This is a genomic window from Vibrio chagasii, from assembly GCF_024347355.1.
Classification (GTDB): Bacteria; Pseudomonadota; Gammaproteobacteria; order Enterobacterales; family Vibrionaceae; genus Vibrio; species Vibrio chagasii.
Window position 1 is genome coordinate 230,686 of record NZ_AP025466.1, and the last position, 57,671, is coordinate 288,356.

A 57,671-nucleotide genomic window follows, 5' to 3' on the forward strand; every position below is an offset into this window, starting at 1 on the left:
GCCGTCGTTTAATGGCGATTCCTGGTCATGTTAACAAAGGTGAAATGCGCAGTAGTTTACAGTCTATGCAAAGCTTGGTTGAACACTATTTCTCTTTCAAAAGTAATTCTCGCCGTAACCCAAGGAAACAGAGGGATGGATTGCTCTATTCTGCTGGTGCTAACGACCAGAGTATCCATCAGCTCGTAGAGGAAACCAATAATAAACAAACACGCCTATTGTTCATGGGTTTATTAAACGCTTATCTCCAAGCTAAAGGGCCAAACGAATTGAGGCGTTGTGCACGTCCACTTTTGATCTTAGAAGATCCCGAAGGTCGATTGCACCCTACTCACTTAGCAAGAGCTTGGAGCCTGATGCAAAAGCTGCCAATGCAGAAAATCCTCACGACCAATAGTGGTGAGTTGCTTGCCGCAGTTCCATTACAATCTATTCGCCGTTTGGTTCGTCAATCAGACAAAACCATCGCTAATCAATTGAACATGAATCACTTCAGTAAAGATGAACTAAGGAGAATTGGTTTTCATATTCGATTCCACCGCTCCGGTGCACTGTTCGCTCGATGTTGGTTGTTAGTCGAAGGGGAAACAGAGGTTTGGCTGTTTAACGAGTTGGCCAATCAATGCGGATATAACCTTGCAGCCGAAGGTGTACAGATCATTGAGTTTGCACAGTCTGGACTAAAAGCGCTAATTAAAGTCGCACAAGAGTTTGGAATTGATTGGCATGTAGTTACTGATGGTGATGCGGCAGGTAAAAAGTACGCCGCAACCGTTCATTCTAAGCTCGGTAACGACCAAGAGCGTCACCGCTTAACCGAGCTACCTGATAAAGACATCGAACACTATTTGTATATGAATGGGTTTGAAAGCTTTTTCAGGGACATGGTTAAGATCCCATATGACCACCCTATTCCACCGAAAAAAGTGGTGGCTAAAGTATTGAAGAAACATGCAAAACCTGACCTCGCTCTGGCGATTGTTTCGCATTGCGAAGATCGCGGCCAAGAATGTATCCCACTGCTGTTGAGGTGGACGTTGAAACGAGTGATCACTATGGCAAACGGGAATACCTAATCCTTTAGCTTTTCTGATAGACGGTATAAGTCCTTCTGCGAGTTCTCATAGCCGCCAAAAACAAAAAAGGCACACCAAATGGTGTGCCTGTATAAATTGATATACAAATTAATTGGGGGTTATCTTGCAAGAGTTCACAGTAACTAGAGCATCATTGCTTAACGTATTGGTTAGGCTTTTGCTTGCTTAGCGTGTTGTTCAACCACTTCCGAAGATTGAGTTGATTTTGCGTGAAGCCACAAGCCCGTTGCTTTCATTAAGTATCCAAACACGCCACCAAGCAGCAAAGAAGGCACAACCAGTTGCCAATCACCACCTGCAGCAAATGTCGCGCAGCAACCAATGAAGGTTCCTGGGATATATCCTAACCACGCTTGTTTTGCTTGAATACACATAAAGAAAGCGACAATAGCAGTAATTACATAGCCAAGAATCTCTAACCCAGCGAAGGTTGAGCTTTCGATGATTACCATCGCCCAGAATACGCCTGTCATGTTAGTTAATAAGCTTCCAGCCAACCCTTTAACACCGCCGGTTGGCGAAGCAAAATAGCTGGTGCAACCTAAGAAACCCGCCCATGACAATAAGCCAAAAGAGATAGCTATCCATCCCCAAAGACCTGACAAAATACCTGTTGTTAATGAAATCGCGACTAATGTACTCATACTATTTCTAAAGCCTAATTACGTTATTGAACGCAACCGGTTTTAGCCTCACTTAAAATCAAGTAAGCATACTATGGTAAGAACGCCTTCTTTTGGACGATCGTGATCACATTAATTATGTACGCTAATGTGAATTTATCACTAGATAGAGACCGGAATCGCTTATTCAACACATTTGGTTATTAGTATTTTATCAAATTGCTGCTATAGAACTGACGGTTTGCCTTTCATCATGCGCTTGCCTTCGCGCTTAATACATTCAGCAAGCGGGTTTTCTGCCATGTCTGCACGCCAAATGAATGAAAGCGTACGTTCCATTTCGAGCTCGGGCACATTTAAAGTAACCAATTGACCAGATTCAACAAACTGCTCGACATCGAGATAAGGTAAGCACGTTAAATATGGACCGTTTGCTACCAGACTTCTTAAAACGGGAACGTGTTCATACTCTCGCCAAACATCGAGATCACCAATTAAATGATGAATAGAGCTATCAAAAACTTTGCGAGTACCAGAGCCGTGTTCACGCAACACCCACTTTGCTTGTTCTAACTGTGCCAAGCTGACACGTTCACGCTTCGCAAATGGATGATGAGCCGCAGCCACAACCGTTAAATGGTCGGTACACCACACTTCTTGATGAACTCGACTGTCATCGCAGCGCCCTTCGATAACACCGAGGTCATATTTGTAATCTAACACCCCATCGATAACGGCATCGGTACTTTGTACGCCGAGTGAGATTCGCATCTCTGGAAAGTCATTATCAATAATACTGATGAGGTCTGGAACGAGGTGCTCTGCAGGCGTTTGACTCGCACCTAATTTGAGCTCTCCACTCAATAAGTGCTGCTCGTAAAATCCCATTTCAATTTGCTGAGCATCTTGCAGTAAACGCTTCGCTTTTGGTCTCAGCCACATACCCCAGTGAGTAAGCGCCATTTGCTTGCCCTGCCTTTCAAACAAAGGCCTACCAAGCATTTTTTCCAACTGTGCTAGAGACATACTTGTCGCAGATTGAGTCAACGCCAACTTGTCTGCTGCAATACTAACGCTCCCGGAATCTGCCACTGCATCAAATACCGCGAGTTGCTTTAATGAATAACGCAAAATTCATCCTTAATGCTTTTAATTATTTGTGTCCTATTGCTCTGTTTTTGTTAAGCCGATGAGCAACCAATTTCATTCTACGCGTAACCCAAGCTATATCAATAAATTTGATGTGGTTTTTAAAGATTATCAATTTTACCTCTATCGACCACCCCCCTAATCTGGAATGGCAGGACGCAACGAGCCCTGCAAAACATTACTGCTTAACCGTTACGGATTAAGCAAGTCATTAACACTAGGAATTACATATGACGGATTGTTCAAGGGGGGGATATGGCAACCAGCACTTCTGAAAATCATCAACTGTTCTCACCAACAGAAATGATGGCGGAAGCAGAAAAGTTTGCATTAAGCAAAGCAAATAAAACCAGCAGCATGACTTTAAGTTTAGCGATCATGGCTGGCGCATTCATCGGGCTTGCTTTTTTATTCTACATCACGGTAACCACAGGCAGCGCAGACGCTGGATGGGGGTTGAGTCGCTTAGCCGGCGGTCTTGCATTCAGTATGGGTTTAATCCTGATTGTGATTTGCGGTGGCGAGCTGTTTACCAGCTCAGTGTTATCAAGCATCTCATGGGCTAACAAGCAGATTACCTTCACTAAGATGCTGTCTATTTGGGGCAAGGTCTATGTCGGTAACTTTATCGGCGCCATGTTCCTTTTGGCTCTAGTAAGCGCAGCAGGTCTTTATCAGTTGGATGGCGGGCAATGGGGTTTAAATGCTCTGAATATTGCTCAACACAAGCTACACCACAGCCCTGTTCAAGCTTTTGCTTTGGGTGTGCTTTGTAACTTATTGGTGTGTTTAGCCATTTGGTTAACGTTCAGCTCTGCTAATGCCATGACCAAAGCGATGATGACCGTATTACCTGTAGCGATGTTCGTTAGTTCAGGCTTTGAACACTGCGTGGCGAATATGTTCATGGTTCCACTAGGCATCACGATTCAAACATTCGCACCAGAAAGCTTTTGGATGCAAATTGGCGCAACACCAGCCCAGTACGCAGACCTAAACATCATGAAATTTGTCACCGCAAACTTGGTGCCTGTGACAATCGGAAACATTGTAGGTGGTTCGGTATTGGTCGGCTTAGCCAATTGGAGCATCTACCGTCGCCCACAACTTAAAGCAGCAAAAATTACTGCAATTACACAAACAACAGAAATTGCGTCAGTTAAGGAAATTACTATGAACACAGCAACGACTATCAAGCAAATCATGAACACTCAACCAATTACACTAAGCGTAGAAATGCCTACATCAGTGGCAATTGATTCACTATTAGACGCTCAACTTGTTAGCGCTCCTGTTTGCGATGTTGAAGGTCGTCTGGTTGGTATCTTCTCTGTTCATGACGTAATGGTTGACCTTTGGTGCCAAGATTACATCCCAACTAAAGGCCAGAAAGTCGTAGACCTAATGAGCCGCGACGTTGTGGCAATCGATGCAAACGACAAGCTAGTTGATGTGGCTGAGTTCCTATGTATTGACAAAGAGCAACTGTATCCGACTACTAGCATAGGCTTCGCAACTCGCCTGACTTCACTTTCTTTAGAAGAGCGTGCGAAAGCGATGAAAGTAAGCCAACCACATATGCTTCCAGTGTTGGAAAACGGTGTGATGGTAGGTGTTCTTACTAGAACTGAGGTGATGCTAGCACTTCGCCCAATCTACGGTGACCGCCTAAACGTGGTTCCAAAAGCGGAACTAGAAACGGCTTAACTGGCTAACCCACAGTGCTTTAACATGCGACGGTTTAACTAGGAAGCGTATAGCTAACGACTGTTTTACTAGCTAACTAGAACAAGGGAAGCAATTAGGGATTAGTTGTTCTCCTCGAAAATCAGTCATGGCAACATTGACTGGCTAAAAGTAAATGGTGGCTTAAAGCGCGACTAAAGGTTTGACACAAAACAGATCTAACCGCGTTACCATTTACCACAATAAAAAGGCGCAAAGTGAATACTTTGCGCCTTTCTCTATTGCTAACTTCGTGTTTAGGTATCTAGTGAATTTGATATTAATTAAAAGACGATACCTACAAGCGCCCAGTAATCACTTGATTACTTTTTGACACCTTCAACGTGTAGATCCATGTCTACGTAGCTTGAAGCGCCCATTACTGGAATGTTGAAATCGGCAAGTTCTAGACGTGTTGTACCAACGAAACCAGCACGCTCACCGCCCCACGGGTCTTGACCAGCACCAATGAACTCAGCTTCGATAACGATAGGCTTAGTTACACCGTGAAGTTTAAGGTCGCCCATTACTTCAAGTTTGCCGTCACCTTTATCGACCACTTTGGTACTGTTAAATGTCGCGTCAGAGAACTTACCAGCATCAATGAAATCAGAGCTACGAATGTGCTTATCACGCTCAGCGTGGTTAGAGTCAAGGCTCCTTGTATCAACGATCACGTTTACTTTTGATGCTTCAACGTTGTTTGCGTCATACGAGAAGTCTCCAGAAAATGTGTTAAAACGACCTTGGATAAAGCTGTAACCCAGGTGGCTAACTTTAAAGTTTACAGAGGCGTGCGCACCTTTTGTATCAATCACGTAATCAGCAGCATTAGCAGCATTAGCAGCATTAGCAGCGAAAGGCATTGCCATAGCGAATGCTAATCCTGTAGCGATAATTGACTTTTTCATTTTGAAGCTCCTATCATTTTTCGTAGCGTATCGTCTTTGTCGATAACGTGGTGTTTTATCGCTGCTAAGGCGTGTACTGATGCCATTATGATCAGTACCCAGGCAGCATAGTAGTGAACCGTTCCTGCAAGATCAGATTGGTTTGCAAAAAGTTCACCCATACTAGGAACAGTGAACCAATTGAAAACGTCGATCCCACGGCCATCTGATGTAGAAATCAAATAACCTGAAATAAATAAAACCGCTAAGTTAACGTACATGAAGCCGTGCGCAATTTTTGCAGCTACAACTTCATAGGCTTTACCCTCTACGTTCGGTGACGCGGTAACTAACTTCCAAACCAAGCGAGCTACAGTTACAGCGGCCAAAAGAATGCCTACCGAACGATGATAGTCTGGTGCAGTTTTGTACCACTCGCTGTAATATGAGAGGTCAACCATCCATAGGCCAACACCAAATAAACCAAAAATTGTTAGCGCTGAAATCCAATGCATCGCTCTTGCTAAAGGGTTGTAATTTCTAACGTTGTTGTCCATACATCTATTCCGAATGTTAACGATTGGTGTAGTTTTGCAAAGCGTACCCTACACTCAGTTTGTGTAACATAGTATTTACCAAGCTTTACATTGGTAACATCATTTCAAATTAAACGAGTTATTCAAAATTTTTGAACAAGTTTAGGCTTAATATTAAATTTCAACGATTTGCTCAATCTCGTAAAGCTCATCAGAAATGTCTAACATCTTACGTTCCATCACCTTTTGAGCGTCTTCTATCCCCTTGTTGTAGTAAACGGCACCAAACTTTTTACTGATGAAGTCGACCAGAAACTCAGTGTCGAACTGACCAAGCTCCACATCGAGCTCATCTTGGAGGTACTTTTGAAGCGTTTGAGTAAGTTCCGACTTCTGTTTTGAATCTAATTGAATGGTCATGACGATGTCCAAATAAAGTGTAGCTAGAACAATTGTGATTAACTGACTAAGATTAAGTTAACTGGCGATAACTTTGTTAACCAACCATAATCCTTCTAACTGATTAGAATTCCTCATAATTTAGAATACAGACCCTAGAAGTGCCAGTGCTATCCATAAAATCGCCTTGTAATCGCTAATTTTGATATGGGGATCAAGAACTCGCACTTTGCTAATAGGTAATGACACATCAATTACCGTACTATTGCCCATCAATAAGATAGTAACTATGTATAAGGGACTTCATTGTTATTAGATCTAGTGATTAAAAGCGTTAATCAATTTCAAGATGACTGCCTAAAACTATGTGAACACCACTACCCTACAGTGCATAACCAAGGGATCAGTGAGCATCACATCGGAAAAGCATTTGCTCGACGAATGCAGCACACCTTCGTAAGCTTTAATCACGCAAGTAACATTAGCCCTTTAGAAATGCTTTCTTCCGGAGATACCCCTCGACACTTTCGAATCTCGTCGGAGATTGGGACCGTTTGGGTGATCAGCCATCATATGGTCAGCGCGGGAAAGACCTGTCGTAAAAAATTGATGTTAGATATTCATAACTGGCAACAGGAATATGGGTTTGCAATTCAACCCAATGACCTCTTGATTATCGTGTCTGACCATTGGATTAGCCGCAGCAAGAATAGTGGAGAGTTACTGCACTGGTGGATGGGTGAGTTGCCTGATGAGATAAACGAGTACAGCCAGCAAGGTATTACACTTAGAGAGAGCGATTCTCAATTCGCTGCTGACCTAAACAATAACTTTAGGATTAGCCCTTGTTTTATAAAATTCGGCCATCCCTTAAAACGTTCTGGTAATCAACAATTAGTCCGCAAGTACCTTCAGCTTTATGCGGTACTTCAGTGGCAATAAAAATATCGGTCAGTTTTTCTCTTTGTACTTAAAATACAAATTCTAGACCTTCATCCCAATATTTTACAAAAATCTATTTTTCATGCGCTCATTATTTATCCAAAAGTTAACTTAGTTAAAATAACAACAACTTGGTGTTTTGAATATATTTTGAGAAGTAGATATCATTTCTATGCAAAGATCAAAGCTGTTCGATTTTACAACTTTGACACTCACCCATAATCTAGTCCTTTAACCCTACTTTTCTCTTGTGTATAGCCCGTATTGCCTTAAATTGGTGCATCATGATATGGACAATGTTACTCAGCTCATTAATTCATAAAAGCTAATAATTGCAGTTAATGATAAGTAACTTTAATGACTAATATCAATTATCATGCTGATTTTTCGTTAATTATATATATTTATACATTGACCCGACAAATAAGTTTTTATTAATTGACAATTTACTTACACCTGTCAATATTGTGACAGCCGTGACTTTTATGTCCGTCAATGAATTACCCCCTTACTAGCGAATATGATTTTATCAGACAGAAGTGAATTTATTAGCTGTATATCAGTAGATGCCGATATGCAGTTTATTGCTAAATATCAAGACCTCACTCTAAGAAGCGTCTATCAACCTATATTTGACCGTTCTATGTGTCAGATAGGTGTAGAGGCTTTGGTGCGAATCTCTAATAGTAATGGCGAAAGTATTCGTCCTGATCACTTCTTTCATTCAGACGAAACCTCTAATGCGGATAAAATAAACGTTGAAAGGTTGAGTCGCGCAATTCATATCCGTAACTTTGCTCAATCGACTGTCCGTCACCTTCAACTCTTTTTGAATGTTCTGCCAAATGTAGGCGAACTCTTTGCCGCAAAAAAAGTAAGCGAAAGCTTATTGGCTAAAAGACTACACGAATTAAACCTATCCTGTGACCAAATCGTCATGGAACTCGTTGAACTAAGCGTCGATAGTGAAGAAAAGCTCAAATTGGCAGCAACCTCCCTTGCAGACAACGGCTTCCAAATCGCTGTCGATGACTTCGGCACTCAAGCATCTACAGAAAGCCGCGTGTTACACATTGCCCCTCACATCATTAAAGTCGACCGCTCCGTCATGCTTAAGTTTGAGGAGGGCGATACGTCCGATATGGAGCTTGCTATCTCTCTTGCTGAGTCGATCAACGCGAAAACGGTGATTGAAGGTATTGAAACTCAGCAACAGCTAGAACATATGCAGGAATTAGGATTTGATATGTTCCAGGGCTACCACTTAGCGATGCCACAATCGATTGAACTCGACTTACAACTTGCAATGTAATTCCCCTCTTCCTTTTTTCGCTCTACTCAATACTAATTGAACCCCATTAAGACTTCATGCTCGTCTTTGACTCAGGTTTGATCTGGCTTGAGCATGTTCACAAAGCAATTAGATACAAAAAAGCCCAGTCAACAATGACTGGGCTGGCTTAAAAGAATCTGTTTTATATCAATCCCTAATAACCCGCAGTGGACGGTTTGATTCTATATAAGATAGCGAACATCACAGGTACTACTATTAGCGTTAGTACTGTAGCAAAGCCTAAGCCTGCCATGATGGTAATCGCCATCGAGCCGAAAAATGCATCGAATACCAAGGGAATCATACCCAAGATAGTCGTTAGTGCTGCCATAGACACCGGTCGTACACGACTGATCGCACTATCTACAACCGCTAAGTAAGGATCTTTACCTGTCGCAAGTTCACTGTTGATCTGGTCAAGCAGTACGATACCGTTCTTCAGAATCATGCCGCTTAAGCTAAGTAAGCCTAAGAACGCCGTGAAGCTAAATGGCATATTAGTACCTAACAAACCAATTGATACGCCAATGATAGACAGTGGAACCGTAAACCAAATCACAAGCGGCTTACGTACCGAATTGAACAGAAGCATAGTGATGATAAACATCAACAAGTAGCCCATTGGCAGTGAACCAAACAGAGACTCTTGTGCATCTTTAGAGCTTTCATACTCACCGCCCCAGCTTATGCTGTAGCCTTCTGGCAAATCTAATGCTTCAACCTTAGGTTTCACACGAGCAAACAAACTTGCTGGTGTTTCATCACCCAGTACATCATGGTCAGCCAATACCGTTAGCGTACGTTTTCTATCACGACGCTGAATCAGTGGTTCAGACCATTGAAGCTCTACACCATCAATCACTTGTTCAACTGGAATGTAGGTTTGTAGCGACGGGCTCCAAATCTTCACATTGTTTAGCGATTCGAAATCAAAACGCTCTTCTTCCGGTAAACGTGCCACGATAGGTAACATATGCGTACCATCACGCAGTAGGCCGATGTTGTAACCACCAAACGCCATCTGTAACGTCTCGGACAGATCTGTTTTTGAAATGCCTAGGCGACGAGCCTTAGATTCGTTGAACAGCGGTACCAGCTCTTTAGTGCGTTCACGCCAATCGTGACGAACGTTTCGAGAACCCGGGTCAGCTAACAAGATATCTTCCACTTGTACCGCGATATTACGAAGTGTTTGTGGATCAGCGCCGCTTATACGCGCTTCGATTTTAGATGCTGGTGATGGACCAAACTCAATTAACTTGAATTGGAACGTCGGTTGTTCAAATACATTCGCTAAATCTTTATCGAGTGCCTCTAACGCCTGAAACATAGTGTCACGGTCAGTCGTTCTTACTTGTAACTGAGCGTACGCTTCGTAGCTTTTCTCTGGTTGGTATGTCAGAGCGAAACGTTGCATGCCCTGCCCAACCGTTGTCGTAACAAACTCTACATTGTCTTGTTGGCGAATGTAGCTTTCAACTTTTTCAGTTTGCTTGATGGTTTCACGAACATCGGTACCTTCTGGCATCCACATGTCAACGTAGAACATTGGTGTGTTTGATGGCGGGAAGAACTGTTGTTTAACCATACCGAACCCAACGATCGAAGCGGCAAGTAACGCAACCATGCTCACTACGGTTAACCATCGGAAACGAAGTGCAAACTTAAGAGAAGCACCGAACACTACGAACAGAATACCTTTGTAAGGGTCTTCGTTTTCGTCGACTTTATCCTCTTCTTTAAGCATCATTTCAGCAAGGAACGGCGTTAATGTCAGTGCAGTAACCCAGCTCAAGAACAATGAGAAACACAGTACCCAGAATAGAGAGCCCATGAATTCGCCGGTCGCGTCTTTTGACAAACCGATTGGAGCAAAGGCTGTGATAGCGATAATGGTTGCGCCGAGCAACGGCCATTGAGTTTGTTTTACAATATCTTTTGCTGCTTGCAGCTTTGTTTTGCCTTTTTTCAAGCCAACCAAGATACCTTCAACCACTACAATTGCGTTATCAACTAGCATTCCGAGCGCGATGATCAATGCGCCCAATGAAATACGGTGCAGTTCTACGCTGTTGTAGTCCATCAAGATGAAGGTGCCAAATACCGTCAACAGAAGAACCAAACCGATGATCAGACCGCTACGCAAACCCATTGCAAACAGCAGTACAATGATTACAATCGCAACCGCTTCAACCAGACTAATCAAGAAATCCGCTACTGACTTATCGACTTCTTGCGCTTGGTTGTAGAAATAGTTCAGCTCTACACCTGCTGGTTTAATGCTTTCTAGGCGATCAAGTTCCGCATCGAGTGCTTTACCAATCTCAACCACGTTTACACCTGAAGAAAACGCTATACCTAAATTAATCGCAGGCTTACCGTTATACGTTAATACATTACCTGGTTTTTCTTGAATACCGCGAGTCACTTCGGCAACGTCTTTCAATCGAATCAGATTACCAGTATCGCGACCATGAATGATCAGGTTTTCTAGCTCTTCAACCGTGCTCAATGTGCCGTTTGGCTTGATTGTTAGGCTTTGACCATTCAGCATCACCTCACCTGCCGATACTACACTGTTTTGTTGTGCTAACAGTGACGTAACCGTCGACATATCTAGGTTCAATGCGGCTAAGCGTTCCAGTGACATCTCAACAAACAGTTGTTCCTGTTGGTCACCGGCAATACTTACTTTACCGACACCGTCAACCAGTTCGATTTCACGCGTTAGGTAATCGGCGTACTGTTTTAGCTCAACGTAGTCATAGCCATCACCGGTCAGCATGATCATCACACCGAATACGTCACCAAAATCATCGATGATCTGAACGGAATTAACACCACTTGGTAGAGTTGGCTGTAGATCGTTTATCTTTCGGCGCATTTCATCCCAGATCTGGGGCAGCTCGTCGGGACCGTAGTCCATCTTCATGCTGACCATAATTTGAGACATACCATTCGATGAGGTCGATGTGATCTTATCGATATAAGGCAACTGTCGTATCTCTTTCTCAAGTGGATACGTCAGTTCCTCTTCAACTTCCATTGACGTAGCGCCAGGGTAAGTTGAAATAATCATGGCATCTTTAATGGTAAAAGCTGGGTCTTCTAAACGGGATAGATTACCAAAAGAAGTGACACCGCCAATGGCTAAAATGACTAGAAACAGCCAGCTAATTACTTTGTTCTTTATTGAATATTCTGCGATGTTCATTCTGCTTTTCCTGACAATTTGATTCCGTCACGGAGTTTTCTTAGATTTGAATTTACGAGTACGTCACCTTGTTCGATACCATGAGCAATGAGTGCGCCGTGGCCGCTAACCTTTTCGACTTCAACTTCACTCTTGAATGCTTGGCCGTCTTCCATTTTCCAAACGTAAAATTGATTCGCTTCGGAGCCCGCTTCTAGCGTCGTCATAGGTAATTGGTAGCCCTGAACATCGCTCAAGCCAGCCTTTGCCATATCGACATTTACGGTCATACTCGTACCCGGCAGAATTTCATCTTCAGGTTGTTGCATCTGCATCCAAAACTCATAAGTGCGAGATTGCGGGTGCAGTTCGCTTGTGTGTTCTAGGTAAGTCAGAGGGTATTGGCCAGAGTGTCCACCGAAGGTTGCTTGTGGACGGTAGCTGCTGGAACGCATGTCTGGGCTAATCGACGCTAAGATCGAATCCGATACTTGAATACGCACGTAAACTTTATCGTTCTGATACAAGCTAAGTAGCGTTTCTCCTGGAGTCGCGTTTTCAAAGCGTTGCTTGTCTACCGTGGAAACCGTACCCGAAAATGGCGCGAGTAATTTGGTGTAACTGAGCTTACGCTCCGCTGCTGCTAAATTTGCCGACGCAAGCTTGTAGTTAGCCGTCAATTGATCGTGTTCAGATTGCGACAACATTTTGCTGCCAAACATCTCAGTACCACGTGCGAGTTGTTTACTGGCTAGCTCGAACAGGGACTTTGCGTCAGTAAGGTCTTGAACGTAAGTAGCATTATCTAACGTTGCGAGCAGCTGCCCTTTTTCTACTGCGTCCCCCGCCTCTACGGTTACTTGTTGAATTTCACCAGCCAGCTTAAATGACAATGGTGTGAGTTCTGCAGGCATAACCTGACCATTAAAGCTTCTATACTGATCGGTCAATGGTGCACCGACTTCAAAAGTTGACACCAACAAAGGTGGCTGTTCACGATGTTGGATTTCATTATTACAGGCTTGAAGTAACAACGCTGATGCAACAACCACTGATAATTTAGAAAGGTTCATTAAATACCCCCCTCACGTAGCCATGCTTTTACTTGTTGTCCTTCAGATAAAACATCGACACCGGCTTCTACGATTAAGTCGCCTGAAGATAAACCATCAATCACATTACCTTGTTTATTCAGAGTGACTTGTACCTTAGAAATCAATTGCGAATCTGGGTTGTAACGCCACAGTTCACCGTGGCCTTCCTCTTTACTGAGCCAAGCAGAATCAACAATACCGATACCGTAGTCCGATCGGTTTTTCTGTACTTCTACTTGCGCCGTCATTCCTGAAAGCAGGTTGATATCTTGTGGCTTTTCGATGGACACAACCGCTTGGTAGCTGTTGGTATCTTCGTCGGGCTGAGTTGATATTTCTTTAAAGCGAGTTGGGATACGAATGCCGCGGTGGCTATCCATCACAACCCACATGTTTGAGCTTGTTAGATCTTGAATCGAACGGTCTTCGAGTTTTGAAACTGGAATAGAGAACGTCACATCCATTTCGCCGCTGTTCAAAATGTTTAGAACTGGCTGTTTCTCCGCAATTAGCTGATATTGCTTACCAAATACCATTGATACTACGCCATCGAAAGGAGCAACTAATTTCGTGTAGCCAAGGTTTGTTTTTGCTTGCTCCAACTCAACTTCAGCGGCAGTAAAAGTGTTAAGGGCTTGGTCGTAATAATCGGTACTCACAAGCTTTTTCGAGTACAACTCCGAAGCCTGTTTGTATTGACTGTTCGCAAGGTCAAATTTCGCTTGTGCAGCATCAACCGCAATTCGGTAATCCGTTGCATCTAACACGGCTAAAACTTGGCCTTTCTTAACTTCTTGTCCCATACGAACATCGAAAACTTTGATATCGCCACCCACTTGGAATGACAACGCAGCACGATCTGTCGCGTCGACCTTTGCGATAAAGCTATCAAGATCAACATCCGTCTGTTGAGGGATCTCAAATAACTTTACAGGCTTAATAACCTGTACATTTTCTTCTGACTGAACCTTGTTACATCCGGTCAGAGAGCCTGCGAGTAACAGCGCGGCGATCACTGCACCTACCTGCTTACTTGTTTTGGCGTGAATAGACACCTCGGATTGCATGTTGCGTCTCCATTTAATTATTATCATTTACTACACAGATGTGCAGTATATTGGAAAATTGCAGATTCACAAGTTTTACTTTCCACCTGTGCAGTATTTTTTATTTCAGTAAAAACAGTGTAGAATGTCGTAATCGGATAAATGTGTGAAATGAAGATGACTGAAAAGAAGCAAGGTAGAAGAAGTGCAAAAGACGCTGAAGAAACTCGATTTCAAATAATGACTGTGGCTGCAGAGATGTTCTGTGACTCTGGTTACGAACGTGTTTCGTTGCGTAATATCAGCGAAAAAGCTGGTGTATCTCATAGCCTCATTCGCCACCATTTCGGTAGTAAAGAAAAGATCTGGCATGCAATAAGTGATTGTTTACATGTGTATTTTCAATCTTACATCAGTAAAATCATGCAGGAACTACCAAAAGGTGTTGCACCGAATATTTCGATCTATTTGTTTGCCATGCGTCTGTTTACTAACATGATTCATTCTCGAAGACCAATGCAGCTTCTCTCAGATTCTGTACGTCAAGAAGACAACCTCGTTGACTACTTTATTGATAATGTGGGCGATCTTGAGTATGAGATAAACATGCTTGCAGACCAATACAACAAGGCGAATCCGGAAAAAGCCGTCAATATTTATGAAATTAAATGGCAAATGATTATGTTCGCGAACGGTGCAGTTTGCCTAACTCCCTTCATGGAAAGTACCTGGAACGAAGGTGATATAGAGGCAACGGCTGAAGAAGCGCTAATGAAACACTGGCAGATGTTCAATAAACAAATGGTTAATCAATTTGCTATTGAAGAAGAATGGGTACTTAAACCGAGCACTCTAGAAGAATTAATTTATGAAGTGCCGTGCGAGTGGAAATGTAACCCAGAACACAACCACGACTGACATCAATTCCAGGCAAAAATAATTTGAACGATGCAAAAACGCGCCGTTACATCATTCATGTAACGGCGCGTTTTTATTGGAAAGGTTCAGAAAGCCCGGTTATCGGCGAGCCTTACCGCGATTTTGGTGAATCTTGAGCTTTGCTTTCATTTTACGCTTTTCTGCTGAACGGCTTTTACTACGACCACCTCGCTCAGGTGACACATCTTGCTCGGGGCTAGGTTCAAAGCCCTTTAGCCACTCTTGAGGTAGACGTGTATCGAGTAGTCGCTCAATTGCGCCCAGCAAGTACGCTTCATCGTGGCTCATAAGAGAAATTGCAAGGCCACTATTACCCGCACGGCCTGTACGACCAATACGGTGCACATAGTCTTCCGCTTTGTAAGGCATATCGTAGTTCACCACTTGTTCAAGCTGCTGAATATCGATGCCACGGGCAGCAACATCGGTTGCGATAAGTGCTCTTACTTTACCTGATTTAAAATCGTCGAGGGCTTTTTGGCGAGCACCTTGGCTTTTATCACCATTGATTGATGCCGCTTTAATCCCATCCAATTTAAGCTCTTTAACCAAAGCATCTGTGCCCTGCTTCGTCTTAGTAAACACCAATACCTGTTGCCAGTTATTTGAACCAATTAAGTACGCTAGTAATTCGCTTTTGCGCTTCTTATCGACTGGGTAAACCATCTGTTTAACCGTCTCAGCAGTGCTATTGGTTGGAGTCACTTGAATTTCACTTGGTGACTGCATCATGCGGTGCGCAATGGCTTTGATTTTGTTGTCGAACGTTGCCGAGAAAAACAGAGTTTGTCGCACTTCATTCATACGCGAAAGAATACGTTTGATGTCGGGCATGAAACCCATGTCTAACATGCGGTCAGCTTCATCTAATACCAATACTTCTGTTTGGCTCAACATGATGTTCTTAGTGAACATGTGGTCAATCAAACGACCCGGAGTCGCAACTAAGATATCGGTACCTGCACGTAGGTTATCGGTTTGGACCTTCATGCTCACTCCACCATAAGCCACTACCACTTTGAGGTCTGTGCCCTTTGCGTAGCTAGTTACGTTATCAAACACCTGTTGTGCAAGCTCACGCGTTGGCACTAAAACCAGAGCACGAACTAACTTAGGGTTTGGAATAACGTTATCTTTGGTTGCGAGTAATCTTTGAATAATTGGCAAGCCAAAAGCCGCTGTTTTACCCGTACCCGTTTGAGCACCAGCCAGCACATCTTTGCCCTCTAATACCAAAGGAATCGCTTGTTCTTGAACACTGGTTGGAGCCGTAAAATTAAGCTCTGATAGCGTAGCAAGTAGATGCTCAGACAATCCTAGTTGGTTAAAAGATTTCGTAGATTCAGACATAGTATGATGCTCAAAGATTAAATAGGCGCGGATTGTAGCAAACCTGCATTACGCTGTTTACCTTTCCTTTTGATTTTTCTGTAATTGGAGTGCATTAAACTCTTTTGCTTCCTTCAAAACCATGGGATAAAGCTCATTAAAGTGACACTGCAACGTATCATAGTGAATTTCTAAGTCAGCATAGCACGCTTTAAGCAGACCGAGCTTTGGCCTTCTCGACGCCATTCGTTGTAACACCATTTCTATGGATGACATCTCTTGATAGCTCTCTAACCACCTCTGCTCAGCCATTTTTTGGTGAACAGTAATGAAGTGCTCAGGCCAATGTGGCTCTTGGTGTTCAAAGATCTGCTGATGGCTGTCGGAGCAAAAATGCTCAAGTGATTGTGTCGAGAACTGAGCCCAATGATTAGCTAAGCAGTGGTCCCAGAATACATCGAGTGCAATAGGCGCAAAGCGTTTCGTTTGATTTGAAAAGAGTGATTTAGCAGAACGAGAAACGTCGTGCCTATCTGTATAACTGTCTACAAATCGATGAAGTCGAATTCCATCGGACAGCGAATCTGAATAGTGTTTATTTGGGTCGCCTTTCACAAAATCACCTAACAAGTTTCCTGCTAGGTTGCTCTTACAGTGTTTGGCGATATGAAGGTGTGCGAGAAAGTTCATTGAACCTCATTAAAGTGTCGAGAACTAAGTAACATGGTAAACGTACTTGTTTATCTTCGCGAACTTTAATGAGGATAGCTTTTGGTATGACGAGTGAGCGAATCCAGATTTGCTCAGTATAAGAATTGAAATGAAACGTTAGTTAGAAGATGTAAAAAGCTCTTCTGCTAACTGTTTAACTGTCTGTTCGTAGTCAGATAAATCAATGCCAATTTCCATAGCATCTAACAGCTCAAGACTTTCGTCATTATAAGATTGGTCACTCATTGTGCCCCCTCTATTCCTTGGTGTGGACGTGTTGTCCAATTAACTAGTGCACCATCTTGGACTTATATTATGTCACTTTGATGAACGCACTCTACTCTACCCATTCCATATTTATAGCTTGAAGCTACTCGCGATCATCAGCGCTTATCTACGCTAAAGGGGTATACGCAAACGACATATGTACTGCCACCTTACACCAAGTACAACAAATTACTCTATAAATTTTGAAGCAGATCATGGTCAAACGTTTGCTTCACCCTTTTAAATGCCTAGACCCAAAATTAACGTAAACTTAAATTTACAGTGGATATTTTTTATTACATTAAATATTGCAATTGGAATTAAACTCAATCAGAATACTTCAAAATCGAGATATTCTTTGGGTTTATGCGCTTAAGCTAGAAGAATTACAATGAAAACACACTCTAACGTAAAGAATTATATACAATGAATAAATCAAAGGTTTTCGGTAGTACTTTGATCATTGCAGGCACAACGATTGGTGCTGGCATGCTCGCTCTTCCTCTTGCTTCTGCAGGCATTGGCTTTTCAACTTCACTTTTCTTGATGCTTGGTTTGTGGGCATTAATGGCGTTTACAGCATTATTAATGGTTGAGCTTCACCAATTCGTGGAGTCCGACGCGACCCTACACACACTGGCTCACACGATTTTAGGTACTAAGGGGAAATGGATTGCGAGCTTCGCGGTTATGTTCCTGTTTTATGCTCTATGCGCAGCTTACATCGCGGGCGGTGGTGCACAGTTTAATCAGCGTATTTCAGATATAGCGGGTATTGAGCTGAACGGCCAAGTCACGACTTTACTATTCACACTGCTAGTAGCGGGCGTTGTAACCATTGGCACACACAGTGTTGATAAAGTAAACCGCGTTTTATTTGGTTTGAAACTTATCGCTATGGTTCTGGTACTTAGCTTCCTAGCACCAAACATCACTTCTCAATACCTATTGAGCATGCCTTTACAGCAAGGCCTGATCGTTGCAGCTATTCCTGTCGTGTTCACGTCTTTCGGCTTCCACGGGAGTATCCCTTCTATCGTAAGATACCTAGATGGCGATGTACGCTCGCTACGTAAAGTAATGATTATCGGCTCTGCGTTGCCTTTAGTTATCTACATTTTCTGGCAAGGCGTTACTTTAGGCGTTGTAAGTCAAGAACAATTACTTTCTGACACTAGTCTAGGTGCCCTATTGGTTTCATTGTCGCAAACGGTGCATCAATCAAACCTTAGCGTCATCGTAGGCGTGTTTGCCGACCTCGCTCTTCTCACTTCATTTATCGGCGTTAGCTTAGGTCTATTCGAATTTATGGGTGACTCGTTAAGCAAAAAACTGGGCAGTGCAAAACGCGTTAAGACTGCGATTATCACTTTCTTGCCTCCACTTGGCTTTGCACTGTTCTACCCACAAGGTTTCATCATGGCGCTGGGCTATGCTGCGATTGCACTTTCAGTACTAGCGATTCTTCTACCTACCGTAATGGTATACAAAGTTCGCTACACAGATTTCTCGGTAAAATCTCACGGTACAGAAGCGACGTACCAAGTATTGGGCGGAAGCAAAGCACTATTTTTAGCGGGTAGTGTTGGCGTATTTATCATTGCGATTCAGATCCTTATATCAGTAGGGTTATTACCGTCTTTGGGCTAATAAACTCATACAGGATATAAATGCTTGATTGAGATCTCATAAATGAAATGTTGTTATCATTAATTTTCACAATTAGTCGATTGATGTCACATTTTTATTGAGGTCGGTTATTTAGAGTCCACGGTAAAGGATTTACCGTGGAGTTTTTATGAAAGAAGTACAATTTCGAACGATAGACAAGCTGTTTATCAAAATGTCTATCAACGATAAGTTTTGGGTTATTTTCTTAATCTTCTTCGCTGCAGTAGTAAGCTTATCTGGCGTCAACTATGTCAATAAAATGGAACAAATTGACACTAGTGCAAAACTACAAGCTGAATACCAATTACAAGGCATTTTGTCAGCCTCAGATATCCCGACTAGCGTAAATGGCGTTACTCAACAATCAAACCCTCACGCTACAACGATTTCAGATAAAGGCGTTGTTACGGCAACGGCAATCGGTACCGATGGTAAATACTATTCACTTACCCTTCCTAGTTACGATACTCAAGACCAAAAACAGCAAGCACTGTACACTTTATTACTCAGCTTTTTATGTTGTGTCCCTTTTGGTCTTTTCTGCTACTGGGTTGCTACTTTCTTAGGTGGCGCACTTTGGGTACTTTATACAACCACTCAAAAGATTGGAGATGGCGATTTAACCTCTCGACTCGGCTTCCACCCAGGACGTGATGAGTTTGGAACGATTGGCTGCGCACTTGACCGAGCAATGGATACTCTGACCGAACTGGTAAACAACGTTAACCAAAGCGCCGCAACGCTTAGCGAAGCCTCTTCTTCTTTTGAAACTGAGATGAAGCGCAGCGAGACACAAATTATGAGTCAAAACGCTTCGCTAGACTCTGTTGCAACAGCAATGGACCAAATGACAGCTTCTGCAAACGAAGTATCTAACATTTCAGCACGTTCGACCGAGCAGACGGAACAAGACGCACAACAAATTAACGACAGCCACGCGAAGGTACAACAAGCAATTTCAGAAATAACTACCCTCTCTTCTTTGATCGAGCAAACCTCTTCTTCTGTGACAAGCTTGAATGTGAACACCAGTCAAATAAACGAAGTGATAACCACAATCAATGCTATCTCAGAGCAAACAAACCTACTCGCATTGAACGCAGCCATTGAAGCTGCTCGTGCGGGCGAACAAGGACGTGGTTTCGCGGTGGTTGCTGATGAAGTAAGGACGCTGGCTAGCCGAACTCAATCCGCAACGGTAGAGATCCAAGCTATGATTGAGCGTTTACAACAAGAAAGCCAAAACATTGCAAAGATTACCGAGCAAACCGTCGATCAAGCGCAGACCAGTAGCCAGCTGATTTCAAACATCGGGGACGACGTAAACTCAATTGCTGACTCCGCACAAGCGCTAATGGACATGAGTATTCAAATCGCCACATCTGCTGATGAGCAAAGCAACGTAGCGAATACCATCGCGGCAGAGCTCAATGACATTCGCAGTCAATCCGATGTAATAAAAGAAGTCGCTCAAAACTCATCGAACGGTGTATCAAAGCTAACGGACGCATCGATTACCCTATCTCAGACATTAGCGAGATATCGCACTTAAGCTAACTAAGATAAGCGTCATGGCGCTGGAAAATAACAATCGCCAGCTTCTGAACTAGGAAAAATTTAAAGCAAACTAAAAAGGACTCGCTATGAGTAATGCCAGTCAGTTAAGCTGACTGGCATTTTTCCTGTTCGTTGCATATTTTTGGGGTTTCAGTTTCACCCAACGAGGGTAACTTCTATCTTCTCTTCGAGGTGGCAGGGTAAACATGGATATTTGCTTGAGTAAGACTTCATAATGTTTAGGAAGTTTTCCAGGACTCGTTAAAGGTAAAGCCGCGAAGTATTGAGTCACAGCCATAGCACTACTCGTAAAGCTTAATTGATTTGGCCAGACGCTATCTAATTTAATCGCAGCCTTTGTCATAACTTGTCTTATAAGGTTATAGGCGAGCAAAATCCCCCAGAGCTCCTGCTTGACCATATCTGGGCGCTTACTTCGTAATGTATACTCACTATCAAGCAAGGTTTGCTTCATTTCCCGATAGCCTAATTCGATTTCCCAACGATAGCGATAAAGCTCTACGATGTCTTCACCAGGAAAGCGTAACCCATCACGCATTGATGTAAGTACCTGATATGTCTTCCCTTTGATGATTTTCGACACTAACCTTGCTTCTATTGTCTCAGGGAGATCACTGAACTTCTTTCTTGCCTGAGGTGTCGTTTTTATATCAACGATAGCGTCACTCTGACTGTATTTATGAACGACTTCATACTGGAAGTCTTTTCTCACAGGAAGCATCCAATGCCTTTCTTTGCCTACCTTATTCCAGCGATTAAGTAGCCCTAGAGAGTAGTATCCTTTGTCAAAAATAGTCAGCGAATGATCGGGGGTTTGTTCGATGAGTTCTTCTGCAAGGCGCATTTCGCTGGTGCGATAGTCAGAGAATGTACTATCGATTAGTTGATGACTTGTAAGCTCCATCAAGCAAACCATACGTACCTTAGGGTAAATATTCTCCGATGATTGATTGCTCTGTGCTTTAAACTCTTGATGATTTTCAGGTGTATCTGTCGTTCTCCAAACGACACCATCGACGGATAGAAGGTTTAGTCCACACCAAGTTTCGAAATTAGACGAGTGATAGCCATGCGTAGCCATCTTCTTAAAGACTTGTTTAACGCCTTCTTCGCCTAATCTCTGTCTCGCTTGAACAACAGCACTTGGGGCAACAAAGCGTTGTCTGTCTGGCAGGACAATATCGAGTTGGTTAGCAATATCCCAAACAGATTGTTGACGAAAGAGACTCATTCCAACAACGGACCAAAGTACGGCCTCCAAAGGTAACCGTCTTCTTCTAACGGTTGCGACGCCAGCTTGCTCAAAACCTTGCTGGATAAGCTCTGGACTAAGAATTTCAGAGTATTTTTCAAAGTGGTGGAAGGTATTACACGACTGAAAAGTATTGGCAAGTTGGCTTTCTAAAGACATAAAAAAATCCGATATTAGTTTCCTAATATCGGATTCTGAAGCCTTTTGAGGATCGGTCAAATGATCTCACAAATTTCTTAACTGATCGGTATTACTCGCTATGAGTCCTTTTTAATAAAATCCGCCAATGTCATTACATTTACCATGGTTACTAACGATGAGATTATCATTACCATGAAGCAAGTCGCAAAGGAGAGAATATAAGGGAGCAAAACTGTCTAATAAACGAGCTTAGGAGTAATCTAGCTATACGGGTCTTTTTTCGCTTACCCTTTTGCTGCAGGTGACACATAATGAATAAAACAGAAGCACCAAACACCGAAGACGTGACATGCCCTTTATGCCAACATGACGAATATCTACTCTCAGAAAGTGGAGAGAAGTTTACTTGCGCATCCTGCGGATTTCACACAAAACAATTTAGTAAAGTACTCAGCCTTCAATTGGGCGTTAACCCACCAAAGCTGCAGAGCTCGGTTTATCACCACTGGAGCAGTGCTTGCCATTAATCCAAACGGAAATTTCTTCCAAACTATAGATATCCTGAGCCGCCAGCTCTGCTGTGTCGGCTTTTGGGTCACCACTTAATGTCTCATCTACATTCGGTCTTAATCTGAACGACTGAATACCCGCTCTTACACCTGCTTCAATACCTTTCAAGGTATCGTCAACATAAATACACTCATTAGGTAAAAAACCCATATTCATTGCGGTATACATGATCAAGTCTGGCTCTGGTTTCCAGCTGTTTGCATCAAACGCCGAAAACACTTTCCCTTTAAAGTCATCAAGCATACCTGTCATTGCGAGAGAAGATTCAACTCTAGATTTCGGTGCATTAGAAGCAATACAAAATTCGATGTCTTGATGTTTGAGGAATTCAATCAGTTCGATAGCACCATCCATCGGCTTCAAGTGACGTTGGAACAAGGCTTCTAATTCAGTGCGATATAAAGGTTCGAGTGTATCAATAGAGATGGATAGACCAAGACGAGCCTGCGTGTCCAGTAAAATATCTGCTAGCTTCCCGCCTTGAAAGTGAGCGTAGCAGTCGTTGAGGTTTAAGTTGGCCCCAAATTCGCTGAAGACATTGACTAAGGCTTGGCAGCACAGCTTTTCACTGTCGATAAGCGTGCCATCGCAATCAAATATCACACATTTAGTCTGTTCTAACCGCATAGTTCTCTCACTCAGATTCAATCCAAGTTTTATCCTATAGGGTTCTTTCAAAGTGAGGGATGACTGAGGTAACAGTTTACGGATGCATGCTTATTTCTCTTCGCAAAATATACTGCAGATCACCTTATGAGTCGCCATAAGCAACAGTTTTCATCAAATTATCAACAGGCTCACAGTATGAATGCCTGAAAGCTTTACAAACAACTGAAGTTAATAGGAGAAAATATAACTCTTAGAATACAGAAATCGTTGTGCGAAGTATTAACTGACAGCCGACTCTTCATCGACTTTGGGTTTCCCTTCTACCTTGAAGCTATATTCAAAAGCTGCAGTGTCAGGATAAGTATCACGTATCGCGACAAACTCAGGCAAATGTTTTAGAAGTAATCGAGTGAGTTGTGGGTCGAATTGATAACCACATTCACGTTCGAATAAATCAACAACCATATCTAAAGACCATGGCTCTTTGTAACAACGTGCGCTCAGCAACGCATCAAATACATCCGCGACCGCAGTAATACGAGCAAACAAGTGGATTTCTTTACCCGACTTACCATTTGGATAACCGGCGCCGTCCCAACGCTCATGATGTTCATTGGCAATAATCGCCGCTAGGTTGGTAATATCACCCGCTCCGCTCTTCAATAAATTATAACCTGCAGTGGTATGAAGCTTCATTACCTCCCACTCTTGCTCGGTTAGCTTACCCGGTTTATCGAGAATAGACTCAGGAACCGAGATCTTACCGACATCGTGCATTGGGCTGATGATCTCTATCATCTCGACTTCTCTATGACTCAAGCCGCTGTGTTTAGCTAACAGTGCTGACAACTTGGCAACGCGTTTTACGTGATTGCCAGTCTCGCCTGAACGAGTCTCAATGGCTTCACCTAAGACATGAATCATCTCTTTTTGTACATTTAACGTCTGTTTTTGCAGCGCTAGAATCCGTTTGTTCTTTTTGGCTAACTCTTTTTTCTGACGTAAGGTGATAAATTGCATCACGATAATCAAGCTCAAACCTGCGATTACCATGGTTAAGCCCAACAGCAACTGGAAGTTCTTACGTATGAAAGATGAAGGTTCGTTAATGATTACCGATTCTTCTGGAAGTGCACTTTCACGTAATCCGAACTTTTTCATCGCATCGTAATTGAATACAAAACGTATGTTATCACCGGGTACTAACGAGCTTTTAAATCCAAGTGGGACGTACTTATCCAATGCATCGACCGCTTGTTCACCCATACTTTGTGAATGATTCACATATCCGCCAAGAACATCCCCAAGAATGTAAAACTGCCAAAGTGCGAATACGGGTGCAGCGCTCGCCTGAGATATGGTTTCTGCAATTTCGGTATAAGAGTGGTAGACACCTTGCGTCAATTCGGTGTTGTAGTGGCTAATCAGCACTGCATCATCAGGAGAGATATTTTTCAAATACTCACCCGCCAGCTCTAAAGTCTGATTGCTGATTTCCACAAGATTGATTTGTGGATAGCCCGCCATGACTTTATGAACTTCTTTACGGATTAGCTGAGACGTGACACTGTAATCATTTACAAAGTATAAGTTCTTGATGTTTGGACGTAGCTGAGAAATGAGCTCAATATTAATATCAATATGATCATTCTCATAAAGCACAGTCGCTTTGTCGCTCACGGTGTACATGTCTGTGTCTAAGTCATTAATTCCAACAGCAACAACAGGTGTTGAACGATCTATGATTGCACCTAGTGACTCAAGGAAATTAGCGGCATTATCATCAGTCGCGATAACCCCATCAAACTCATAACCTGAATATTTTTCTTCGAAGTAATCCACGAGAGAGTCGTAGTAGTCTTGGTTATGAATACGTTTAGTATCTAAATACTCGATAGAGAGTTTTACTTCGCCATGGGATTGCTTGGACGCGTTATCGATCCCCTTTTGGAAATCTGCGGTCCATTGATAGGAAGGTTCGTAGGAGTGTAATACTAGGATTTGTTTAACATCCCAGTCGTTAGCATAAATTGCAGGAGAAAAAGCGCTAACACACAATACAGCGATTGAGATCAATAGCTTGTACATACCGAACCCTTTTTAAAAGACGGTGTATTGTACTCAGATTAACGCTTTCTCAAAGAGTCATAAGTTCTCGAACAATACTTTATAGGTAGAATCTTGATCTTGAGCCCAAAAATCATGTAACTGTTTAGCAAACCCGACAATATTTTGATCGTCTTGGTTAACAATATCTGATATTAACAGCTCATCGTCACTCGCCGTTACAATAGCACTCGCCACCACATCACCGCTCTTAGTACCTACATACAGCTCATGTTCATCAGACAGCATGATTTGGCTTAAGAATTCTAGGATGTTCGCCCTTTCCGCTTCATCTTGATAAGCACTAGCTTGGTTTAGAGAGAAAAGAACCGTTAGTTTGTGAAAATCTACTTTGTGCAGTTCGTCAATTTGTGAGGGCGTTTGGTCTTGCGGAAGAAGTTGGTAAGTTTTGTGGGAAAGCTGATTCTTATAGATATCTAGACCTAAAAGGCTTTCTTTCGCGGGGTAAGCAATATCAAGCTGGCTAAACAGCCACTGATTCTTCTTTAATGCGATTTCAGGTATTTCGTTATTCATTCTTTTAGTACCTACAGTTAGTATCCCCAAATATTACAGTTATTTGGCAGACATACGGTCGGCTGAGGCGCCGAGCTACATGCAGAGAGCATACAGAGCATCACTAAGGCCAACAAGTACTTTAAATGCTTCATATTTTTCATTATCCAACAACATCCTTTAAGAACTTAACGAAAAGCTCTACACTCGTATTCAAGCTTTCAATTTTCTTATAGTAAACAGAACTATATAAATAAAAAGGACTTCTTATGAAAAAAGCCTTAATAGCAGCCGGTATCATGACAATGTTAGCAGGTTGTTCGGACAACGAGGTTGGTGACGTATCTTTAGGTTTCTTCACAATGAAGGATATTAAGATGTCATCTTTAGACGATGACAAAATCCCTAGTGTAACGTGTCACATCGCTTCCATCGAAGCGAACTTGAGTCTTTCTGATCCAAGTGATAGCTCTATTTCTTGCCGCCAAACGGGTGAAATCACACCTGAAATGATTGCGCAGATTGATAAGAGTAAATCTGGCGAGGTGGTATTCAAGCAGTCGAAAAGTATTTTCTTCAAAACCATGAAAGTTCGTCGTATCTACGATGCAGAAAACCAGTCGCTACTCTACTTGTCTTACACCACTAAAGAGACCGAAGGCAGCTTCAAACACAGCCTATCGACCGTTCCTCTATGGGGTACAGCGGCTTACGTTGATCCAGCAACACTCGTACCAACAGAATAATCAATACGAATCACCTGTACAGACATTGTGCAGGTGATTCAAAATGTAATAAAAATGAAAGAAACAGAAACAAAATGTGATATCATGCGGCAAAATTTTTTCACTGTATTTTTCATATGAAGTTTCCTGGACAGCGTAAATCTAAGCATTACTTTCCAACTCACGCACGTGATCCGATGGTAAACCAAATTCAACAAACACCTAAACTGCACCGCGCAACGATTGTTGGTGTAGGTCAAACCATTGTTGATATCGAAGCTCGTGTTGACAGTGCGTTCCTTGATAAATATGAGCTGAGTAAAGGTCACTCACTTGTATTGGAAGAAAGTAAAGCCGATGCGCTGTATGAAGAGCTTGTAGAGCGCGGTTTGATCACGCATCAATACCCAGGCGATACTATCGGCAACACACTGCACAACTATTCCGTACTTGCAGACAGCAAATCTGTGCTGCTTGGCGTAATGTCTAAGAAAATTGAAGTTGGCTCATTTGGTTACCGTTACCTATGCCGTACTTCTTCTCGTATGAACCTAAACCACCTACAAACTGTTGATGGTCCGATTGGTCGTTGTTACACGCTAATCACCGAAGATGGCGAGCGTACGTTTGCTATCAACGAAGGACACATGAACCAGCTTCTTCCTGAAAGCATTCCTGAGAAAGTCTTCGAGAAAGCATCAGCGCTTGTCGTGTCTTCATACCTAATGCGTGGTAACCCTGAAGATCCAATGCCAAAAGCGGTACAAAAAGCGATTGAGTATGCAAAAGCGCATAACGTGCCAGTTGTTCTTACGCTTGGTACAAAATACGTGATCGAAGGTAATGCGGAATGGTGGCAAGAATACCTGAAGGAGAACGTGACCATCGTTGCGATGAATGAAGACGAAGGTGAAGCGTTAACAGGCGAAAAAGATCCACTTCTTGCAGCGAACAAAGCTCTAGAGTGGGTTGACCTAGTACTGTGTACTGCTGGTCCAATCGGCCTTTACATGGCAGGTTACACAGACGAGCTAGCCAAACGCGAAACTACGCTTCCACTATTGCCAGGTCATATCCCTGAGTTCAACAAGTACGAATTCAGCCGTGCAATGCGCAAACAAGACTGTGAAAACCCGGTAAAAGTGTACTCTCACATTGGCCCATACCTTGGTGGTCCATTAGAGATTAAGAACACTAACGGTGCTGGTGATGGCGCACTTTCAGCTCTGTTACACGACATGGCAGCAAACAGCTACCACTTCGTTAACGTACCAAACTCAGAGAAACACGAGCACGCGTGTCTAACGTACTCTTCACTGTCTCAAATTTGTAAGTACGCAAACCGCGTAAGTTACGAAGTATTAACACAGCACTCTCCTCGCCTTTCTCGCGCATTACCAGAACGCGAAGATAGCTTAGAAGAAACATACTGGGATCGTTAATCCACGTTACTTATTACGTGAGTTACCTTTCCTATCTTAAAGGGCTGCGATATGCAGCCCTTTTTGTATTCAGCGTAAATGTGTGGACTTAATGCAAAATCAAATCGAATATTTTGCTCATTGAAGATTTGATCTCGCGCAATGACTCTTCAAATCTGTTATCTTCCAGCACATAATTCCTGTGGTTTGCCTTTACTTAGCAAATTTATACAGTATCATCGCCACGCAAACGTTTACGTACCACCTTTCGGTTCTGATATAAGGATCAAATATGCAGTCTGATATCGATATTTGTCGCTCTACTCCCCTTAAAAACATCAGTGAGGTTGCCAAGCACGCTGGCCTACAAAACAATGAACACCAGCCATTAGGGCAATATAAATCGAAGGTGTATCTCAAATCACTTGAACGCTTATCAGAGAAACCTGACGGAAAACTGGTTGTTGTGACTGCGATTACGCCCACACCACTCGGTGAAGGTAAGACAGTAACGACCATCGGGTTAGCGCAAGGGCTTGCCAAGATTAACCAATCAGCAATGGCGTGTATTCGCCAGCCTTCAATGGGCCCAGTATTCGGTGTTAAAGGTGGTGCTGCTGGCGGTGGTTACTCTCAAGTTGCGCCTATGGACGAATTAAACCTTCACCTGACTGGCGACATTCACGCCGTAACAGCCGCTCATAACCTTGCCTCTGCAGCAATCGATGCACGTTTCTATCACGAACAACGTGAAGGCTTAGAAGCTTTTGAGGCGCGCTCTGGCTTGAAAGCCTTGGATATCGATTCCAGCAGAATTGTTTGGAGACGTGTACTCGATCATAATGATCGCGCATTACGTATGATCACGGTGGGTAAAAACGAATCTGATAAAACGATCAACGGTTATGAACGCGAAGACGGATTTGATATCTCAGCGGCCTCAGAGCTTATGGCTATTTTAGCACTGGCCGATGACCTTCAAGACTTACGTCAACGTATTGGTCGGGTTGTTCTTGCCTACAATAATCAAGGTCTAACTTTAACCGCAGACGACTTTGGTGTCGCTGGTGCAATGACAGTGACGATGAAAGACTCCATTGAGCCGACATTGATGCAAACGCTTGAAGGCGTTCCAACCCTAATCCACGCCGGTCCATTCGCAAACATCGCCCATGGCAACTCATCAATTATTGCCGATAAGATTGCGCTAAAACTGAGTGACTTTGTGGTGACTGAAGGCGGTTTTGGTTCTGATATGGGCTTCGAAAAAGCATGCAATATCAAAGCGAAAGCTTCCAATAAGAAGCCCGACTGTGCGGTAGTTGTTGCGACATTGCGTGGGTTAAAGGCGAACTCGGGTTTATATGACTTGAGACCTGGTAATCCACTAACAGATTCAATCTTCAGTGATGACCAAGATGCACTAATTGCTGGTTTCGAAAACCTAAAATGGCACATCAACAACGTTAAGCAATACGGCGTGCCTACTGTTGTTGCCATTAACCGATTCCCACAGGATTCAGAGCAAGAACTCGCTACGTTGAAACAAATGATCACAGAATTTGATAGCAAGGTAACAGTAGAAGTCAGTGAAGCGTTTGGCAAAGGCGGTGACGGTGTCACTCCACTCGCTCATGCCGTGGTCAAAGCATGCCAAAGTGATAGTGAATTTAAACCACTGTATCGATCAGAGCAAAGCTTAGAAGAGAAACTGATGGCGGTTGCGGAAATCGGTTATGGTGCGGCGAGCATTACCCTATCCCCTCAAGCGAAACAGCAACTGGCGGAGTTTAAACAGCACGGCTTTAACGAGTTATCTGTATGCTTAGCAAAAACACCACTTTCTATTTCAACAGAAGCACAAGTCAAAGGTGCACCAAGCCAATTTGACGTTCCTGTCAGGGAGCTAAAACTGTGTGCGGGTGCCGGATTTATTTACGCTCTATGTGGCAATGTAATGACGATGCCTGGATTACCAGATAAACCAGCATTCATGTCGTTAGACATTGATAGCAATGGAAATATTGTTGGCCTTAGTTAGACACCTTTATCCAGATAAATAACGAAAAATCGAGATTTAAACGCTTCTTTTTTTCGTAACGAAAGTCTATATCGAGCAACCGTTTTGTTGTTGATGGGTTGCTCGATAATCAAGCTTAATTGCACAAAGTTGCAGTAAAACCACGATAATATGCAAAACTTATCTTAAGTTCTGGGTCAAGATCACATTAAAAACCCTATAAAATATATAGTATTGCGCTGATTCTTTGAGGACAGTGATGAATACAAGTATAAAAAAACTAGTCGGCCAATTTCTGTGTACCGTATTTGCCCTAGGATTAGTCCCTGCCCTCTATATCAACTCTGAATTTGACAGAGTAGAAGCCCAGCACTCGTTAAACATCAAGCAGTCTAGCCAAAATCAAATCGAATACAGCTTTCACGAGCTCGCTGTCATTGTTGAACAAATCTCTAACTCCGTTCCCTCTATAGCAGATTCCAAAACGTTACTTCGAGCAATTAAAGAGCCGTCTGTCATTCACACGGAAGCTTTACAAGACCTGTGGGTAATGCTTGCACGTGGCCAAAAGTACTATTCTCAATTACGCTATCTTGATTTAACCGGTAATGAAGTGTTCCGCATTAATTACAAAGATGGCCATGCTTCAGTTGTTCCGGAACACGAACTCCAAGATAAATCATCACGTAGTTACTTCTCCGCACTTCAAGAACTTAAGATCGGCGAGGTCAGTACTAAAGGCATAGATCTTGAAGTCGAAAACGGTCAGATAGTTCGCCCGTTGATTCCGGCACTGCGCATTATGTCACCTGTCGCTGACAACAATCGCATTATTGGTTACTTCATTGCCAACTTAAACATGCTAGAGATTTATAAACGCCTTCATTACCAAATCGGCGACTCCTCTGCTGTCCCAATCATTCTCAATAAGACTGGTCATATCATTATGGGACCAGACCCTTCCGAGTCGTTCGGCCATGTAATTGAAGCGCGTTCAGAACAAACCTACGCCAAACAGTACCCAAAACTTTGGGCAGCGATACAAGACAACACCTCTTCTAGCTATTTTGATGGTAAAAACTGGTATTTTCACGCCGATATCAGCCCGAAGATCAAACAGTTTGAAGGCCCTATCTACATGGTTCTTCATATTGAAAATCAACAGTTTAATAGCCAATATCAACGCGAGAACCACGCCATTGTTGTACAGATCGTTACCTTAACGATTTTAATCTCAATGATCTCGGCAGGGTTTGTGCTTTGGAACAGAAACCATAAGAAAAACAGTATTGATAGCCAGTTAGCAAAAGCCGCGATGAACGGTATGTCTGCCTTAGTAATCACCGACCGTAATAACCGCATTATCAAGGTAAACCAAGAATTTACACGGGTAAGCGGCTACGAGCTCGAGGATGTAAAAGGTCGACAACCTTCTATGTTTGCGTCAGGTCGGTACAATCAAGAGTTCTACATCAAAATGTGGAGTGTGATTAAAAAACAAGGTGTATGGGAAGGCGAAGTAGTAAACCGTCGTAAAGACGGATCATTAATTACCGAAATTCTTCGTATCCAAACCATTAAAGATGTCAAAGGTGTAATCCAATTTTATGTCGCGTCATTTGTTGATATCAGTAAACACAAAGAGCTTGAGAACAAACTTAGAAACTTGAGTGAAAAAGATGCCTTAGCGGGATGCTGGAATCGACGTAAGTTTGATCTTGAGCTGCGTGACGAATGTTCTCGTATTAATCGCTACCCTACCCGCGAGCACTCTTGCTTAGCTATTTTGGATATCGATCACTTCAAACGAATCAACGATAGATTTGGTCATGACTATGGCGATCGAGTGATTCAGACCGTTGCTCAAGTATTGCAACGTGAGTGTCGTGAAACTGACTTTGTCGCTCGCATTGGCGGTGAAGAGTTTGGCGTTATTTTGCCCCACACCACAACAGAAGAAGCTGACTACGTACTTAATAGACTGCGAATTGCGGTTAGCCTTGAGCTAGACAGTGTTGTTACCGTAAGTGCCGGTATCACCAACCTAACGAGCGATCCGGCTCTCAACTATAAATGTGCCGACTTGGCGCTATATGAAGCGAAAGCCGCGGGCCGTGATAGCGTATGTTTGTTCTTAGACACAGAGATGAGTGAAATCGCCTAGAATCCAAAGCGAAAGCGAGGCAACCTTCTTGGTTCAATAGCTATCAGTTTGGCGCAGGGTGAAACTCTAACTTATTCCCTTCAACCACGAGAATGCAATCCATCTGAGCAGCGTGCGCAGCTTGTTTACCAAGGTCCGTATCTTCAAATACCACACATTGCTTTGGCTCTAATCCCATACCAAAGCAGGCATCCAAAAACGTATCAGGGTTCGGCTTATGATTTTTGACGTCTGTAGCGGTAACTAGAATATCGAGCTTGCTAAGAATGTTCGTCTTTTCTAGAAGCTGCTCCGCACTCTTGCGCTGGCTTCCAGTACCAACTGCAATCTTTTTGCTACCTAGGTGTTCAAGCAACAAAGAGTGCGTACATGGGATGACATCTCCCTTTTCTTCAATCGCCGCAAATGAAGCCATTTTGAACGTTGACACAGCCTGAGGATCGAGAGACAAACCCTATTTACTGTTTACCTCACCAGCTATTTTGTAACTCGGCATACCGCCCAAACTATGTAACCAAGATGCTTCAAAATGAAAGCCGAACTCTTCAGCTGTCTTCTGCCATGCCTGTACATGCGCTGGCATTGTGTCGATCAACGTACCGTCCATATCAAAGATTAATCCCTCATATGCCGTTAAATCTATTTTCATTACTGCTACCACTCTTTAAGAAAGTTACTGATACCATAACCAATATTCAGTATTATGACGCCATATTACCGTTCAAAATGGAAGTTTATGTTACAAATATCTAACTCTGTATCCATTCAAGACTGGGAGATCCAGTTAACTGCGATCAGAGCTCAAGGTGCTGGAGGCCAAAACGTCAATAAAGTATCGAGTGCAATACACCTTCGCTTCGATATCAAGCACTCTACTCTACCCGATTTCTACAAAGAAAAGTTGTTAGCCTTCAAAGATAGCCGAATTACTAAAGACGGTGTGATTATCATTAAAGCTCAACAATATAGAACTCAGGAACAAAACCGAGAGGACGCGTTAGTACGCCTGAAAGAACTGATTTTAGAAGCGACAAAAGTTCAGAAATTACGAAGAGCCACTAAGCCTACACGTAGCTCGCAAAGAAAGCGTCTAGAGAACAAAAAACAAAGAAGTAACACCAAACAACTTAGAGGAAGAGTGAGCTAGCCGCTTCATTTCCCCTTGGTGCACCCATCACCAATGAAACAACTGCTCTACTCGGTTTACGCCCACTGTCCCCTCTCTATTTCGGTTTTTTGATCGATAAAATCAGCTTAATTAACAGCAGCCGCTCTTCACTAGTGAGTAAACGACTGACCGCGGCGACATCTTCAGCCGTCGCATGAGAAGCGCCTACTATATCCAGAACAACATCCAAATCTGTCACTTTTAGCGTTCTGGTTATTGAACGATATTGAGACATCTTAATATCTGCTTCACCGCGTTCGATTCGCTGATACGTTTTCAAACTCATACCTGCACTAGCCGCGAGCTTTTCTTGTGATAAATTCGCTCGCTTCCTGCGCTCAATCAGTGCCATGATTATCGGCTCTTGTGACATAGGGCTCTCTCCACTAGACAGTTATGACCTAATTTCAGCAAGAAGCAGACCATATTGACTTGCCCATGTTTACATAAGCCATCAAAGGCATATTATTCGAACCTTAAAAAACCTTACGTTTCATAAACCTTAACGCATAGGTCAGTGATATGTATTTAGGCGAATAAACTTGGTTTAACCAAGGATAGGAAATATTAGAAATTGCAAATTGCGAACAAGAAAGACGTCGAGTTGGAAATTGCGAATTATTACAAATTAGCGTTTCCTTGTATAAAACAGGCTTTAGATTCAAACACAACACGTGCCGATATTATCGAAGTTCAACACAGACTTCTTACTTACAAAGAGGTCTTACTCCACGGTGATATGCTAGAAGACAAAGAGCTTAAACGTGCTTTTTCCGCTTTAAATACTAATGAGAAAAGTGTCGCGCAAGGCGGAATAAGAAGCATCAATGATGCTATTAAAGAAATGGATGAGATAATCGAAAGATACAGTAGGAAGACCAATGTAGTGTTCACGTAACCACGGACGTCAACATAGCTATATAAAACACTATCAAAAACTCAATAATACAGAATCAAAAAAGTCGACGTCATCGTTCGATGAAACGTCGACTTATTCAAAATAATCAGCTTCTAGCGTTTAGCTGCTTTTCTAACACCAGCAATCAGCATCAGCATACCTAGCAAACCAAACGGAACACTACCACCGCTGCTACCAGAATTCGATGGAGTGCGTGCATTGATATAAGCAGTTCGCTTAGCATCGGTAGAAACAAACTTAGGTGTTTCATTACCGGCTACAACACTGTCAATCCAAGCTTCATAGTCGAGGATCTCGGTGAATACCGACGTTACACTTGGGCTTTCACCACAGGTTCCTGGACCAAAGCTTGTAATACCGACTTGTCTGTAGTCCGAACCATCTAACCAGTAAACTGGGCCGCCAGAATCACCTTGGCAAGTACCACCAAATAAATTAGAGGACGCACTATAATCGCCTTTGAAACAAATCTGGTTATCAGTTAATACAGAACCGTCTTTGAAAGCAGATGCGCACTCAGTGTTATCAACATAAGTAAGCGATACACCTTGCAAGATCGTCGTAGCATCAAAATTAGAGCGAGTATTTCCGTGCCCGACTGCGACGAAATCGTTAACTACGTTGCGATAAGAATCGTTCGACGGACGCTTAACTACATCATTCACCGAATCAATATTTAACGCACTTTCAAGCTTTAAAACAGCAACGTCGTTACGCCAAAGATCACTTGAGTTATCCGAATAGTCACTACGATAGTAAACTTCAACTACGCGCGATTTCTGGATATTGCCATGGGGAAATTCAGATGTATCTTCAAGTTGCGGTACCACTGTTGTAAACAACTGCCCCTCTTCATTTCCATAAATACAGTGCGCAGCGGTGAGAACATGAGTCGGATTTAAAATGGTTGCGCCACAATAAGCACCTTCCGAGGACTTACCATCGTAATCAATACGATCGATGAACAAACTCGCCATTGAAGGGAAATCGCTAACTGATGCGTCGCTACCGTTAACAATATGAAGCGTTACACCAACATCAGGAGTCGGTTCAACCGCATTCTCTGTAGCCAAAACACTTGATGAATAAATCAACGGCGCTAAAAGACCTACAACGACTTTGTTTATAGGACTAATTGCTTGATTCAAATTCATAGATAACTCCTTGTAACACTTACAACTTATTTATAATGTGAATAGTCCCCAACAATAACATACCATGGCTTTCAGTATAGCGTGTTTTTGCAACCTCAATACGACATTTTTTAAACATGACAACGAAGAATGACAGGATACTGATGGCCGAAGATCCAATCAAAACAAAAAAGCCTACCGTTAAACATCCCTTAAAAGAGAAGCTAACAATAGGCTTTCGTTATAATTTGTGCTTTATCTTAAAAGATATTAGCCACGGTAGTAACGTTGAGGTACGAATGGCATTTTTTCTACTGTCATTGGTAGCTTCTTACCACGGACTTCAGCAAATACTTCTGTACCGATAGCAGCAAGATCAGTGCGTACGTACGCCATTGAAACAGGCTTACCCGCGTTAGGACCAGCAGTACCGCTCGTTACCACACCGACTTTGTTTCCTTCTGCATCAAACAGCTCAGCACCTTCACGTACAGGAGCTTTAGTTTGTCCCACTAAGCCAACACGCTTACGTTGAACATCTTTAGTCGCGATTTGCTCAAGGATGATATCGGCACCTGGGAAACCGCCAGCACGCTCACCGTCAGTACGACGCACTTTTTGAATGCCCCATAGAAGGCTAGCTTCTACTGGAGTCGTTGTTGTGTCTAGGTCATGACCGTATAGGCATAGGCCACACTCAAGACGAAGTGAATCACGTGCGCCAAGGCCAATCCACTCTACTTCAGCTTCTGCCGTTAGTTTACGCGCTAGTGCTTCAGCGTGATCGTTCGGTACTGAGATTTCATAGCCATCTTCACCTGTGTAACCACTGCGGCTCACGATGCACTCTACGCCGTCGATATCGACTTTTTGAACGTCCATGAATAGCATGTCTGCAACACTTGGCTGGAAACGAGCAAGAACTTCAGACGCTTTAGGGCCTTGAAGTGCTAGTAGAGCGCGGTCATCAATCACTTCCATTTCTACGTCTGCAGGAAGGTGAGCCGTTAGGTGGTCGATATCTTGTGTTTTACACGCCGCGTTCACAACAACAAATAGGTGATCGCCAAGGTTAGCAACCATAAGATCATCCATGATGCCGCCCTGTTCATTGGTAAAGAACGCGTAGCGCTGCTTACCAGAAGGCAGGTCGATAATATCTACTGGAACCAGAGATTCTAAAACAGCGGCTGCATTTTCACCGTGTAGACGCAGTTGCCCCATGTGAGAAACATCAAAAAGACCAGCAGCGTCACGAGTGTGTAAGTGCTCTTTCTTTACACCTAGTGGATACTGAACTGGCATGTCGTAGCCAGCAAAAGGAACCATTTTTGCACCGACTTCAACGTGAAGCGCATGCAGAGGTGTTTTTAGTAGGTCTTGATTAGCGTGTTCTTGAGTCATTTTATTCTCCATGAAGCGTTGCAGGCTTTCCAAATCGAATCTGCCGCTTATATCTCTATTTAGAGTCGTTTCTAACGATATGGGTTAACGTTAGAAACAGTAGATAGTAAAAAGTGATGTCTTCTATATAGGCTTTTATTACTAGCGATATAAAAAGAGGCTTCTGTATAAAAGCTATACGACTCACTTTCTAAGAATTCACTTCAGTAAACTTCAATCAACATGAGTAAACCGTGTTCACTATAGTAAACAAGCCTGAGTCAGTTTTACACCCTTAACAAGATTAAAACAGCTCAAAATGTGACATTTAACAATTTAAAAACAATTTTCAATCGCATACAAAAACGCGATATTGATGCTTTTCACACCAATATCGCGTCTTTTGGCAAACGTTAGAAACAAAAGCAAACGTTTGCATTCACTATAAGAAATTCTAACTTTGTTAACTTATTTTGCAGTCACCCACAAAATCAGTGCATCTTCTGTACTAGTAGAAATCAACATATGCCCCATGTTGGCGTCGTAATACATGCTGTCACCTTCGCTCATGGGTACCGGCTCATAGAATTCTGAGTAGAACATCACATCACCAGAGATCACCATCAAGAACTCTTCACCATCGTGGCGAACCCAATCGTTATACTCTTCAAAGGCGCGTGCTCTCACTCGGCTCTTGAACGGCATCATCTTCTTATTCGAAAGTTCTGTCGCCAGCAGTTCATGCTCGTAAGTCGGAGTTGGGTGAGGTTTACCCTGGCCTGCTTTAGTTAAGTCACGACGTCCTGTGGCAACTTTTTTTCTTGGTGGCTCAAAGAGTTGTGGCATATCGATTTGCAAACCCATAGCCAATTTCTGCATCGCTTGGAACGTCGGTGAGATTTGTTCGTTCTCAATTTTACTCAGCGTAGAACGTGCCAAACCAGTACGTTGGCTCGCCTCTTCTAACGTAATGCCCAGTTTGCTGCGGATATCTTTAATACGCTGGCCGAGCTTAAGTGGTTCGATATTCTGATCTAACGTCTCTTTCGCCAACGTTAAAGATGGGTACTCATCATAAATGTCTTCTGACATAGGTCCCTCATTTATTTCATACTTCCTGTCTATTGATTTCATTGTTGCATGAAGCGCTTTGTTGATTAAAGAGCACACAGGAAAATAAAGCGTGCTCCCTGTAGCAAAACGAGAAAAACTGTTTCCTATTGGAAATTTTTGTTGAAAATTGATTTTATCGGAGCTATGTTATCGACTTGTTAGATGAAGAGATGCTACTTCAGCTTGCAGCAAGTGAAAGATTTAACATTTGTAAGAGCTGTTTTTTACCCGAAATTTTTGGGAACCAATTCGTGCTGCATTGACCCTACAACGATCGCTTTGACGCTATGGTCGTATAAATAAGAAGCAACGCACTATTTATACACCTATATAACGCAAACGATACCGATGCAGAAATCAACGTAAGACCTAATGGACTATAAAAACAATCACCATTAGCTTAATGAAAGGTCTCGACAATGAACGCTTATCAAAACCATAGCTTAGACAGTTTTTTCTCTACGAACCTATCTGCGACTGACGACGCAGTATTTGCTGGAATCCAAGCAGAGAACACTCGTCAAAACGAACAAATAGAACTTATTGCTTCTGAGAACATCGTTTCTAAAGCAGTAATGCAAGCTCAAGGCACTTGCCTTACCAACAAATACGCAGAAGGCTACCCAGGTCGTCGTTACTACGGTGGTTGTGAGCACGTAGATACAGTAGAAGCTATCGCGATTGAACGTGCTAAACAGCTATTCAAGTGTGAATACGCGAACGTACAACCTCACTCAGGTGCTCAAGCGAACGGCGCAGTTAAACTTGCCCTACTTCAACCTGGCGACACTATCCTAGGTATGTCTCTTGACGCTGGTGGTCACCTTACGCACGGTGCACGCCCTGCTCTTTCAGGTAAATGGTTCAACGCAGTTCAATATGGTGTAGACCGCGACACACTAGAGATCGATTACGAAGCGGTACGCGCTCAAGCGATCGAATGCCAACCAAAAATGATTATTGCAGGTGGTAGTGCTATCCCACGCGTTATCGACTTCGCTAAATTCCGTGAAATCGCTGACGAAGTTGGCGCTATTCTAATGGTCGATATGGCACACATCGCGGGTCTTATCGCGACAGGTGCTCACCCTAGCCCACTACCACACGCACACGTTGTAACGACAACAACACACAAAACACTTCGTGGCCCACGCGGCGGCATGATTCTGACTAACCACGAAGACATCAACAAAAAGATCAACTCTGCAGTATTCCCTGGCCTACAAGGCGGCCCACTAATGCACGTAATTGCGGCTAAAGCTGTCGCATTTGGTGAAGCACTTGGCCCAGAATTTAATACTTATATTAATTCAGTGACCGATAACGCAAAAGTTCTTGCTGAAGTGTTGCAAACTCGCGGTTGTGACATTGTGACTGGCGGAACGGACACGCACCTAATGCTGGTTGACCTTCGTCCTAAGGGCTTGAAAGGTAACGTAACTGAAGAAGCATTAGAGCGTGCTGGGATCACATGTAACAAAAATGGCATACCATTCGACTCAGAGAAGCCTATGATTACTTCGGGTATTCGTTTAGGTACGCCAGCTGGAACCAGTCGTGGTTTTGGCACTGAAGAATTCAAACTTATCGGTGAATGGATCGGTGATGTTCTTGATGGCTTAGTTGACAGCCCTGAAGGCAACGCTGAAGTTGAACAACGTGTTCGCAAGCAAGTTAAAGAGCTCTGCAAACGCTTCCCTCTTTACCGTTAATCCGTTTTTAAGATTTAAATTAAAACCTCATAAATTTTTGGAGAATAAGCAATGGACAATACACTTAAGTTTGCAGACAGCCACGAGTGGGTAAAAGACAACGGTGACGGTACTGTAACTATCGGTATTTCTGAGCACGCTCAAGAGATGCTAGGTGACGTTGTGTTTGTTGACCTGCCTGAAACTGAAGACGAAATTGAAGCTGGCGAAAGCTTCTCTCTAGTTGAGTCAGTTAAAGCTGCTTCTGATATCTACGCGCCAATCTCTGGTGAAATCGTAGAAATCAACGAAGAACTAGAAGATAGCCCAGAGCTAATCAACGAAGAACCTTATGAAGGTGGTTGGATTGTTAAAGTGAAGATGTCTGATGCGTCTGAACTAGACAACCTTAAAGATGCGGAAGAATACCTAAGCTCTATCGAAGAAGACTAATAGGTAACCTCATTACGATAAAGCTGCTCTTGTGAGCAGCTTAATTTTAGGGGCTAGCTCACGGCTCCAGAGAGAAAGTAGAACGATATCATGACTGAATTACTTCAAAGCCAATTACTGAAAGACTTGGGTACACAAAACGAGTTTGTTGCTCGTCATAACGGCCCAAATAAAGCAGACCAGCAAAAAATGCTTGAAGCGATCAACGCGACTAGCCTAGCCGCACTGATCGACGAAACGGTTCCTGCACAAATCCGTCTTGAAAAACCAATGACACTTGCTGCGCCACTGAGCGAAATGGACATGCTGACCTCTCTTAAAGAGATCGCTAACCTAAACCAAGTGAAACGTACTTTCATTGGCCAAGGCTACTACAACACATTCACTCCAAACGTTATTCTACGTAACGTTTTAGAGAACCCAGGCTGGTATACAGCTTACACACCATACCAACCCGAGATTTCTCAAGGTCGACTTGAGTCTCTGCTTAACTACCAACAAATGGTAATGGACCTTACAGGTATGGAAATCGCGAACGCGTCTCTTCTTGACGAAGCGACAGCGGCTGGCGAAGCAATGACACTGTGTAAGCGTGCTGGTAAAAGCAAGAGCAAAGTATTCTTCGTTGCTGACGATGTTCACCCTCAAACACTAGAAGTTGTTAAAACTCGTGCTGAGTACATCGGTTTTGAAGTAATGGTTGGCGCTCTTGAAACACTTCCAGAGCAAGACGTATTTGGTGCACTAGTACAATACCCTGGTACAACAGGTGAAGTTCGTGACCTAACAGACGTCATTGCAAAAGCTCAGGCAAACAAAACGCTTGTAACCGTTGCAACAGATCTACTTGCTTCTGCTCTACTCAAGCCTGCTGGCGAAATGGGCGCAGACGTAGTAATCGGTTCAGCTCAGCGCTTCGGTGTTCCTATGGGTTACGGCGGTCCACACGCTGCATTCATGGCAACTCGTGAAAAGCACAAGCGTACAATGCCAGGTCGTGTAATCGGTGTTTCTATCGATACGCACGGTAACCAAGCACTACGTATGGCAATGCAAACTCGTGAGCAACACATCCGCCGCGAAAAAGCGACATCGAACATCTGTACGGCTCAAGCGCTTCTAGCAAACATGGCGTCTTTCTACGCGGTTTACCACGGTGCAGAAGGCCTACGTACTATTGCTCGTCGTACACACCACATGACAGCTATCCTAGCGGCTGGCCTGACTAAATCGGGTTACGAGCTAACGAACAACAGCTTCTTCGATACCATCACGATCAACTCTGAAGAGAAGACAGATGCACTGTACGCGAAAGCGCAAGCAGCAGACATCAACCTTCGCCTTCTTAAAGGTAAGATCGGTATCAGCTTAGACGAAACAACCACAATCGACGACGTGAATGCCCTATTCGCAATCTTCGACGTGAAAGAAGACGTTCAAGCACTATCTTCTGACATTGCATCAAACGAATTTGCAGCAATTCCAGAAAACTGCCGTCGTGAATCAGAGTTCCTAACTCACCCAGTATTCAACACGCACCACAGCGAAACGCAAATGATGCGTTACCTAAAACAGCTTGAGAACAAAGACTTCTCACTAACGCACGGCATGATCCCACTAGGCAGCTGTACGATGAAGCTGAACGCTGCTGCTGAGATGATTCCAGTAACATGGCCTGAGTTTGGTTCTATTCACCCATTCGCGCCTCTAGAGCAAGCGGCTGGTTACACAGCACTAGCGAAGGATCTTAAAGAGAAGCTATGTGAAATCACTGGTTACGACGATTTCTCACTACAGCCTAACTCTGGTGCATCTGGCGAATACGCAGGTCTAATCGCGATTCAACGTTACCACGCAAGCCGCGGTGAAGCTCACCGTAACGTTTGTCTGATCCCAAGCTCTGCGCACGGTACTAACCCTGCAACAGCATCAATGGTTTCAATGAAGGTAGTAGTTGTTAAGTGTGATGAAGATGGCAACATCGACATGACTGACCTAGCAGCGAAAATCGAGAAGCACAAAGACAACCTATCAAGCATCATGATCACTTACCCTTCTACGCACGGCGTATACGAAGAGCAAGTGAAGGAAGTATGTGAACAAGTACACGCAGCGGGCGGTCAGGTTTACCTAGACGGCGCGAACATGAACGCTCAAGTAGGTCTAACTTCTCCTGGCTTCATTGGTTCAGACGTATCTCACTTGAACCTTCACAAAACATTCTGTATCCCACACGGTGGTGGCGGTCCAGGTATGGGTCCTATCGGTGTTAAATCTCACCTAGCACCTTTCCTACCAGGTCACATCGAAAACGGTGTACAAGGTTCTGACTACGCGGTATCAGCAGCAGATCTAGGTAGTGCTTCAATCCTACCTATCTCTTGGGCTTACATCGCTATGATGGGCGAACCGGGCCTAACAGACGCGACTAAAGTTGCGATCCTGAACGCGAACTACGTGATGGAAAAACTACGTCATCACTACCCTGTTCTTTACCGTGGTACTAACGGCCGCGTAGCGCACGAATGTATTATCGATATTCGTCCACTAAAAGAAGAAACAGGCATCAGCGAAGAAGATATTGCTAAGCGTCTAATGGACTTCGGTTTCCACGCGCCTACTATGTCTTTCCCAGTTGCTGGCACGCTAATGGTAGAGCCAACTGAATCAGAAGATTTAGAAGAGCTAGACCGTTTCTGTGAAGCGATGATCGCAATCCGCCACGAAATGGCAGCAGTGAAAAACGGTGAATGGCCACTAGACAACAACCCTCTAGTGAACGCACCGCACACACAAGTTGACCTAGCTGGCGCAGAATGGGATCGCCCTTACTCTCGTGAACTTGGTTGTTTCCCATCGAAAGCAACGAAGAACTCGAAGTACTGGCCTACTGTTAACCGTGTAGACAACGTATACGGCGACCGTAACCTAATCTGTTCTTGCCCAAGCATCGATAACTACGAAGATTAATACGTAGCGGCGCTAAGTAGCGAAACATAACAAAAGCGAACCACTTGGTTCGCTTTTTTGTTGTCTGAAATTTGAGTCCAACAAAAGCATTGACCTTACCGTAAGGGAAAGGCTTAAGGTGAGATTAATCCAACGATGAATGAGGAAATGATGATGGGATGTTGTAGCAAAGCGCCAAAAGGTGGAGCCCCTCTTGGCTTGCTTCTAAAAGTAACACTTGGAATTGGTTTTTTGGTATTTTTGCTGGCTCTGTGGCAGTAAGAGGCTAATACAAAGATAGGTTTGAAACTAAACAATGATGGCATGGTCATGATAGATAGCGCCAAGTTGATATTGGCGCCATAGTTGTATGGTTGGTGTTTACCCTATTGGCTTACATGTTCCTAAAAACGTACTTTGATACTTATAGGATTCAATTACACCTTGCTCATCCGTAATAAAAGTATACGTGCAACTGTCATTGAAGATCCTATATTCCGCCTCAATCACACCATCATCTATAGACTTCATTTGGTAGGGTTCTCCCCACTGCTCTACAAGTTTATCTATATGATGTCCGGTCCAACTTTCACCAAAGTAGCTCTCAGTCACAAGTAAAGAGCAACCACTTAGGACGAGCGCAAACGCTAAACTCAGTAATCTTAATTTCATAACGGTTAACCTAGTCATTCATACGGATGCGAGGGTAACAATTAAATGATTCACATAAAAGATAAAACGAGGGCGGACATAAGAGCAGATAACTTCCAGCAATACTTTGAGGCAACTAGCAGCTTTAGTTTTTAAAGAAATAACTATATGTACTACTCGTTGCTAATTAACCTAAGCCGTTTATTAACGGTGGTTAGTTGGAGATAGTAGTCTCTTTAAAGACCAGCTTCAGTGGTTTAACTAATGAGAAAATCCACAAACCGAACGCTGCAAAACACCACATAAACAGCGTTAGAAACAAACTAAACATTGGCCACATTGCTAAAGCTAGTAGCAGACCAGACAGCCCCGTTACTGGTGTCTGTTCCCACTTTACCGTTTCCGCACCAAATATGGATGCGACACCACATATTAAGAAGAAAACAAAGAAGCTCAGACTAAATCCGATAAAGAGCATTTTGAAAAGAGATCTTTTCGAGATTTTCTTAACGGTAATTTCCATTTGTATCCCTATTTTTCTACAACACCTGTTAAAAAGCTCTGGACTTAGCTACAGAACTTTCCAACCTAGTTCCCTATGCCACTAATTGTACTAGCCTTCGTCCGTCCATAACAATAACTTATACCGCCCACTTAGTGATTTACATGGCAAATATATAATTTAACTGACTCATATGATTCCCACTAAATCATGAGCTTACGCGCGTTATATCCGTGTTGTAACCATCACAACCTACCCTTACCTCGGAGCGAGTAAAACTCGATAAATCCAATGCTTGACCCTATACGGTAAGGTGTTTATATTGTCGCCGCCCAAACGGGGCACATCCTAAAATGCACACCGGCCATCCTGCCATCACTGGTGCATTTATATTGGTGTTTTGAACTTCCATGCTAACAAAACTTCGTCCTTTTACTCGTGAATCGGGTGCGCTTATGCATCTTTCGATTCCAATCATTTTGACTCAAATAGCTACCCAAGCGATGGGATTTGTCGATACGACAATGGCTGGCCAAGTAAGCCCCGCCGATCTTGCCGCTATTGCACTTGGCACTAGCCTTTGGATTCCTGTGTTGCTGTTACTACGTGGTGTGATTATGGCGTTAACGCCGGTCGTTGCTTACCACCGTGGCGCTCGCAACTTTCAGAGTATCTCTGTTGAGTTTTTCCAAATGGTATGGCTTGCATTAATTGCGAGCGTGCTTCTCATCGCTTACCTCGTAAGTGCCAAACCTATCTTAGAATGGATTGGTGTAGCTGCTGAGATTATCCCGATTGGCAGTGACTATGCGTTTGCCCTAGCCTTTGGTGTACCGGGTATTGCCCTGTTTTACACTTTAAACGGCTACTGTGAAGGTATGAACAACACCAAAGTACCGATGATCATTTCGGTCATTGGTTTGTTGATTAATATTCCAGTCAACTACGTGCTTATCTACGGTAAATTTGGTTTCCCTGAAATGGGTGCGGTAGGCTGTGGCTGGGCGACAAGCTTAGTGTATTGGCTAATGTCGGGTATGCTGTATTCCTACATAAAAGGCCATCATCACTACAAGACGATCATTAGCTTTACAGACGCGAAGCCAAAAGCAAAAGAGATGCTTCACCTTCTAAAGCTAGGTTTACCTATCGGTATGAACATCGCTGTATGTGGCAGTATCTTTGCGGTCATCGCATTGATGATTGGCCGTATTGGTGCAGAAAATGTGGCAGCGGCGCAAATCGCTCTCAATATATCGAGCCTGACTTACGTGATCCCAATGAGTATCTCGTTTGGCATTACGATTCGTGTTGGTCACGCTTTGGGTGAAAAAGACGAACTTGGAGCGATTGAGCGCAGTAAAGTCGGTATTTTAGTGGCAGCATTAATCTCATTGCTTTCGGTGACGATGTTCCTACTGTTCCCTGAGTTAATCATTAGGCTTTACACGACAGACCCAGTAATCAGCGCAACTGCAGCTGTGTTATTGACCTTTACCGCTATGTACCAATTCAGTGATGCACTGCAAACCTCTGCAAATGGTGCTCTGCGCGGCTATAAAGATACCAAGATACCAATGATCTTAGCTATCGCTTCATACTGGGGCATAGCGCTACCTATGGGTATGGTGTTGGGCTTAACCGACTACGTGGTTCCAGCAATGGGCGAAGAAGGCTTTTGGATTGGTATTCTAACTGGCTTGAGTGTCTCAGCCGCTCTGATGCTACTTCGCTTACGATACGTGATTAAGAAGCGTGACTTGCCACCAGCAGATGCGATAGCGACAAATTGAGTTGAACCAATCAACTAATACAAAAAAGCGCGTTACTGCCCATTGGCGATAACGCGCTTTTTTATTCTGTCTCTAAAAGCTAAGAATGCGTTTGTTTAACATTCATCGTTCACAACGCGAACCGTACACACACACCCTTCCGGAGGACATTGACTGGCATTAGAGCGTCCGAAAGAGTCATAAAGTACATAACACCCTGACGGTAACGCGTCATCCGTTATATGGTTCTTATTTAAATCATCGTCACTAAAAGGTTGGTTATATCCGACGACCGTGTGTCTATTTCCAAAGTCAGAAATTATACTGTCATCATCAGACAACGTCATTAAATCGCTCATCGTTAATTTGTCGCCCGACTCGCCTCGGCTTTCTGGGCAAAGTGTTCCCCAATCAACCTCAACGCTGCCGATACCAAAGTCGATCACGTAGTTGCTCTGATCTCCTGGGTTTGACGCATCTGGATTAAGTCCGGCGATAATAGCTTTAGACGTTACTTGTGTGATCACCCCTTCCATCGCACCCGCAACACCTTCAAGCACCGCTTCTCTCGCTGATTCTTGGATATTAAGAAACCTCGGCGCTGCCGTTACAGCAATAATACCGATTATCACGATCACAACGATTAGTTCCATTAACGTAAAGCCGTTTTTTTTCATAACACCCACATCAGCGACAACTTAAAGATTCGATAGCTCAATGAATTATCATTAACTGTACATCCTGAGTAACACACTTAAAACCATATCCATTTCGCCACAAATAGCTTGAAAGGCCTTAATTTATAAACCCAGAACCAATTGGAAGCGTTGTCATATAAGGTATGAATAAGGTTTCTACCAATAATACTGTCTAATTGAATGAGGCTATATACGGATCAACTTTAATCCAAATATTTGAGCTAAAGCATGAACGACCAAATAGAAGCTTAATATAGCTAACGAAAAGGCGAACCAATTGGTTCGCCTTTTCGTTTCAAGAGTCGTACTTAAAGAATCGAGCTTAACAAGCCATGTTTATCGATTAATCGCCAGATATGAGCCTGCAGCAATCATGATGCCACCAGCGCTTTGATTTAAGCGTTTATGCGCGCGTGGGGTTTTCAGCAAAGTCACCATACGCCCTGCTCCCATTGCAATTAGCATTAAGCCAGACATTAGTGCAATAGAAGCTAATACAGAAACTAAGACGATATCTTGTGAGCGTAAAACTGTCAGATCAACAAACGTTGGTAAGAAGGAAATATAAAACAGAATCACTTTAGGGTTTGATGCTGAGATCAGAAAACCTTGCGCAAAGCTCGTAAGTTCTGACTTCTGACTCTGTTTTGCCGCGAGCTCCGCTGAACCTTGCACTTCAGGCAGGCTCTTGAACATCTTATACCCGAGGTAAATAAGGTAAGCTGCGCCGACATAACGAATGATCTCGAAAGCAAATGACCAGTTTTCCGCAATAGTTGCCAAGCCAAAACAAGCAAGCGCTAGATAAATAAGATCACTGCATATCATACCTAAAGAAAGAGAAATGCACTTTCGCCATCCATCAACCATACCACGAGCCAAAATCGCAAACACACCTGGTCCTGGAGTGATGCCAAATATAAACATGGCAATAAAGAATGTAACCGCACCTTCAAACGACATTAGCTTGTCCTTATTCATAGCTCAACATGATATTTTCTGAACGTAACATGCGATCTTAAAGGGAGTAAAGAAACTATTTACCGAGTCTTTATTAATAAAAAAGCGAACCGTATGGCTCGCTCCTTATACTTCAGCTTCAGTTGAAAAAAACTTAACTAGTTCGCGATTGGTGACAGCAACTTAGGGTTTACGACTAAGTTTCTCACACCGTGTGCGTGGTCTTCATTAAAGTCGTTCCCTTCACACCAGCTACCAACCGTTGCGATGTTCACTTTCGCCACTTGTGGTCTCACACTCCAGGTAACTTGGAACGGTGAACCTTGCTCGTTGTAGCCAGGGCCGGTAGTAGAACCTGCATATTGAATCGCAGATCCTGTATTTTTTGGAATGTTGGTCGCTTGGTGCAAACCGTTCACTTTAGAGTGTTTAGCTAGCTCTTCAAAATCCAGCGCGTTGTCGTCGTTCACTAAGACGTAAACTTGGGTTTCCACACGCAACTGAGGGTTGGTAATCGCATCATTGAAACACGCCCCCAATGTTTCCCCAGGTCCCACTTGTGCGGTTGAGTAAACATAATGCACCTCGATAGTATCACCAGAGTGAAGTGAACCATGGTCGCTCGGGCAAATATCCTGACCGAATGGCTTCAGTTCTGCCTCACTTAGCTTACCTGTGTATTTGAATCCACTTTGGAAACCTTTGCCGTCACCATTACCTGCATACTGGGTAAACTCACCGCCTTTGTGCTCTGCGTTTTTATGAAAGTGAATATTACATAAGTTCATCGCGGATGAATCTGGCGCATCAGAGAACAGGCGCTCGTTAGTCCCTTCGTATGAACCTAGATCACGTGGTGCCTGCGGGCCAAAACCTTTGCCTTGTGTATTTTCGGACAGTTGTGCTCTTTGTTCGGCGATAACGCTGTCTGAAACCTCTTCATGGCTAGCACCAGACGCACTCGCCTGTGTCGATAACATAACCATGGCGACGCTTAAAAACACACTTTTGTTTTTCATATCTCTTCCCTAGACTCTAATTTATTAAACCTAACTGACTGTGTCACAGCGGAATATTACTATGCTCACGAGGGAATATAAGACATTGTCTTTGTAAGATTAGATTTCAATGCTTACTTTGGGAGAGTATTCAAACCATTGGTGCATATCACAAGATCAATAGGTTAAATACGGCGACTCCCTTCCATAACAAGTAAATACCGAGCTGCGCTGACCTGCCTCTTACTCAAATCCAACTCTTATTGTGTTGGTGAGTAGAAACAAGACGTTACGTAACCCTGAGGAATTTACTGCCAGTCACCAAATTCTGGATCAAAAAAGGCGAACCCATTGGCTCGCCTATGTTGTTTGTCGTGATTTTTAAAATCTAACTATTGTGCTGGACGCGTCCCTGAAGCAAATATTCCGAAAGTCATGACATTCAAAGCATCTGTCACACCCTCCAATGATTTGATGACTTGCTTCGTAGGCCCGTTACTGAATATATGGTTTCCCAAGCCTTTTTCGCTGTGAACCTTAGCGTGATCCTCAGTGGCTTGTTTATCTGTCACTTGGGTCTTTTCATTCGCTTCTGGTGATTCACTCAGTTCATGAGAAGCCACACTGTCATTACTATTGATATCACTGTCTTCTGCGGTGACAACGCAGCTCTCTTTTACGCTATTTGTGTTAGGCTCAATGACATCTTCACTTGCCGTTTCATTGACCACACCCTCTTCGACACTGTTATTAATCACTTTTTCATTGCTTGAAATATTTTCGTCGGTTGGATTTTCACTAGTTGTCGCACAAGCGGATAAAAGCAACAGGCTAATAATTAATGTGGTTAATTTTCTGACCATGACGATTGGGGCTGGATTAATAAAACATTGTTCGATTGTAAGTAAATTAAACCAGAAGTTCCAGTTACACGCTTGTATTGTCGTAACGGGATGTGTACATAATTACGTACTGCTTAGGGGCTCTTGGGTTTACGAAATCTTACTTTATACTTAAATAGAGTAACTGGTTTATGGATAGCACAATCCACCGACATCGACCTTCTAATAATTCGATACTTCGATTAAGTTACCATCAGGATCTCGTAGATAAATTGAGGTGATCTTGTCCATTGCCCCCGTTCGCTCGACAGGCCCTTCTTCGATCGTGACGCCTTGTCCAGTGATATGCTCGCATACTTTATCAATGTGTGTGTTGGTTATGAAACATAGGTCAGCACTCCCGGCTTGAACATGCCTAGCCTTAGGCTCGAACTCTTTCCCTTGCTGATGGAGATTTATCTTTTGGTTACCAAACGACAATGCCCAACGTCCCTCACCAAATTGAATAGGTTTCATCCCTAATACGCTTTGATAGAAATTTACTGTTATCTCTATATCTTTAACAGTTAATACAAGATGATCTAGGTGACTTATTTCCATAAATGTTGACTCTCGTTGAATAACAGACTCCAAAGTTAAACATTCGACAGGAGCCTTGAATGTTCGCCACTCATAATCTAACGCTTAGAAGAGTGACACAAGCACCTTGTACGCCGATACATCTCATTGTTAACGAATAAAGGGAGCACGCCTGAGTGCTCCCTTTGTCATGTTTGTTTAGTTAAATTCGCTAACTAAATTACATACACAAACCTTCGTGTGTCCAGTACCAAGAATTTTGGAAAGGATCGGCTCCCCAGTTATTGGTTGTCGCCGTAAAACGGTTACCCCAATATTGAACCAGTGCTCCAGCTGGATAGAACACATTCGGACTCCACTCTGGTGCGTCAACACACTTATCTTGTGGCTCAGGCTGAGGTTCAGGGTTTGGAAGCTCTAGTACAGTACTGACCGCTACGTAAGCACCTGTTGATCCTTGCGCACCAGAGACCATTACGTAGATATCATCCCCTTGTATACCGCCAAACCCACAATACTCGTTGTTATCCAAGTTATTAGACGAACAGTCGTAATCATTCAATGATGCAGGACGACCAATAGCAACATACAGATCAACGTTACCGTAACCATTGTAAGTTTGGATCCAAACATCGCTTTCAGAACTGTTCTTTAGAACGAACTGCTGTTGGTCGTTACCACTGCTCAACACAGGAGCAGGCACATTAAACTCGAGATTCGTAATACCCGGAGTCGGATTCGGTGTTGGGGTTGGTGTCGGTGGATTAGGGTTTGGATTCGGCTGACCGGAACCACAGTATTGTACGTTAACGCCAACCTGGCTGAAGGCAGAGCGCACTGCAGATGATTCATAGCCTAGCTGTTGTGCTGCCTTACAAACTCCTTCAGCTCCTGCTTGGAAGTTCGATCTTGATGTCCAGTAAAGTTGGTTCGCTGTCGCGTAAGCCATAAACGCCTTTTTAATATCCCAACCATTGCTAGTCGCTAGGTGGTAAAAAGCTTTGTTGAAAATCCCTGAGCTGTGGTGAACATCAATACCATTGTAGTATTGGTTTACGTGATCGATAGACATGCCATCTTGGCTAGGTTGAATGAAGTAGCGCATTGCTGGGCTGTACTTCATAACATGCTCCCCCATCTTCCAGTTAAAACTGCCATGAACATACTCACTTAAAGCCGCTGCTGCCACATCAGAGAATGACTCATTCATACCCCCAGACTGACCGCGGTATTCAAGGTTTGAGTTCTGTTCGGTAAAGCCATGGCTTACCTCATGCGCAATTACATCCCACGTAGCTAACGGGTACATAGACTGGTTACCGTCACCAAACGTCATCTGTTGACCATCCCAAAACGCATTACCGTAGTTCGAACCATAGTGCACACGCATGGTTAGCTTTTGCTGGATAGGACGAGTATTCAACCACTCTTTGTACATGTCGAATACACGTTGGCCAAAGTAATGTGCATCGTTCATAGGCGCATAAGCACCGTTAATTGCACGATAGTCGTTAACGTTCCTACCGTAATTGCCGTTACAAGCAAACTGGTGAACCTGACCGTAATCTTGGCGGTTATTCATGTTCATAGTGACAACGTTTTGGCTGTCCATTTGGCAGTATGAGTTGACCTGGAACCCGCCATATTGAGTATTCGGACCAAAGTAATAACGACCGCTTTTTTGGTTGCCACCGGGGCCTTCAGCATCGATGAACGCGATACCTTCCCATTGGTCAAGTAATTCGCCAGATTTAGCGTCTACAAGGGTAATTGGTCGTGAAGGTCCCATGCCCTTTGTTTGCAGGAAATCAACCTTATAAATAAGGTGTGCTTGTTGTTGTTCATCTAACCAAATAAAAAGATCTGCATTTGGATTACGAATGGTTGCAGCTGCTACGCCTTTGTGTTGTGACTTAGCAATATCAATGGCCTGCTGTGCGTTGATCATTGGTAAAGTAGAACCGATATCAGCCTCAATGCCCGTTAACACTTGTCCATCAACGGCTTGAGCAATACCTTGCTGGGAAAGATCAACCACTACCGACTGACCATAGACTGGAACGCCATAGTGAAGTTGTTGTTTACGAAGGAGTGTCGTTGTTCCGGTCTCAACTCGACTTGCTTCTTGATAAGCAAGTGGTCGATTTACCGCACTAAAGCCTTGTTGGCTAGTGTTGTTAAGAATTGTTGACAGATCGACTTCAGTGTAGTCGAGTACATTGGCAGCTTGAGAAGTAAACGCTATTGGGAATAGCATCAGTAAATGTGCACCACGCATACATCACCTTTATATTTATGTTGTTATAAATTCACCCGATGGATGAGCGCGCATATTAACGATAGAATCCCCTTACAAGTAAATAAACCTAGTTGCATATGTGATATCGATTCAGAACATAATATCTGTCACCTATAAAAATGAGAATGCTAGTCAAAAAAACCAATAAATACTTACACTTAGAAAAAACTCAGTAAATAGACTTAAAATATGAAGGGATATCAAATTTTGATAATTTCCTGAAATTTGATGCTTCAAATCGTTACGAGATTAAGGGTCGATATCGATTTTAAATAGCAACGCCAACTCACCATCACAAAATTCAACGCTCCCATTCATAAGGAACCAATTAAAATAATGATGAGGGTGTGTTGGCGATGAGTATGTTGGCTGAGGTTGGAACTTAGCCTTTGACTTTATTGAGTGTGTAAGTGATTACGCTATCGTCGACTATATTAAACACCCAAGTGCTGTCACCGCTGGTAAAGTGAAATTCATCCTTAGACGAAGTGGGTGTAAGTTTGGCGATGAACTCGGTTAGTTGAGGCTCATCTATACGAAAACTCCCTTCCGAAGTATTGGTGTCTAAATCGTTATTTACTTCAATCTGTGTAGCTGAACTAGGCACGATATCTGGTAACCAACCTCTATCAAACAACTGAGCTTGTTGAGCCAGTTTATAAGTTGCATATTCATCGCTGACAACATCCGAACAACCAGACAGTAAAAGTAAAATTTGGAGTAACAGTTTGATTTTCATTTAATTCCATCATGTGAAGGTAAGGCCTTATCCACTCTCAGTTGTATTCAAATAAAGAACAGCTCCGAATGACAAGTACCGTAACAAAAATGATTTTATAAATTACTTGTTAACCCCATTCAATTTAATTGACTTTATTTACATATCATCCACATTTAAATCATTGATAATTCGAGCTTTAAATGTAGAATTTCGCCTAGAAAGCAACCTATTATTTAGAGTATGTTCAAGCCAAATACGCCCTTCACATCGAATAAAACGGCTTCTGTTTTCTCTCTCGAGACTTGCGTACCTTCGCGTAAAATATCAATGAGTTGTGATTTGTCATCTAGCAATTCAGCTCTACGAGCTCTTATCGGCCTTAACATCTCCTGCAAGCACTCTTCCAATACCTTCTTAGTTTGTCCGTCCCCTAACCCGCCTCTGCGGTAATGATCCTTTAACTCACAGACATACTGTGTGTCACTATGGAACGCATCAAGATAGGTAAACACAATATTCCCTTCCACTTGGCCCGGATCTTCAATTTTTAAGTGGTTTGGATCGGTATACATGGACTTGACTGCCGTTCGAATCTCTTTCTCAGTCGCACCTAGGTTAATCGCGTTACCCATCGACTTGGACATCTTGTTTTTCCCATCCGTACTCGGAAGTCGTGATGCGTTACTCAGAAGCGGCTTACATTCGTTCAAAATAGACTTACCAGCGAGCGAGTTTAGCTTTCGAACAATCTCGTTTGTCTGCTCTAGCATTGGCAGTTGGTCATCGCCCACAGGGACTAACGTCGCATTGAACGCCGTAATATCAGCCGCTTGAGATATAGGGTAAGTGAGAAAACCAGCAGGAAGAGAGCGACCAAACGCCTTGTTTTGAATTTCACTTTTGACCGTAGGATTACGTTCCAAACGTGCGATGGATACAAGGTTGCTGTAAAACATGGTCAGCTCAGCCAATGCAGGAAGCTGAGATTGAAGGCAAATTGTAGTTTTAGTTGGGTCGATGCCAACAGCCAGATAGTCGGCGACCACATTGAGAATGTTTGAAGAGACCTTTGCAGGATTATGCGCGTTATCAGTCAAGCCCTGCATGTCGGCAACCAATATCGTTTGGTCATGCTCATGTTGTAAGGATACACGTTGTTTGAGAGAGCCCACGTAATGCCCTAAATGCAAAGGACCTGTCGCGCGGTCGCCAGTAAGAATAATTTCTGATTTGTTATCGTTTTGATTTGTTTTCATTGAGTATCTCCAAGTTAAAAAGGCTACTGGAGATATAAAGAGACGACAATCTTGATGACATTCTTAGCTACCTTCCAGCAGCGTAAGAATGTGAGTATTCCGTGCTGCTCTAGATAGAGCACCACCAGAAGAAAACTGAAGTTGAAGCGGGATTAAATTTCATTCTTAAAACGTATCAATATTATTGGCTAACGACAACACATTTTATTGATTCAATTTAACTCGCTGTATTAATTGCATAAATTTATAATTCTAGAACGCATGGCTTGGTTAATCTCAAAGTAAGTGTTCAAGAAATTGAGCTGCGATAAAGCCGACTCTGCGGTGTGTTCGTAACTTTGATTGAAGCTTGGAAGCAGTTGAGTAAACTTAGGAAACCGCGCTTCTAACCTTCTATCAGACATAAACTCATCGACATAGCCAGGTTGTGGATTTTCTGTTTGTTCGACAAGATCAATTAAACGATCTAATGCATAAGACTGAACAAATCGACTCCCAGAGAGCTTTTCTCCACGGTTATAGCGGGACATACCCACATAAAGATTGGTCAGTGCTTCCCCGATTAACCACTCTTGGGTATTAGCTTGTGGAGCACTTTTTTCCGGTGGTACACAGCACCTAGCATCGAACGCCTCTTCCTGCCAAACAATACGACCTTCAGCAAATGGAATATGTGCTAATTCATGGGGTTCAAAGACCGCAAATTCGCAAAAGATTCGATCGGCATACAGAACTTTATAGCCATCGACCGTGTTTCGCACGGAATAGTCGATTGGCTGGATATCAGATAACCAATTTAAATTGTTTAAAAAGTGCTGCTTTTGTCCTACCTGTACGATCGCAAAGAAATCGACGTCTGAGTATTGGTCCAGTCTCTCCGTTTCGATACCAACAGAACCAAGCCCCAACAAGGCAAGCGCCTTATTTGAAGCTCTTAAACACTGCCCAATAGAATCCAAGCGTTGTAGCAGCATTGTTGGGGTAATTTCTTGTGATGTGATTGGCTGTCGAATGGTGTTATCGGTTTCCATCGTGCTATCCCTGTCAAATTGAATGCCATTCAACCTAACTGAGAGTGATAGCAACGACTAAACACAATTTATAAAATCTGTGTTTTGGATAACGATCTGTGCAATAAATGGATTGATTTAGGAGCTTTCAACTACCACCCGCATTTGTATCTCTACCTATTAAATAGATGACTTGGCAAGATACATCGCCATTTCTTGTTCAGGTACCATGCCTCCACCCGTCGCCCAAACAAGATGCGTGCTGTTGGATAACGTCGAATCATCAATACCTAATCTCGTCATATATTCAGTGTTATGTTCTACATGGATAGGCCCTGGCATGCCGGCTAATGCAGAGGGCTCTAGTTTGATGGCTTCTGCTTGATTCAATTGACCTAACAATTGATACATGCGTTCATCCGTTAATGTGTAGTAACCATCCAATAAGCGCTCCATTGCTCTGCCAACAAAGCCTGACGCGCGGCCCACGGCTAACCCATCAGCTGCAGTAAGGTTATCAATACCAAGATCTTGTACTGCAATCTCGTCATGCAAACCGGTGTGAACGCCTAACAACATGCAAGGTGAATGCGTAGGCTCGGCGAACAGACAATGAACATGGTCGCCAAATGCCATCTTCAAACCAAATGCCACACCACCAGGGCCGCCGCCTACGCCACATGGTAGGTAGACAAACAACGGATGCGCTTCGTCGACGACAATCTGTTGCTGAGCAAATTGCTGCTTTAGCCTTTCTCCGGCCACAGAATATCCAAGGAACAGTGTCTTCGAGTTTTCATCGTCAATGAAGAAACAACTAGGATCCAATTCAGCTTCTTTTCGTCCTTGTTCAACCGCAACGCCGTAATCTTGCTCATACTCAACCACATTTACGCCGTGCTCACGCAGTTTGTTCTTCTTCCACGCTCTCGCATCGGCAGACATATGAACGGATACGGTAAAGCCTAATTTCGCGCTCATGATACCAATTGACATGCCTAGGTTCCCTGTTGAACCTACCGCAATACTGTATTGCTTAAAGAACTCACGAAACTCGGGTTCTAGCAATTTGCTGTAATCATCGCTTTCACTTAGTAACCCAGCTTCAAACGCGAGTTTCTCAGCGTGTGTCAGTACCTCATATATGCCGCCACGGGCTTTGATAGACCCAGAGATAGGCAAGTGACTGTCTTTCTTCATCATCAACCGCCCTTTTATCGGCAATTGATAATACGCCTCCAATGCTGTTTTCATCGTTGGAATATCAACAAGATCAGATTCAATGATGCCATTGGATAGTTGAGTTTCAGGAAATGCTTTTGCAAGGTAAGGGGCGAATCGTTGTAAGCGTAAACTCGCATCATGAATGTCTTCCTCATCCAAGCCGACATAAGGTAACCCTTGGTCTAGTGTTGTAACATTTGGGTTAAACCAAACCACCTCTTCGAGCGCCATAAGCTTATTTAGTAATGGAAAGTCGTTCGTGAGGTTATTTAGATTCAGTTCGATCATAGCTACCTTCTCTGGTATTAAGCGTTCTGGGCGATTTCAATCACTTGGTGTACACCCTATTAGAGCCGTAATCGAGAAATGATTCAATAACCGATACTTGTGCCTACCGTCAGCAGATGCTATTTCCCTTACTATGCCCGTGAGGCAACCGTCTTGATGTATTCACTTGGCGACAGACCAAACTTACCCTTAAAGCGCTGACTAAAACGTCCTTCAGATTGGTAACCACAAGATTGAGCAAGCATTGTGACATTGTGTTGGCCATTTAGCATAAGATACAAAGCATGGCTCAAACGCACTTCTGCTATACCTCACGATATTGCATTCCTTCGAGTTTGAGCTTACGGATTAACGTCGCACGACTCATTGCAAAACGCTCTGCAACGTCTTCTAAAGAGTGTTTCTCGTTTGGTGAATGAGATAAGTAATGACTGAGCTTTTGGCTGAAAGAGACGTTTGAACGAGTAAACAACCGATGTAATACACCCTTCTCTGCAAGTTGTTGATACAAACCTTGCAACCAAAATTGCTGTGTGGTTTCACTCATACTTTGACGATCAAACGTAAACAAGGCATTTAAAGTATCTTGTAAACTGCGGTCTGCTTCTAAAGTGAGGTATTCGAATTCGGCAGCACATTGTTCACTCAGTTCGAGCATCGCTTGAGTGGGTTGAAAATGAAAACTAAACACGCGGGACAGAAATCGCCCTTTATGTGGCATGTTCTCAAAACTCAATGATGCCGAAGCTTCACACAGCAATAACTCAGAATGAGTAAGCTCTGCTGCCGAGTCTTTCCAAAACAAACGCTTACTGCCTGTGATGATCTGAATAATACTAGGGGATTTATCGAAGGGTAAAAATAACAATTACAAAACAATAGCTTACAACAAAATCAACTGATAAATGGCGACAAGATGGCGATGATTTTATTGTCCCATGTAACCACTCGATATCTGATATTTGATATTTGATGTGCTCTAACATCAATTAGGATAGTTAACATGAGGCCTGATA

General features: G+C 43.2%; 47 protein-coding genes and 2 pseudogenes (1 of these 49 running past the window's edge). 17 read left to right on the forward strand and 32 right to left on the reverse strand.

Going from position 1 to position 57,671, the window contains the following annotated elements:
• Positions 1-1,076: the 3' portion of an ATP-dependent endonuclease gene (locus OCV52_RS16935; RefSeq protein WP_137407999.1), read on the forward strand. It extends 622 nt beyond the left edge of the window; only the last 1,076 of its 1,698 coding nucleotides appear in the window; the start codon falls outside the window, past its left edge; the stop codon is at positions 1,074-1,076.
• A 170-nt stretch (positions 1,077-1,246) separates the two neighbouring features.
• Here OCV52_RS16935 and OCV52_RS16940 read toward each other — a convergent pair whose 3' ends face one another.
• Positions 1,247-1,741, reverse strand: coding sequence for a DUF1097 domain-containing protein (locus OCV52_RS16940; protein WP_004738068.1), 495 nt, complete (start codon positions 1,739-1,741; stop codon positions 1,247-1,249).
• 204 nt (positions 1,742-1,945) lie between these two features.
• Positions 1,946-2,851, reverse strand: coding sequence for a LysR substrate-binding domain-containing protein (locus tag OCV52_RS16945; protein ID WP_008224374.1), 906 nt, complete (start codon positions 2,849-2,851; stop codon positions 1,946-1,948).
• Between the two features lie 273 nt (positions 2,852-3,124).
• Here OCV52_RS16945 and focA point away from each other — a divergent pair, with 273 nt between their 5' ends.
• On the forward strand, positions 3,125-4,576 hold the full coding sequence (focA, locus tag OCV52_RS16950; protein WP_137408000.1) for a formate transporter FocA: 1,452 nt from the start codon (positions 3,125-3,127) through the stop codon (positions 4,574-4,576).
• Positions 4,577-4,917: 341 nt separating this feature from the next.
• Here focA and OCV52_RS16955 read toward each other — a convergent pair whose 3' ends face one another.
• The 3 genes from OCV52_RS16955 to OCV52_RS16965 all read right to left on the reverse strand — a co-directional run bounded on the left by OCV52_RS16955 (position 4,918) and on the right by OCV52_RS16965 (position 6,440).
• Complete coding sequence (locus OCV52_RS16955) at positions 4,918-5,505, reverse strand: YceI family protein (protein ID WP_137408001.1); 588 nt, start codon at positions 5,503-5,505, stop codon at positions 4,918-4,920.
• Positions 5,502-6,041 (reverse strand): cytochrome b, encoded by a 540-nt coding sequence (locus tag OCV52_RS16960; protein WP_061030975.1) that lies wholly within the window; start codon positions 6,039-6,041, stop codon positions 5,502-5,504. The genes OCV52_RS16955 and OCV52_RS16960 overlap by 4 nt, the downstream gene beginning before the upstream one ends.
• Before the next feature lie 153 nt (positions 6,042-6,194).
• A complete protein-coding gene (locus OCV52_RS16965; protein WP_032498192.1) occupies positions 6,195-6,440 on the reverse strand; it encodes a DUF2164 domain-containing protein in 246 nt (81 codons plus the stop codon).
• Positions 6,441-6,725: 285 nt separating this feature from the next.
• Here OCV52_RS16965 and OCV52_RS16970 point away from each other — a divergent pair, with 285 nt between their 5' ends.
• Positions 6,726-7,361, forward strand: coding sequence for a hypothetical protein (locus tag OCV52_RS16970; protein ID WP_137408002.1), 636 nt, complete (start codon positions 6,726-6,728; stop codon positions 7,359-7,361).
• 574 nt (positions 7,362-7,935) lie between these two features.
• Positions 7,936-8,673, forward strand: a complete 738-nt coding sequence (locus tag OCV52_RS16975; protein ID WP_137408003.1) for an EAL domain-containing protein — start codon at positions 7,936-7,938, stop codon at positions 8,671-8,673.
• Positions 8,674-8,848: 175 nt separating this feature from the next.
• Here OCV52_RS16975 and OCV52_RS16980 read toward each other — a convergent pair whose 3' ends face one another.
• The 3 genes from OCV52_RS16980 to OCV52_RS16990 are packed head-to-tail and all read right to left on the reverse strand — an operon-like array spanning position 8,849 to position 14,048.
• Complete coding sequence (locus tag OCV52_RS16980; protein WP_137408004.1) at positions 8,849-11,908, reverse strand: efflux RND transporter permease subunit; 3,060 nt, start codon at positions 11,906-11,908, stop codon at positions 8,849-8,851.
• Positions 11,905-12,960, reverse strand: a complete 1,056-nt coding sequence (locus OCV52_RS16985) for an efflux RND transporter periplasmic adaptor subunit (RefSeq protein ID WP_137408005.1) — start codon at positions 12,958-12,960, stop codon at positions 11,905-11,907. Before OCV52_RS16985 ends, OCV52_RS16980 begins: the two co-directional genes overlap by 4 nt.
• Positions 12,960-14,048, reverse strand: coding sequence for an efflux RND transporter periplasmic adaptor subunit (locus OCV52_RS16990; RefSeq protein ID WP_137408006.1), 1,089 nt, complete (start codon positions 14,046-14,048; stop codon positions 12,960-12,962). Before OCV52_RS16990 ends, OCV52_RS16985 begins: the two co-directional genes overlap by 1 nt.
• Before the next feature lie 150 nt (positions 14,049-14,198).
• Between OCV52_RS16990 and OCV52_RS16995 the strand changes: the two genes are divergently transcribed.
• The gene (locus OCV52_RS16995) at positions 14,199-14,945 is read left to right on the forward strand and encodes a TetR/AcrR family transcriptional regulator (protein WP_137408007.1); all 747 of its coding nucleotides are present in this window, start codon (positions 14,199-14,201) and stop codon (positions 14,943-14,945) included.
• Positions 14,946-15,044: 99 nt separating this feature from the next.
• On the opposite strand, the gene OCV52_RS17000 is transcribed toward OCV52_RS16995, so the two are convergent.
• From OCV52_RS17000 to OCV52_RS17010, 3 genes are all read right to left on the reverse strand, one after another.
• The gene (locus tag OCV52_RS17000) at positions 15,045-16,316 is read right to left on the reverse strand and encodes a DEAD/DEAH box helicase (protein WP_137408008.1); all 1,272 of its coding nucleotides are present in this window, start codon (positions 16,314-16,316) and stop codon (positions 15,045-15,047) included.
• Positions 16,317-16,373: 57 nt separating this feature from the next.
• A complete protein-coding gene (locus tag OCV52_RS17005) occupies positions 16,374-16,985 on the reverse strand; it encodes an acyl carrier protein phosphodiesterase (protein WP_137408009.1) in 612 nt (203 codons plus the stop codon).
• A gap of 138 nt (positions 16,986-17,123) precedes the next feature.
• Complete coding sequence (locus tag OCV52_RS17010) at positions 17,124-17,252, reverse strand: hypothetical protein (protein ID WP_008216938.1); 129 nt, start codon at positions 17,250-17,252, stop codon at positions 17,124-17,126.
• Between the two features lie 447 nt (positions 17,253-17,699).
• Here OCV52_RS17010 and OCV52_RS17015 point away from each other — a divergent pair, with 447 nt between their 5' ends.
• Both OCV52_RS17015 and OCV52_RS17020 read left to right on the forward strand, forming a co-directional pair.
• On the forward strand, positions 17,700-18,923 hold the full coding sequence (locus OCV52_RS17015) for an aromatic amino acid transport family protein (protein ID WP_137408010.1): 1,224 nt from the start codon (positions 17,700-17,702) through the stop codon (positions 18,921-18,923).
• Between the two features lie 148 nt (positions 18,924-19,071).
• Complete coding sequence (locus OCV52_RS17020; protein ID WP_137408011.1) at positions 19,072-20,496, forward strand: methyl-accepting chemotaxis protein; 1,425 nt, start codon at positions 19,072-19,074, stop codon at positions 20,494-20,496.
• Between the two features lie 105 nt (positions 20,497-20,601).
• Here the strand turns inward: OCV52_RS17020 and OCV52_RS17025 are convergent, their stop codons facing one another.
• From OCV52_RS17025 to OCV52_RS17040, 4 genes are all read right to left on the reverse strand, one after another.
• On the reverse strand, positions 20,602-21,933 hold the full coding sequence (locus OCV52_RS17025; protein WP_137409199.1) for an IS4 family transposase: 1,332 nt from the start codon (positions 21,931-21,933) through the stop codon (positions 20,602-20,604).
• A gap of 450 nt (positions 21,934-22,383) precedes the next feature.
• Complete coding sequence (locus tag OCV52_RS17030; RefSeq protein ID WP_137408188.1) at positions 22,384-23,112, reverse strand: HAD-IA family hydrolase; 729 nt, start codon at positions 23,110-23,112, stop codon at positions 22,384-22,386.
• Between the two features lie 261 nt (positions 23,113-23,373).
• Positions 23,374-25,182 (reverse strand): HD domain-containing phosphohydrolase, encoded by a 1,809-nt coding sequence (locus OCV52_RS17035; protein ID WP_137408189.1) that lies wholly within the window; start codon positions 25,180-25,182, stop codon positions 23,374-23,376.
• Positions 25,183-25,239: 57 nt separating this feature from the next.
• Positions 25,240-25,737 (reverse strand): hypothetical protein, encoded by a 498-nt coding sequence (locus OCV52_RS17040; protein ID WP_137408190.1) that lies wholly within the window; start codon positions 25,735-25,737, stop codon positions 25,240-25,242.
• A gap of 248 nt (positions 25,738-25,985) precedes the next feature.
• Here OCV52_RS17040 and OCV52_RS17045 point away from each other — a divergent pair, with 248 nt between their 5' ends.
• The 4 genes from OCV52_RS17045 (at position 25,986) to OCV52_RS17060 (ending at position 32,046) form a co-directional block, all read left to right on the forward strand.
• On the forward strand, positions 25,986-26,462 hold the full coding sequence (locus OCV52_RS17045; protein WP_137408191.1) for a CreA family protein: 477 nt from the start codon (positions 25,986-25,988) through the stop codon (positions 26,460-26,462).
• 116 nt (positions 26,463-26,578) lie between these two features.
• Positions 26,579-27,883: an inosine/guanosine kinase gene (locus OCV52_RS17050; RefSeq protein ID WP_137408192.1), complete on the forward strand. Its 1,305-nt coding sequence runs from the start codon at positions 26,579-26,581 to the stop codon at positions 27,881-27,883.
• A gap of 271 nt (positions 27,884-28,154) precedes the next feature.
• Positions 28,155-29,903, forward strand: a complete 1,749-nt coding sequence (locus OCV52_RS17055) for a formate--tetrahydrofolate ligase (RefSeq protein ID WP_137408193.1) — start codon at positions 28,155-28,157, stop codon at positions 29,901-29,903.
• Between the two features lie 238 nt (positions 29,904-30,141).
• Entirely contained in the window at positions 30,142-32,046 is a 1,905-nt protein-coding gene (locus OCV52_RS17060; protein WP_137408194.1) for a sensor domain-containing diguanylate cyclase, read from the forward strand.
• Positions 32,047-32,089: 43 nt separating this feature from the next.
• Here the strand turns inward: OCV52_RS17060 and OCV52_RS17065 are convergent.
• A pseudogene (locus OCV52_RS17065) lies at positions 32,090-32,695 on the reverse strand (beta-phosphoglucomutase family hydrolase).
• 87 nt (positions 32,696-32,782) lie between these two features.
• On the opposite strand from OCV52_RS17065, the gene arfB reads away from it, so the two are divergent.
• Entirely contained in the window at positions 32,783-33,193 is a 411-nt protein-coding gene (gene arfB, locus OCV52_RS17070; protein ID WP_137408195.1) for an alternative ribosome rescue aminoacyl-tRNA hydrolase ArfB, read from the forward strand.
• Positions 33,194-33,269: 76 nt separating this feature from the next.
• Here the strand turns inward: arfB and OCV52_RS17075 are convergent, their stop codons facing one another.
• Positions 33,270-33,587 carry a helix-turn-helix transcriptional regulator gene (locus OCV52_RS17075; protein ID WP_008216956.1) on the reverse strand — a complete coding sequence of 106 codons (318 nt, stop codon included), beginning with the start codon at positions 33,585-33,587 and terminating at the stop codon, positions 33,270-33,272.
• 201 nt (positions 33,588-33,788) lie between these two features.
• On the opposite strand from OCV52_RS17075, the gene OCV52_RS17080 reads away from it, so the two are divergent.
• Positions 33,789-34,112, forward strand: a complete 324-nt coding sequence (locus OCV52_RS17080; RefSeq protein WP_137408196.1) for a hypothetical protein — start codon at positions 33,789-33,791, stop codon at positions 34,110-34,112.
• A 113-nt stretch (positions 34,113-34,225) separates the two neighbouring features.
• Here OCV52_RS17080 and OCV52_RS17085 read toward each other — a convergent pair whose 3' ends face one another.
• From OCV52_RS17085 to OCV52_RS17095, 3 genes are all read right to left on the reverse strand, one after another.
• Entirely contained in the window at positions 34,226-35,287 is a 1,062-nt protein-coding gene (locus OCV52_RS17085) for a S1 family peptidase (protein ID WP_137408197.1), read from the reverse strand.
• A gap of 249 nt (positions 35,288-35,536) precedes the next feature.
• Positions 35,537-36,670, reverse strand: a complete 1,134-nt coding sequence (gcvT, locus tag OCV52_RS17090) for a glycine cleavage system aminomethyltransferase GcvT (protein ID WP_116870688.1) — start codon at positions 36,668-36,670, stop codon at positions 35,537-35,539.
• 447 nt (positions 36,671-37,117) lie between these two features.
• A complete protein-coding gene (locus tag OCV52_RS17095) occupies positions 37,118-37,741 on the reverse strand; it encodes a helix-turn-helix domain-containing protein (protein ID WP_137408198.1) in 624 nt (207 codons plus the stop codon).
• Positions 37,742-38,181: 440 nt separating this feature from the next.
• Between OCV52_RS17095 and OCV52_RS17100 the strand changes: the two genes are divergently transcribed.
• The 3 genes from OCV52_RS17100 (at position 38,182) to gcvP (ending at position 42,876) form a co-directional block, all read left to right on the forward strand.
• On the forward strand, positions 38,182-39,474 hold the full coding sequence (locus OCV52_RS17100; protein ID WP_137408199.1) for a serine hydroxymethyltransferase: 1,293 nt from the start codon (positions 38,182-38,184) through the stop codon (positions 39,472-39,474).
• A 51-nt stretch (positions 39,475-39,525) separates the two neighbouring features.
• The gene (gene gcvH / locus OCV52_RS17105; RefSeq protein ID WP_008216962.1) at positions 39,526-39,906 is read left to right on the forward strand and encodes a glycine cleavage system protein GcvH; all 381 of its coding nucleotides are present in this window, start codon (positions 39,526-39,528) and stop codon (positions 39,904-39,906) included.
• A gap of 90 nt (positions 39,907-39,996) precedes the next feature.
• Complete coding sequence (gene gcvP / locus OCV52_RS17110) at positions 39,997-42,876, forward strand: aminomethyl-transferring glycine dehydrogenase (RefSeq protein WP_137408200.1); 2,880 nt, start codon at positions 39,997-39,999, stop codon at positions 42,874-42,876.
• An 844-nt stretch (positions 42,877-43,720) separates the two neighbouring features.
• On the opposite strand, the gene OCV52_RS17115 is transcribed toward gcvP, so the two are convergent.
• Positions 43,721-44,035, reverse strand: coding sequence for a hypothetical protein (locus OCV52_RS17115; RefSeq protein WP_390903411.1), 315 nt, complete (start codon positions 44,033-44,035; stop codon positions 43,721-43,723).
• A gap of 383 nt (positions 44,036-44,418) precedes the next feature.
• Between OCV52_RS17115 and OCV52_RS17120 the strand changes: the two genes are divergently transcribed.
• On the forward strand, positions 44,419-45,801 hold the full coding sequence (locus tag OCV52_RS17120) for an MATE family efflux transporter (protein ID WP_137408201.1): 1,383 nt from the start codon (positions 44,419-44,421) through the stop codon (positions 45,799-45,801).
• A gap of 95 nt (positions 45,802-45,896) precedes the next feature.
• On the opposite strand, the gene OCV52_RS17125 is transcribed toward OCV52_RS17120, so the two are convergent.
• From OCV52_RS17125 to OCV52_RS17175, 11 genes and pseudogenes are all read right to left on the reverse strand, one after another.
• Complete coding sequence (locus tag OCV52_RS17125; protein ID WP_206383573.1) at positions 45,897-46,433, reverse strand: MSHA biogenesis protein MshA; 537 nt, start codon at positions 46,431-46,433, stop codon at positions 45,897-45,899.
• A gap of 381 nt (positions 46,434-46,814) precedes the next feature.
• On the reverse strand, positions 46,815-47,441 hold the full coding sequence (locus OCV52_RS17130; protein ID WP_137408203.1) for a LysE family translocator: 627 nt from the start codon (positions 47,439-47,441) through the stop codon (positions 46,815-46,817).
• 155 nt (positions 47,442-47,596) lie between these two features.
• Positions 47,597-48,457, reverse strand: coding sequence for a delta-class carbonic anhydrase (locus tag OCV52_RS17135; protein ID WP_004740909.1), 861 nt, complete (start codon positions 48,455-48,457; stop codon positions 47,597-47,599).
• A gap of 371 nt (positions 48,458-48,828) precedes the next feature.
• Positions 48,829-49,194, reverse strand: a complete 366-nt coding sequence (locus OCV52_RS17140; RefSeq protein ID WP_004740908.1) for a hypothetical protein — start codon at positions 49,192-49,194, stop codon at positions 48,829-48,831.
• 306 nt (positions 49,195-49,500) lie between these two features.
• On the reverse strand, positions 49,501-49,878 hold the full coding sequence (locus tag OCV52_RS17145) for a VOC family protein (protein ID WP_137408204.1): 378 nt from the start codon (positions 49,876-49,878) through the stop codon (positions 49,501-49,503).
• Positions 49,879-50,077: 199 nt separating this feature from the next.
• Positions 50,078-52,135 carry a M4 family metallopeptidase gene (locus tag OCV52_RS17150; RefSeq protein ID WP_137408205.1) on the reverse strand — a complete coding sequence of 686 codons (2,058 nt, stop codon included), beginning with the start codon at positions 52,133-52,135 and terminating at the stop codon, positions 50,078-50,080.
• A 403-nt stretch (positions 52,136-52,538) separates the two neighbouring features.
• A complete protein-coding gene (locus tag OCV52_RS17155) occupies positions 52,539-52,895 on the reverse strand; it encodes a hypothetical protein (RefSeq protein ID WP_137408206.1) in 357 nt (118 codons plus the stop codon).
• A gap of 215 nt (positions 52,896-53,110) precedes the next feature.
• The gene (trpS, locus tag OCV52_RS17160) at positions 53,111-54,133 is read right to left on the reverse strand and encodes a tryptophan--tRNA ligase (protein WP_137408207.1); all 1,023 of its coding nucleotides are present in this window, start codon (positions 54,131-54,133) and stop codon (positions 53,111-53,113) included.
• A 230-nt stretch (positions 54,134-54,363) separates the two neighbouring features.
• Positions 54,364-55,164 carry a hypothetical protein gene (locus tag OCV52_RS17165; RefSeq protein ID WP_137408208.1) on the reverse strand — a complete coding sequence of 267 codons (801 nt, stop codon included), beginning with the start codon at positions 55,162-55,164 and terminating at the stop codon, positions 54,364-54,366.
• Positions 55,165-55,323: 159 nt separating this feature from the next.
• On the reverse strand, positions 55,324-56,655 hold the full coding sequence (locus tag OCV52_RS17170; RefSeq protein ID WP_137408209.1) for a D-serine ammonia-lyase: 1,332 nt from the start codon (positions 56,653-56,655) through the stop codon (positions 55,324-55,326).
• Between the two features lie 131 nt (positions 56,656-56,786).
• Positions 56,787-57,499: pseudogene (locus OCV52_RS17175) on the reverse strand (helix-turn-helix transcriptional regulator); the annotation flags it as partial.
• Positions 57,500-57,671 lie beyond the last annotated feature (172 nt).

Excerpts from the sequence above, each read along its gene's own strand:
- OCV52_RS16940 (WP_004738068.1), bottom strand. The coding sequence starts at position 1,741 with ATGAGTACATTAGTCGCGATTTCATTAACAACAGGTATTTTGTCAGGT.
- focA (WP_137408000.1), top strand. The coding sequence starts at position 3,125 with ATGGCAACCAGCACTTCTGAAAATCATCAACTGTTCTCACCAACAGAA.
- OCV52_RS16955 (WP_137408001.1), bottom strand. The coding sequence starts at position 5,505 with ATGAAAAAGTCAATTATCGCTACAGGATTAGCATTCGCTATGGCAATG.
- OCV52_RS16960 (WP_061030975.1), bottom strand. The coding sequence starts at position 6,041 with ATGGACAACAACGTTAGAAATTACAACCCTTTAGCAAGAGCGATGCAT.
- OCV52_RS16965 (WP_032498192.1), bottom strand. The coding sequence starts at position 6,440 with ATGACCATTCAATTAGATTCAAAACAGAAGTCGGAACTTACTCAAACG.
- OCV52_RS16975 (WP_137408003.1), top strand. The coding sequence starts at position 7,936 with ATGCAGTTTATTGCTAAATATCAAGACCTCACTCTAAGAAGCGTCTAT.
- OCV52_RS16980 (WP_137408004.1), bottom strand. The coding sequence starts at position 11,908 with ATGAACATCGCAGAATATTCAATAAAGAACAAAGTAATTAGCTGGCTG.
- OCV52_RS16985 (WP_137408005.1), bottom strand. The coding sequence starts at position 12,960 with ATGAACCTTTCTAAATTATCAGTGGTTGTTGCATCAGCGTTGTTACTT.
- OCV52_RS16990 (WP_137408006.1), bottom strand. The coding sequence starts at position 14,048 with ATGCAATCCGAGGTGTCTATTCACGCCAAAACAAGTAAGCAGGTAGGT.
- OCV52_RS16995 (WP_137408007.1), top strand. The coding sequence starts at position 14,199 with ATGAAGATGACTGAAAAGAAGCAAGGTAGAAGAAGTGCAAAAGACGCT.
- OCV52_RS17000 (WP_137408008.1), bottom strand. The coding sequence starts at position 16,316 with ATGTCTGAATCTACGAAATCTTTTAACCAACTAGGATTGTCTGAGCAT.
- OCV52_RS17005 (WP_137408009.1), bottom strand. The coding sequence starts at position 16,985 with ATGAACTTTCTCGCACACCTTCATATCGCCAAACACTGTAAGAGCAAC.
- OCV52_RS17010 (WP_008216938.1), bottom strand. The coding sequence starts at position 17,252 with ATGAGTGACCAATCTTATAATGACGAAAGTCTTGAGCTGTTAGATGCT.
- OCV52_RS17015 (WP_137408010.1), top strand. The coding sequence starts at position 17,700 with ATGAATAAATCAAAGGTTTTCGGTAGTACTTTGATCATTGCAGGCACA.
- OCV52_RS17020 (WP_137408011.1), top strand. The coding sequence starts at position 19,072 with ATGAAAGAAGTACAATTTCGAACGATAGACAAGCTGTTTATCAAAATG.
- OCV52_RS17025 (WP_137409199.1), bottom strand. The coding sequence starts at position 21,933 with ATGTCTTTAGAAAGCCAACTTGCCAATACTTTTCAGTCGTGTAATACC.
- OCV52_RS17030 (WP_137408188.1), bottom strand. The coding sequence starts at position 23,112 with ATGCGGTTAGAACAGACTAAATGTGTGATATTTGATTGCGATGGCACG.
- OCV52_RS17035 (WP_137408189.1), bottom strand. The coding sequence starts at position 25,182 with ATGTACAAGCTATTGATCTCAATCGCTGTATTGTGTGTTAGCGCTTTT.
- OCV52_RS17040 (WP_137408190.1), bottom strand. The coding sequence starts at position 25,737 with ATGAATAACGAAATACCTGAAATCGCATTAAAGAAGAATCAGTGGCTG.
- OCV52_RS17045 (WP_137408191.1), top strand. The coding sequence starts at position 25,986 with ATGAAAAAAGCCTTAATAGCAGCCGGTATCATGACAATGTTAGCAGGT.
- OCV52_RS17050 (WP_137408192.1), top strand. The coding sequence starts at position 26,579 with ATGAAGTTTCCTGGACAGCGTAAATCTAAGCATTACTTTCCAACTCAC.
- OCV52_RS17055 (WP_137408193.1), top strand. The coding sequence starts at position 28,155 with ATGCAGTCTGATATCGATATTTGTCGCTCTACTCCCCTTAAAAACATC.
- OCV52_RS17060 (WP_137408194.1), top strand. The coding sequence starts at position 30,142 with ATGAATACAAGTATAAAAAAACTAGTCGGCCAATTTCTGTGTACCGTA.
- arfB (WP_137408195.1), top strand. The coding sequence starts at position 32,783 with ATGTTACAAATATCTAACTCTGTATCCATTCAAGACTGGGAGATCCAG.
- OCV52_RS17075 (WP_008216956.1), bottom strand. The coding sequence starts at position 33,587 with ATGTCACAAGAGCCGATAATCATGGCACTGATTGAGCGCAGGAAGCGA.
- OCV52_RS17085 (WP_137408197.1), bottom strand. The coding sequence starts at position 35,287 with ATGAATTTGAATCAAGCAATTAGTCCTATAAACAAAGTCGTTGTAGGT.
- gcvT (WP_116870688.1), bottom strand. The coding sequence starts at position 36,670 with ATGACTCAAGAACACGCTAATCAAGACCTACTAAAAACACCTCTGCAT.
- OCV52_RS17095 (WP_137408198.1), bottom strand. The coding sequence starts at position 37,741 with ATGTCAGAAGACATTTATGATGAGTACCCATCTTTAACGTTGGCGAAA.
- OCV52_RS17100 (WP_137408199.1), top strand. The coding sequence starts at position 38,182 with ATGAACGCTTATCAAAACCATAGCTTAGACAGTTTTTTCTCTACGAAC.
- gcvH (WP_008216962.1), top strand. The coding sequence starts at position 39,526 with ATGGACAATACACTTAAGTTTGCAGACAGCCACGAGTGGGTAAAAGAC.
- gcvP (WP_137408200.1), top strand. The coding sequence starts at position 39,997 with ATGACTGAATTACTTCAAAGCCAATTACTGAAAGACTTGGGTACACAA.
- OCV52_RS17120 (WP_137408201.1), top strand. The coding sequence starts at position 44,419 with ATGCTAACAAAACTTCGTCCTTTTACTCGTGAATCGGGTGCGCTTATG.
- OCV52_RS17125 (WP_206383573.1), bottom strand. The coding sequence starts at position 46,433 with ATGGAACTAATCGTTGTGATCGTGATAATCGGTATTATTGCTGTAACG.
- OCV52_RS17130 (WP_137408203.1), bottom strand. The coding sequence starts at position 47,441 with ATGTCGTTTGAAGGTGCGGTTACATTCTTTATTGCCATGTTTATATTT.
- OCV52_RS17135 (WP_004740909.1), bottom strand. The coding sequence starts at position 48,457 with ATGAAAAACAAAAGTGTGTTTTTAAGCGTCGCCATGGTTATGTTATCG.
- OCV52_RS17145 (WP_137408204.1), bottom strand. The coding sequence starts at position 49,878 with ATGGAAATAAGTCACCTAGATCATCTTGTATTAACTGTTAAAGATATA.
- OCV52_RS17150 (WP_137408205.1), bottom strand. The coding sequence starts at position 52,135 with ATGCGTGGTGCACATTTACTGATGCTATTCCCAATAGCGTTTACTTCT.
- OCV52_RS17155 (WP_137408206.1), bottom strand. The coding sequence starts at position 52,895 with ATGAAAATCAAACTGTTACTCCAAATTTTACTTTTACTGTCTGGTTGT.
- trpS (WP_137408207.1), bottom strand. The coding sequence starts at position 54,133 with ATGAAAACAAATCAAAACGATAACAAATCAGAAATTATTCTTACTGGC.
- OCV52_RS17165 (WP_137408208.1), bottom strand. The coding sequence starts at position 55,164 with ATGGAAACCGATAACACCATTCGACAGCCAATCACATCACAAGAAATT.
- OCV52_RS17170 (WP_137408209.1), bottom strand. The coding sequence starts at position 56,655 with ATGATCGAACTGAATCTAAATAACCTCACGAACGACTTTCCATTACTA.